The sequence below is a fragment of the Pseudomonas sp. YQ_6 genome, from assembly GCF_043103245.1.
GTDB classification, from domain to species: Bacteria; Pseudomonadota; Gammaproteobacteria; order Pseudomonadales; family Pseudomonadaceae; genus Aquipseudomonas; species Aquipseudomonas alloputida.
The window spans coordinates 55594-112376 of sequence record NZ_JBICJR010000045.1; the positions used below are offsets into that span (position 1 = coordinate 55594).

Below are 56783 nucleotides of genomic sequence, written 5' to 3' on the forward strand. Positions count from 1 at the left end.
CATTGATCAGGCCGCCAATCAAGCTGGCCTGTTCCTGCCAACGCGCCAGCAGTACCAGGTTCACCTGCACGGCCAGGCCGAACCAGCCCAGCACGGCCATGCCGGTCAGCCAAGGGCGACGCGACATGTCAGGCCTGGCGCTGCAGCTTCACGTACAGCTGCTCGACCTTCTCCCGCGCCCACGGTGTTTTGCGCAGGAACGTCAGGCTCGACTTGATGGTCGGGTTGCTCTTGAAGCAGCGCACATCGATGCGCTCGGCCAGGCCATGCCATTGGTAATGCGCCACCAGCTCGGTGAGGATCTGTTCAAGGGTCTTGCCGTGCAGCGCGTTGTGTTGGGCCGTGCTCATGCTGTGCTCCGTAGGAAAGATGCGCACCTTACACGAGTGTAGTGGTGGGCGGGATCCGTCGAGTCGACAGAAAAATCGCTGGCCAGAGGCAAAACCTCTGTGATGGAATAGTTATGTTATGTTGTAACACTAAAAAGCATCTGCCAAGGAACGCCCCATTCCCATGCTGTACACACCGCTTCGCCTCTCCCCCCTTGCCGTCGCACTTTGGCTGGCTGCATCCCCCAGCCAGGCCGTAGAACTTGAGCCGCAGGTCATCACCGCCAACCCGTTGGGCAACCGCCAACTGGCGGCTCCCAGCACCGTGCTCGAAGGCGACAACCTGCTGCAACAGCAGCACGGCAGCCTCGGTGAAACCTTGAACAAGCAGCCCGGTGTTGCCTCTACCTGGTTCGGCCCTGGCGCCAGCCGACCGGTGATCCGCGGCTTGGATGGCGACCGCATTCGTATCCTGCGCAATGGCGTCGGTGCCCTGGATGCCTCGTCGCTGTCCTATGACCACGCCGTGCCCCTGGACCCGGTGACGGTCGACCGCGTCGAAATCGTCCGCGGCCCGGCCGCCTTGCTGTATGGCGGTAATGCCATTGGCGGCGTGGTCAACACCTTCGACAACCGCATCCCGGACTCGCCGATCGAGGGCATCCACGGTGCCGGTGAACTGCGTTACGGCGGCGCCGACACCACCCGCAGCAGCGCCGGCAAGCTGGAGGCCGGCGACGGCGCCTTCGCCCTGCACCTGGATGCCAACAGCCGCCAGTTCAACGACCTGCGCATCCCGGGCTACGCGCGCAGCGCCAAGGTGCGCGATGCCGACGAGCCCGGCAGCAAACACCGCCTGGAAAACAGCGACGGTCGCCAGGACGGCGGCGCAATCGGTGGTAGCTACCACTGGGACCACGGCTACGCCGGCCTGTCGTACAGCGGTTACGACAGCAACTATGGCTCGGTGGCCGAGTCCGGCGTGCGCCTGGACATGAAACAGGATCACTACGCCTTCGCCTCCGAACTGCGCGACCTCGACGGCCCGTTCAGCTCAGTCAAGGTAGATGCCGGTTACACCGACTACGAACACAGCGAAATCGAGGAAGGCGAGGTCCATACCACCTTCAAGAACAAGGGCTACGAAGCCCGCATCGAAGCCCGTCACCAGCCGCTAGGACCGGTGGAAGGGGTCATTGGGGCCCAGGTCAGCCGTAACGAATTTTCGGCCCTCGGCGAGGAAGCCTTCGTCCCGCATACCGATACCGACAGCGTGGCGCTGTTCATGCTCGAACAGTGGCAAGCCACCGAGCGGCTGAACCTGAGCCTGGGCGCGCGCATGGAGCACACCCGCGTAGACCCAGACGCCAAAGGCAACGAGAACTTCGTCGACGCCGACAGCGCCAGCAGCTTCAACGCCTTTAGCCTGTCGTCGGGAGCTGTGTACCAGTTCGACCCAATCTGGTCGCTGGCCGCTAACCTTGGCTACACCGAGCGCGCCCCTACCTTTTACGAGCTGTACGCCAATGGCGCGCACGTAGCCACCGGCGCGTTTGAAGTCGGTGACACCGGCCTGAACAAGGAAAAGGCCATTTCCGCCGACCTGGCGCTGCGCTTCGACAACGGCACCCACAAGGGCAGTGTTGGGGTGTTCTACAGCCATTTTCGCAACTACATCGGCCTGATCGGCACGGGCAACCTGCGTGAGGGCGGACATGATCACGACCATGACGAGGATGACCACGACCACGATCATGACGACGGCTTCCCGGAATACCAGTACCAAGGCGTGCGGGCGCGCTTCTACGGGATCGAGGCCCAGGACCGCTGGCAACTGGTCGAGAACCGTTACGGCAGCTTTGCGCTGGAGTTGTCCGGTGACTACACCCGGGCCAAGAACCTGGACAGCGGCGAGCCACTGCCCCGCATCGCCCCGCTGCGCCTGAACAGCGGCCTGGTCTGGGAACTGGACCGCTGGCAGGCGCGGGTAGACGTGCAGCACGCTGCGTCGCAGCACCGCAAACCCGCCAACGAAACCAGCACCGATGGCTACACCACCTTGGGCGCGAGCGTTGGCTACCGCTTCGACATTGGTCAGAGCCAGTGGTTGGCGTTTGTGCGCGGCGAAAACCTGACCGACCAGACCGTGCGCTATGCCAGTTCGATCCTGCGCGATATCGCACCGGCGCCGGGGCGCAGTGTGGAAGTCGGGTTGCGTACCACCTTCTGAACCACAAGCGACGAAGATCGGTGTAGAAACGGGTTCACCCGCGAATACGATGGTAGGACAACCGGCGCATTCGCGGGTGAACCCGCTCCTACACCTGCCTCGATTAATGACGACTGTTGCCCGTTCAACAACAATCCTCTGCGACAATTTGTCTTTTTTTCTTATAACTTCCCCTATATCCTCCCCGCCGCAAGCTGAAACGCTTCATCGAACAATCTTGTCGCCATATCCATTGAGGGGCCCGCCCTTCGATGCGCTTGCCGTTTTTTTCAATAATCAAAAGATAGCGCTATCTCATGTTCCAACTGCCTAAAACCTGCTACATCGGCCTCGCCCTCAGTGCCTTGGCAACCCCCGCCGGCGCCAGCGAAATGTTCGCCAGCGACTCCCCTTGGATGCTCGGCGACTGGGGCGGAACCCGCAGCGAACTGCTGGAAAAGGGCTACGAGTTCACCCTTGGCTACACTGGCGAGATGGGCAGCAACCTGCACGGCGGCTACGACCACGACCGCACCGCGCGCTACAGCGACCAGTTCACCTTCGGCAGCCACCTGGACCTGGAGAAGATCCTCGGCTGGCACGACACCGAATTCCAGCTGACCGTCACCGAGCGCCACGGCGACAACATCAGCAACGACCGCATCAACGACCCGCGTGTCGGCGGCTTCACCTCCGCCCAGGAAGTCTGGGGCCGCGGCGAAACCTGGCGGCTGACGCAGATGTGGATCAAGCAGAAGTACTTCGACGGTGCGCTGGATGTGAAATTCGGCCGCTTCGGTGAAGGCGAGGACTTCAACAGCTTCCCTTGCGACTTCCAGAACCTGGCCTTCTGCGGCTCGCAGGTGGGCAACTGGGTGGGTGGCATCTGGTACAACTGGCCAGTCAGCCAGTGGGCCCTGCGCGTGCGCTACAACCTTACCCCTGAGCTGTACGCACAGGTCGGCGTCTTCGAGCAGAACCCTTCCAACCTTGAATCTGGCAATGGTTTCAAGCTCAGCGGCAGCGGCACCCAAGGTGCGGTAATGCCGTTCGAACTGGTATGGACCCCACGTATCCAAGGCTTGAAAGGGGAATATCGTGCCGGCTACTACTACAGTAATGCCAAGGCACAAGATGTTCTCAAGGACAGCAACGGTCAGCCGGCCGCCATCAGCGGCGCCGCCTACCGCAGCAGCTCGAGCAAGCACGGCTTGTGGATTGGCGCCCAGCAGCAGGTCACCTCGCTGGCGTCCGACCAGTCACGCGGCTTGAGCGTGTTCGCCAACGCCACCGTGCATGACAAGAAGACCAATGCCATCGACAACTATGTGCAGGCAGGACTGGTATTCAAAGGGCCCTTCGATGCCCGCGCCAAGGACGACATCGGTTTCGCCCTGGCCCGCGTACACGTCAACCCTGCCTATCGCAAGAACGCCCGCCTGGCCAACCAGGCCGCCGGCCTCTACGACTACGACAACCCAGGCTTCCTGCCCGTGCAGGACACCGAGTACAGCGCCGAGCTGTACTACGGCATTCATTTGGCCGACTGGCTCACGGTACGCCCCAACCTGCAGTACATCCGCCACCCGGGCGGGGTGTCGCAGGTCGATGGCGCCCTGATCGGCGGCCTGAAGATCCAGAGCAGTTTCTAACCCCTTTTTTGACCTGACGGAGAACCTACGATGAGCACTGAAGGTGCGAACCAAGGAAGCCGCTGGCTACCGCGCCTGATTGGCGCGCTGCTGTTGCTGATGGGCCTGGCCCTGCTGGCCGGCGGTATCAAGCTGAGCCAGCTGGGCGGATCGCTGTACTACCTGATCGCCGGTATCGGCTTTGCCCTTTCGGGCATCCTGCTGCTGGCCCAACGCCAGATCGCCCTAGGCCTGTATGGCCTGGTGCTGCTGGGCAGCACCGTTTGGGCCCTGCTCGAAGTGGGCCTGGACTGGTGGCAACTGGTGCCCCGTCTGGCCATCTGGTTCGCCATCGGCGTGGTACTGCTGCTACCGTGGGCACGTCGCCCGCTGATCGGCCCGGCCAGCAAAGCCAATACTGCACTGCTCGGCCTGGCAGTGGTCGCTTCGGGCGCTTGCGCGCTGGGCAGCCAGTTCACCCATCCCGGTGAAGTGTTCGGCGAACTGGGCCGCGACAGCAGCGAAATGGCCAGTGCCGCACCGGCCATGCCCGACGGCGAATGGCAGGCCTACGGCCGTACCGAGCATGGCGACCGCTACTCGCCGCTGCACCAGATCACCCCGCAGAACGCCTACCGTCTGGAAGAGGCCTGGCGCATTCGCACCGGTGATCTGCCAACCGAAAACGACCCGGTGGAGCTGACCAACCAGAACACCCCGTTGAAGGTCAACGGCATGCTGTACGCCTGCACCGCGCACAGTCGCCTGCTGGCGCTGGACCCGGACACTGGCGCGGAAATCTGGCGCTACGACCCGCAGGTCAAGAGCCCGACCGGGACCTTCAAGGGCTTTGCCCACATGACCTGCCGTGGCGTCTCGTACTATGACGAAAACCGCTACGTCAGCCGCGACGGCAGCCCGGCACCGAAAATTACCGACGCAGGCCAGGCGGTGGCCCAAGCCTGCCCGCGTCGTCTCTACCTGCCGACTGCAGATGCCCGCCTGATCGCCATCAACGCCGACAACGGCAAGGTCTGCGAAGGTTTCGCCAACCAGGGCGTGATCGACCTCACCACCGGCATTGGCCCGTTCACCGCCGGCGGCTATTACTCCACCTCGCCTGCTGCGATTACCCGTGACCTGGTGATCATCGGTGGCCACGTCACCGACAACGAGTCGACCAATGAGCCGTCCGGGGTGATCCGCGCCTACGACGTGCACGACGGCCACCTGGTGTGGAACTGGGACAGCAACAACCCGGACGACACCAAGCCATTGGCTGCCGGCAAAATGTACAGCCGCAACTCGGCCAACATGTGGTCGATCGCCAGCGTCGACGAAGACCTTGGCATGATCTACCTGCCGCTGGGCAACCAGACCCCGGACCAGTGGGGCGCCGACCGCACCCCGGGCGCCGAGAAGTACAGCGCCGGCGTGGTCGCCCTTGACCTGGCCACCGGCAAGGCACGCTGGAACTACCAGTTCACCCATCACGACCTGTGGGACATGGACGTCGGCAGCCAGCCGACCCTGGTACACCTGAAAACCGACGATGGCGTGAAACCGGCGATCATCGTACCGACCAAGCAAGGCAGCCTGTACGTGCTCGACCGCCGCGACGGCACGCCAATCGTGCCGATCCGCGAGATCCCCACCCCACAAGGCGCAGTGGAAGGCGACCACACCTCGCCCACCCAGGCCCGCTCCGACCTCAACCTGCTCGGCCCAGAGCTGACCGAACAGGCCATGTGGGGCGCCACGCCTTTCGATCAGATGCTGTGCCGCATCCAGTTCCGCGAGCTGCGCTACGAAGGCCAGTACACCCCGCCATCCGAACAAGGTTCGTTGGTCTACCCCGGCAACGTCGGTGTATTCAACTGGGGCAGCGTGTCGGTCGACCCGGTGCGCCAGCTGCTGTTCACTTCGCCCAACTACATGGCGTTCGTGTCGAAGATGGTCCCGCGTGAGCAGGTTGCCGAAGGCAGCAAGCGCGAAAGCGAGACCAGCGGCGTGCAGCCGAACACCGGTGCACCGTATGCAGTGACCATGCACCCGTTCATGTCGCCGCTCGGCGTACCGTGCCAGGCACCCGCCTGGGGCTACGTCGCCGCCATCGACCTGTTCACCAACAAGGTGGTGTGGAAACACAAGAACGGCACCACCCGGGACAGCAGTCCGGTGCCGATCGGCCTGCCGGTTGGCGTGCCAAGCATGGGTGGCTCGATCGTCACCGCCGGTGGCGTCGCCTTCCTCAGCGGCACGCTCGACCAGTACCTGCGAGCCTATGACGTGAACAACGGCAAGGAGTTGTGGAAAGCTCGCCTGCCAGCGGGTGGCCAGGCTACGCCGATGAGCTACACCGGCAAGGACGGCAAGCAGTACGTGCTGGTGACTGCCGGCGGCCATGGCTCGCTGGGCACCAAGATGGGCGATTACATCATCGCTTACAAATTAGCTGAGTAAGCGACACCGCTCCCACAGGCTCAACCCTGTGGGAGCGGCCTTGTGTCGCGATTGGGTCGCGCAGCGGCCCCAACGCTCTAGAATGCTGGATGGATTCTGGGGCTGCTGCGCAGCCCAATCGCGACACAAGGCTGCTACCGAACCATTGAAACCCATCCCTCCCCGCCCCATCTAAGCACCATAGTCATTCACGCAGGTGCCCCATGAGCGACCAGCAGGATTTCCCGGAACACCCGGACGAACACAGCGAAGTCGAACACACCCTCCAGGCCGAAACCGGCCACGCCCTCGCCCTGCCCGGCCAGCAGCTGCCGGACAAGGTCTACGTCATCCCGATCCACAACCGCCCGTTCTTCCCGGCCCAGGTACTGCCGGTCATCGTCAATGAAGAACCCTGGGCCGAAACGCTCGACCTGGTGGCCAAGTCACCGGACCACTGCCTGGCGCTGTTCTTCATGGACACCCCGCCAGAAGACCACCGCCACTTCGACACCTCGGCACTGCCGCAGTACGGCACGCTGGTCAAGGTGCACCATGCCAGCCGCGAAAACGGCAAGTTGCAGTTCGTCGCCCAGGGCCTGTCCCGGGTGCGCATCCGCAACTGGCTCAAGCACCACCGCCCGCCCTATCTGGTCGAAGTCGAATACCCGCGCCAGCCCGCCGAGCCGACCGACGAGGTCAAAGCCTACGGCATGGCACTGATCAACGCGATCAAAGAGCTGCTGCCGCTCAACCCGCTGTACAGCGAAGAGCTGAAGAACTACCTCAACCGCTTCAGCCCCAACGACCCTTCGCCGCTCACCGACTTCGCCGCCGCGCTCACCTCGGCCACCGGCAACCAGTTGCAGGAAGTGCTCGACTGCGTGCCCATGCTCAAACGCATGGAAAAGGTACTGCCAATGCTGCGCAAAGAGGTGGAAGTCGCACGCTTGCAGAACGAGATTTCGGCCGAGGTCAACCGGCAGATCGGCGAGCACCAGCGCGAGTTCTTCCTCAAGGAACAACTCAAGGTCATCCAGCAGGAGCTGGGGCTGACCAAGGACGACCGCAGCGCCGACCTCGAACAGTTCGAACAGCGCCTGGAAGGCAAGACCCTGCCGCCCCAGGCACGCAAGCGCATCGATGAAGAGATGGGCAAACTGGCCATCCTGGAAACCGGCTCACCCGAATACGCCGTCACCCGCAACTATCTGGAATGGGCCACCGCCCTGCCGTGGGGCGTGTACGGCAAAGACAAGCTCGACCTCAAGCACGCGCGCAAAGTCCTCGACCAGTACCACTCCGGCCTCGACGACATCAAGGAGCGCATTCTCGAGTTCCTCGCCGTGGGCGCCTGGAAAGGCGAGATCAGCGGTTCGATCGTGCTGTTGGTAGGCCCGCCCGGGGTGGGCAAGACCAGCATCGGCAAGTCCATCGCCGAATCGCTTGGCCGGCCGTTCTATCGCTTCAGCGTCGGCGGCATGCGTGACGAAGCCGAGATCAAGGGCCACCGCCGCACCTACATCGGTGCTCAGCCTGGCAAGCTGGTGCAGGCCCTGAAAGACGTCGAAGTGATGAACCCGGTGATCATGCTCGACGAAATCGACAAGATGGGCCAGAGCTACCAGGGCGACCCGGCCTCAGCGTTGCTGGAAACCCTCGACCCCGAGCAGAACGTCGACTTCCTGGACCACTACCTGGACCTGCGCCTGGACTTGTCCAAGGTGCTGTTCGTGTGCACTGCCAACACCCTCGATTCGATTCCCGGGCCGTTGCTCGACCGCATGGAAGTGATCCGCCTGTCTGGCTATATCACCGAAGAAAAACTGACCATCGCCAAGCGCCACCTGTGGCCCAAGCAGCTGGAGAAGGCCGGCGTTTCCAAGACCAGCCTCAGCATCAGCGACAGCGCCCTGCGCCTGGTGATCGACGGTTATGCCCGCGAGGCCGGCGTGCGCCAGCTGGAGAAGCAACTGGGCAAACTGGTGCGCAAGGCCGTGGTCAAGCTGCTGGAAAACCCCGACGCCAAGCTTAAGATCGGCACCAAGGACCTGGAGACCGCACTCGGCATACCCGTGTTCCGCAGCGAGCAGGTACTGGCTGGCAAAGGCGTCATCACCGGCCTGGCCTGGACCAGCATGGGCGGCGCCACGCTGCCGATCGAGGCGACCCGCATCCACACCCACAACCGGGGCTTCAAGCTGACCGGCAAGCTGGGGGATGTGATGAAGGAGTCTGCCGAAATCGCCTACAGCTACATCAGCTCCAACCTCAAGCAATTTGGCGGGGATCCAGGTTTCTTCAACGAAGCGTTCATCCACCTGCACGTCCCCGAAGGCGCCACGCCGAAGGACGGCCCCAGTGCCGGCATCACAATGGCCAGCGCTTTGCTTTCACTGGCCCGCGACCAGTCTGCCAAAAAAGGTGTCGCCATGACGGGCGAGCTGACCCTCACCGGTCAGGTACTGCCGATTGGCGGCGTGCGCGAGAAGGTGATTGCAGCGCGGCGGCAGAAGATTTTCGAACTGATCCTGCCGGAGCCTAACCGCGGTGACTTCGAAGAACTGCCGGACTACCTGCGCGAAGGCCTGACAGTGCATTTCGCCAAGCGCTTTGCCGACGTGGCGAAAGTGCTGTTCTAGCCTGCACCGGCCTCTTCGCGGACAAGCCCGCGCCTGCACGGGTACACTATCCCTTCAGGCGCGGGCTTACTCGCGAAAGGGTCGGCACAGGCAGCACAAATTTCCTCGATCATCGGGTATCCTCAGGCCATCGCCAGCCTTCGGAGCCACCATGACCTCTCCTCGTCTGCTCGTTCCCCTGAGCTTCGCCCTGCTTTCTGCCTGCGCGCAACAACCCTCGCAGCCTGTTGACCTGGACGCCGAAAGCGAATGCCCCAAGCGCCTGCAGGTCGGCCAGATCCTCACGCTTACCCTGCCCAGCAACCCCACCACCGGCTACCGCTGGCTGGTACAGAACCCGGCGCCCAACGTATTGCAAAGCCTTGGCCCCGAGGTTTACAGCGCGCCTGAAGACACCGGTATCGTTGGCAGCTCGGGCCTATCGACCTGGCGCTTCCAGGCCCGCGCTACGGGCGAAGGGAACCTGGTGTTGGTCTACCAGCAACCCTGGGCCCCGGAAGTGCGCCCGGTACAGACCTTCGATTGCAGCATCCGGGTCAATTGAACGCAAAGCGCTGGTCAGCCAACCATGCATCAAGGCTGCGGTTTGGCTAGAATGCGCCCCCTGCCTATCACCAGCCGCCTGGATTCGCCGTGAGCAAACAACCCGACCGCCTTTTCTCCCAACCCCTGGAGCAGGTGCCCGACTTCGTCTTCAACGAAGACGTCGTGCGTGTGTTCCCGGACATGATCAAGCGCTCGGTGCCCGGTTACCCAACCATTGTCGAGAACCTCGGGGTTCTGGCCGCTCGGTTCGCCCAGCCAGGCACCGCACTGTACGATCTGGGTGCATCGCTGGGTGCCGTTACCCAGTCGCTGCGGCGCCATGTGCGCAGCGACGGCTGCAGGGTAATCGCGGTGGATAACTCCGCCGCCATGGTCGAGCGCTGCCGCCAGTACCTCACTGCGCAGGATTCGATGTTCCAGGAGTTGCTGCCAGTGCACGTGCTGGAAGCCGATATCCTTGCCCTGCCCTTCGAGCCCGCCTCGGTAGTGGCGATGAACTTCACCCTGCAGTTCATCGCACCTGACCAGCGCCTTGAACTGCTCGGGCGAATCCGCCAGGCGCTGCTGCCCGGCGGCGCGCTGATTCTGTCGGAAAAGCTGCGCTTCGCCGATGAGCAAGAGCAGGACCTGCTCAATGAACTGCACCTGGATTTCAAACGGGCCAATGGCTACAGCGAACTGGAGATCGCCCAGAAGCGCAGCGCCATCGAAAACGTGATGAAGCCCGATACACTCGAAACCCACCAGGAACGCCTACGCGCAGCCGGCTTCTCGAAAGTGGTCCCTTGGTTCCAATGCCTTAACTTCGCCTCGTTGATAGCCCTGCCATGATCGATCTGTCTCCCCTCGTCCGCCGCCTGACGGGCACGCCCCTGGCTTCCTGGTCGCAAGGCCTGCAAGCACAACTGGACGCCAAGCTGGAAAAGGGTCACGGTGACCTCGACCGCTGGCGCGGGGCGCTGGAAGCCCTGCCCGCCCTGCAACCCAGTGAGATCGACCTGGTCAACGGGTTGCGTCTGGATTGCGACTGCGACGACGCCACCCGCGCGCAGATGCGCCAGGCACTGATGGGCCTGTCGCCTTGGCGCAAAGGGCCGTTCGACCTGTTCGGCGTGCACGTTGACACCGAATGGCGTTCGGACTGGAAGTGGTCACGGGTCGGCCCGCACCTGGACCTCAAGGGCAAGCGTGTACTCGACGTGGGCTGTGGCAATGGCTACTACCAATGGCGCATGCTCGGCGCCGGCGCAGACATGGTGATTGGCGTCGACCCCAACTGGCTGTTCTTCTGCCAGTTCCAGGCCGTGCAGCAATACCTGCCGGAGTTGCCGGCCTGGCACCTGCCGTTCGCCCTGGAAGACCTGCCCGCCAACCTGGAAGGTTTCGATACCGTGTTTTCCATGGGCGTGTTCTATCACCGCCGCTCGCCCATCGAGCACTTGCTGGCGCTCAAGGACTGCCTGGTCAAGGGTGGCGAGCTGGTGCTGGAAACGCTGGTTATCGAGGGCGACGAAAACCAGGTGCTGGTGCCTGAGGACCGCTACGCACAGATGCGCAACGTCTGGTACCTGCCGTCGGTACCGGCGCTGGCCCGCTGGTTGCGCCGTGCCGGCTTCAGCGATGTGCGCTGCGTCGACGTGAGCGTGACCAGCGTCGAGGAGCAGCGCAGCACCGATTGGATGCGCTACCAGTCACTGAGCGACTTCCTCGACCCGAACGACCACAGCAAGACCGTCGAAGGCCTGCCTGCCCCTCGCCGCGCCACCCTGCTGGCGCGCAAATGAGAAAGGCGCCCGCAGGGGCGCCTGAATACACTTGCGGCGAGGAGCCGACAAATCAGCGCGAAGCCGCCACGATCAGCGCCTTCATTTCGGCCACAGCAGCCTTGAAGCCGACAAACAGGGCATGCGCCACCAGCGCATGACCAATGTTCAGTTCATTGATACCCTTGATCGCCGCTACCGCCTCGACGTTGTGGTAGTGCAGCCCGTGACCCGCATTGACGATCAGCCCCTGCCCCACGCCAAACGCCACACCCTCGACGATACGCTTGAGCTCTTCAGCCACATCGGTGGGGGTTTCGGCATCGGCATAACGGCCGGTGTGCAGCTCGATGGCCGGTGCACCAACCCGACGCGAAGCCTCGATCTGCCGTTCGTCGGCGTCGATGAACAGCGACACCTCGGCACCGGTACGCGCCAGCCGTTCCACTGCAGCCTTGATCCGCGCTTCCTGCCCTGCCACGTCCAGGCCACCTTCGGTGGTCAGCTCCTGACGGGTTTCGGGTACCAGGCAGATGTGCGCCGGCCGAATCTTTTCGGCAAAGGCCATCATCTCTTCGGTGACGCCCATCTCGAAGTTCATGCGGGTCTGCAGTACATCCTTGAGCAGCACGACGTCACGCTCCTGGATGTGCCGGCGGTCTTCGCGCAGGTGCACGGTGATGCCATCGGCGCCTGCTTCCTCGGCGTCCAGGGCAGCCTTGACCGGGTCAGGGTAGCGCGTGCCACGGGCCTGGCGCAGGGTCGCCACGTGGTCGATGTTGACGCCAAGAAGCATGCGGTTGCTGTGAGTCACGAAAGGCTCTCCTGAGGATTGAGCCCAACAGCATACGTCCTGATCAGCGCTTGCGAAACAGTTCCCGGCTGACCAGCGGTTTTGCCCCCAGGTGAACTGCCAGTGCCTGGCGCATCAGCCGCTTCGCGGCAAGCAAGGCGCCAGGGGCATCCCAGTCGGTTTGGGCCAGGGCCAGCAGTTCGGTGCCACGGAACAGGCCGGGCTGCGCCAGCTCAACACGCTCCAGGCCGGCGTCAACGCGCAAGCGGTACAGGCCATCGGCGGCAATGGGCTGCTCGTTGACGTCATGGTGCAAGGAAAACGCATAACCGAGTTCGTCCAGCAGCCGCCATTCGAACGAGCGCAGCAGGGGTTCCAGCGGTCGACCGGCGCTCAGTGCCTGCAAGGTCAAGGTGTAGTGCTCGAACAGGGCCGGGAACGGCGCTTCGGCAGGCAACAGGCGCATCAGCAGCTCATTGAGGTACAGCCCGCTGAACAGCGCATCGCCGTGAAGCCAGGCGGCGATGCCGGTGCTGTCCATGCGGCTGACATTCTTCAGTTCGCCACGCCCACGCAGCTCCACCTCCAGCGACACGAACGGGCGCACCAGACTACCGCCCTTACCCCGCGCGCGACGCAACACGGCACGCATGCGGCCCTGCGGGGTGAAGAAATCTACCAGCGCGCTGGTTTCCTTGTAGGCACGGCTGTGCAGTACGTAGGCTGGCTGGCCGACAGGTTGTTCCATTAAAAATCACTCGCGCCTAAAGTTGCACCGGCCCTTGTGGGAGCGGCCTTGTGTCGCGAAAAGGGCCGCAAAGCGGCCCCAGATTTTTAGCTTCGCAGCATAAATCGCCGGGGCTGCTGCGCAGCCCTAACGCGACACAAGGCCGCTCCTACAGGGACCAGCGCGCGGCTTACAGGTCGCCGTAGCCCAGCGAACGCAGTGCGCGCTCGTCGTCGGACCAGCCGCCCTTTACCTTGACCCACAGGTTGAGCATGACCTTGGAATCGAACAGCACTTCCATGTCCTTGCGCGCCTCGGAACCGATGCGCTTGATGCGCTCGCCCTTGTCACCAATGATGATTTTCTTCTGGCCATCGCGTTCAACCAGGATCAACGCGTGAATGTGCAGCACATGGCCCTGCTGCTTGAACTCCTCGATCTCCACGGTGATCTGGTACGGCAACTCCGCGCCCAGCTGACGCATGATCTTCTCGCGTACCAGTTCAGCGGCCAGGAAGCGGCTGCTACGGTCGGTGATCTGGTCTTCGGGGAAGAAATGATCGTTCTCGGGCAGGTGCTTGGCGATCTGTGCTTCCAGCGCTTCAAGGTTGTGCCCCTGCTGTGCGGAAATCGGCATCACCTCGGCGTTCGGCAGTTGCTCTTGCAGCCACTGCAGGTGCGGGATCAGCTCGGCTTTCTCTTCCATGCGGTCGGTCTTGTTGACCGCGATGATCAGCGGGCCGGTGACATACTGCACGCGCTCCAGAACCAGTTGGTCCTCGTCGGTCCACTTGGTACGGTCGACCACGAAGATAACCACGTCGACGTCCTTCAGGGCCGCCGAGGCGTTGCGGTTCATGTAACGGTTCAGGGCCTTGTCGTTGGCCTTGTGCATACCGGGGGTATCGACGTAGATGGCCTGCACATCACCTTCGGTCTTGATGCCGAGCATGTTGTGGCGGGTGGTCTGCGGCTTGCGCGAGGTAATCGCCAGCTTCTGGCCCAGGATGTGGTTGAGCAGGGTCGACTTGCCGACGTTGGGACGGCCGACAATGGCTACGTAGCCGCAGCGGGTCGGGTTGCTATCAGTCATTGCCATTCTCCACGCCCAGGGCGATCAGTGCAGACGCGGCGGCGACTTGCTCGGCAATACGCCGGCTAACGCCTTGACCACGGCTCTTGTTGTTCAGCAGTACCACTTCGCATTCGACGAAGAAGGTCCGGCAGTGTGGTTCACCCTGGATATCCACGACTTCGTAACGCGGCAGCTCACAGCTGCGCGACTGCAGGAACTCTTGCAGGCGGGTTTTCGGATCTTTATTGGTGTCGACCAGTGTCAGGCCTTCGAACTCATCGGCCAGCCAGGCCAGGATGCGCTCCCGGGCGGTGTCCATGTCGGCGTCCAGGTAGATGGCACCAATCAGTGCCTCCAGGGCGTCGGCCAGGATCGACTCGCGGCGAAAGCCGCCGCTCTTTAGTTCTCCAGAACCCAGGCGCAGGTAATCGCCCAGGTCAAAACCACGGGCCAGACGGGCCAGGGTCTCACCCTTGACCAACCGCGCACGCAGCCGCGACAACTGGCCTTCGCGGGCCTGCGGAAAACGCTCGAACAGCGCTTCGCCGGCAACGAAGTTGAGAATGGCGTCACCGAGGAACTCCAGGCGCTCATTGTTGCGCCCGGCGTAACTGCGATGGGTCAGCGCCAGGAGCATCTGGTCCTGGTTCTTGAAGGTGTAACCGAGCTTTCGCTCCAGACCGGCAAGGGAAGCACTCATGCGGCCACCCGATCGTTGTTCAACGCGTTGTTCAAATCAACATCCTGAAAGACTGTTTGGCTGTGGTCCGCCGATCGATTTGCGGCGAATCTCCCGATCCCTGAGAACACAGCCTATGTCAGAAATGCATTCGGCGCTGTCTGCTGGACAGCGCCGATGGGTATCAATGGATCAGGCCAACCCGCGACAGGTTGGGCAAGTGGCTGAGTTTGGGCTCTGGCCAGCTCATCCACACCGCGAAGGCCTTGCCGACAATGTTCCGGTCCGGAACCATGCCGTGCAGTTCCTTGGGAATGTTCGGGTCATCCCAGAAACGGCTATCGTTGGAGTTGTCGCGGTTGTCGCCCATCATGAAGTAATGGCCCGCAGGTACGGTCCACTGCTGGTCCGGCGGCATGCGATAACGGCTCATTTCCTTGCGGATCAGGTGTTCGGCCGCGCCGAGCTTTTCCTTGTACAGCTGAGCACTGCCCAGGGTACCCGGCTCGCTGCCCACCAGTTGTTCGGCAACGGGCTGGCCGTTGACGAACAGCCGCTTGTCGTTGGTGTAGCGGACCACGTCGCCCGGCAGGCCAACCACACGCTTGATGTAGTTGACATTCGGGTCGCTCGGGTAACGGAACACCATCACATCCCCGCGTTGCGGGTCACCGACCTCGATGACCTTCTTGTCGATCACCGGCAGGCGAATGCCGTACGAGAATTTGTTCACCAGGATGAAGTCGCCCACTTCCAGGGTCGGTTTCATCGATCCCGAAGGAATCTGGAACGGCTCGACCAGGAACGAACGCAGCACCAGCACGATGAACAGCACCGGGAAGAACGACTTGCCGTACTCGACCAGCAACGGCTCCTTGTTCAGCCGTTCGACCACCGCCATCTCAGGCTGGCTGACGCTGCCCTGATAGTTGGCGATTGCCGCACGCCGGCGCGGGGCCAGGAACAGCAGGTCGATCAAGCCCAGCAGACCGCAGATGAAGACGGCGATGACCAGCAACAGCGGGAAATTTAGCGACATAGGACCTAGCTATCCAACCTGAGCACGGCGAGGAAGGCTTCTTGTGGAATTTCCACATTGCCCACCTGTTTCATGCGTTTCTTACCGGCCTTCTGCTTCTCCAGCAGCTTCTTCTTACGGCTGACGTCACCGCCGTAGCACTTGGCCAGTACGTTCTTTCTGAGCGCCTTGACGGTTGTCCGCGCAATGATCTGGCCGCCAATGGCTGCCTGGATCGCTACGTCGAACATCTGCCGAGGGATCAGTTCCTTCATCTTCTCGGTCAACGCACGGCCTTTGTAGGCCGCGTTGTCGCGGTGCACGATCAATGCCAGGGCATCGACCTTGTCGCCGTTGATCAGCACGTCCAGCTTGACCAGGTTGGCCGACTGGTAGCGATCGAAATGATAATCCAGCGAAGCATAGCCGCGGCTGGTGGATTTGAGGCGGTCGAAGAAATCGAGCACCACTTCGTTCATCGGCATGTCGTAACGCACCTGCACCTGGCTGCCGAGGAACTGCATGTCGCGCTGTACGCCACGCTTCTCGATGCACAGGGTGATGACGTTGCCCAGGTGCTCCTGCGGAACCAGGATGGTCGCGGTGACGATCGGCTCGCGGAAGTCGGCTACAGCCGAGACGTCCGGCAGCTTGGACGGGTTGTCGACAACAATGGTTTCGCCAGTTTTCAACTCCAGCTCGTAGATCACGCTGGGTGCGGTGGTGATCAGGTCCAGGTCGTATTCGCGCTCCAGGCGCTCCTGGATGATCTCCATGTGCAACATGCCCAGGAAACCGCAACGGAAGCCAAAGCCCAGCGCGTCGGAGCTTTCCGGCATGTACTGCAGCGAGGAGTCGTTCAGGGTCAGCTTCTGCAGAGCGTCGCGGAAATCCTCGAAGTCGTCGGAACTGACCGGGAACAGGCCGGCATAGACCTGCGGCTGGATCTTCTTGAAGCCTGGCAACACCTCGACTTCAGGGGTCGAGGACAGGGTCAGGGTGTCGCCAACCGGGGCACCGTGGATGTCCTTGATGCTGGCGATGATGAAGCCTACTTCGCCGGCTTTCAGATCAGCAGTCTGGGTGTGTTTCGGGGTGAAGACACCGACGCTGTCGACCAGGTGCACCTTGCCGGTGGACTTGACCAGGATCTTGTCGCCTTTCTTGACGCGGCCCTGGCGCACGCGCACCAGCGAGACCACACCCAGGTAATTGTCGAACCAGGAGTCGATGATCAGCGCTTGCAGCGGTGCATCGATCTCACCTTCTGGCGCGGGGATGGTGTGCACCAGGCGCTCGAGCACCTCGTCAACGCCCATACCGCTCTTGGCGCTGCAGGCCACGGCGTCGGTGGCATCGATACCGATGATCTTCTCGATCTCGTCCTTGACGCGGTCCGGGTCGGCCTGGGGCAGGTCCATCTTGTTCAGGACCGGCATGACCTCCAGGCCCTGCTCGATGGCGGTGTAGCAGTTGGCTACGGACTGGGCCTCCACGCCCTGGCCGGCGTCAACCACCAGCAGTGCCCCCTCACAGGCCGCCAGCGAGCGCGAGACTTCGTAGGTGAAGTCGACGTGGCCGGGCGTGTCGATGAAGTTCAGCTGGTAGGTCTTGCCGTCCTGCGCCTTGTAGTGAAGCGTGACGCTGTGGGCCTTGATGGTGATACCGCGCTCACGCTCCAGGTCCATGGAATCGAGCACCTGGGCTTCCATCTCGCGCGCCGACAGGCCACCGCACATCTGGATGAAACGGTCAGCCAGCGTCGACTTGCCATGGTCGATGTGGGCGATGATGGAGAAATTGCGGATATGACTCAAATCACTCACGGGTCAACACTCGAAAAGGCTGCGAGCCGGACGCCCGCCGAAAAATAGCCGGGAATTGTACCTTAAGCTGCTGGGTTATGGGAGATTCCTCTGTCCGACTGTACACAGCAATCATTCCCGCAATTGTGAATATTCATGAAAAAGGGCAGCCGAAGCTGCCCTTTCGCCTTGCGAAACCGCTTATTCAGCAAGCTTGAAGGTGATGAAGCTGGCACGGCCCTGACGCAGTACGCGCATCGACACGGAACGGTTCTTCGGCAGTTCCTTGGCGATTTCGGTGAATTCCTTGGCCGAACCGATGGCCTGGTTGTTCAGATGGCTGATGACATCACCCGGGCGCAAGCCGATCATGGCTGCCGGACCATCCTGCACTTCCTTGATGACCACACCACCTTTGAGCTCCAGGGATTTTTTCTGCTCGGCGGTCAGGTCGGCGACCGATACACCCAGGCGGTTGCTGCTGCGCTCGGCGCTGCCTTCGGTGCCAGCGCCAATGTCAACGTCGTCATCCGGCAGCGCGCCGACGCTGATGTCCAGGTTCTGGCGCTTGCCATTGCGAATGATTTCCAGCTTGGCCTTCTCGCCATCCTTGAGGCCGCCTACCAGGTGCGGCAGATCGGCCGACATGACGATTGGCTGGCCGTTCATGCTGAGGATCACGTCGCCCACCTGCAGGCCGCCTTTGGCTGCCGGACCGTTTTCCAGCACCTGGGCCACCAGGGCGCCCGCCGGCTTGTCCAGACCGAACGATTCAGCCAGGTCCTTGTTGACCTCCTGAATCACCACGCCCAGCCAGCCGCGGCTGACCTTGCCGTCTTTCTTCAGCTGGTTGGAGACATCGATCGCCACATCGATCGGGATGGCGAACGACAGGCCCATGAAACCGCCAGAACGGGTGAAGATCTGCGAGTTGATCCCCACCACTTCGCCTTTCATGTTGAACAGCGGGCCGCCGGAGTTACCCGGGTTGATGGCCACGTCGGTCTGGATGAACGGTACGTAGGTGTCATTGGGCAGGGTCCGGCCCTTGGCGCTGACGATACCTTTGGTCACCGAATGGTCGAAGCCGAACGGCGAACCGATGGCCAGCACCCACTCGCCCACCTTGAGCTTCTCGGAGTCACCCAGCTTCACCGTCGGCAGGTTCTTGCCCTCGACTTTCAGCAGCGCCACGTCAGTGCGCGGGTCAGTACCGACCAGCTTGGCCTGCAGCTCGCTGCGGTCCGACAGGCGGACGATGATCTCGTCGGCATCGGCCACTACATGGTTATTGGTGAGCACGTAGCCATCACTGGAAATGATGAAGCCCGAGCCCAGCGACTGCGCCTCGCGCTGGCGGTCGCCGCGCGGCGAACGCGGCTGCTGGGGCATGTTGCGCTCGAAGAACTCGCGGAACATCGGCGGCAGGCCTTCCAGATCCGGCATCTGGTTTGCGGCGATCCGGCGGTCAGGCAGTTTCTGCTTGGTACTGATGTTGACCACCGCCGGCGAAGCCTGCTCCACCAGGGTGGTGAAGTCCGGCAGGGCTTCCTCGGCCTGGGCGGTGAGTACTTGGCCGAGCATCAGCACAGCGGCGAACATCATTAGGTAGGATTTCAAGCGTGGTATTGACATACGACTCCCGTCACAACGAGCGGTAGTTTGGAAAGACCCCTGCACAACGCAGAAAAGGCCAGGCTCTTCAAAGCCTGACCTATAGAAAATTTGCCGATGGATTGCAAATGACAATGCTTTAATTTCATTTCAGGCGTATGCCCACCTGCCTTGGCTCTGCACGCAAAAGCGCGCCATTACTGGCGCGCCTGGGCATCCTGGGGGCGCATCGACAGGGCGACGCGTTCTGCCGTACCCAGCGGAACTTCGCCAACTACGGTCACCATCACTTTGCCCTTGGGTGTATTCAGGCGACGCGAGACTGCCGAGGTCGGGCCTAGCTGGGTGCGCATGTCGGTGCCGCCATCATCGCTCACTTGCTCGATGAACACCGAAAAACGCGCCAGGCCGTCGTCATACATCAGGCTGCTGACCGAACTGTTGCGCTTGGGATCACGGCGTACCGAGCTGTTGACCAGCTCGAAACCGGGTGGCAGCCAGTCCGAACGCCAACCCGCGACGGTATCATTGCTGCCGGCTGCCACATGCTGCACTGGCTTGCAGGCGGCACCTGGGCGCAAGTCTGCATCGCTGGGTATTTCATCGGTATCGAGACGGGTCATCTGGAAGCGTTCCAGCAACTGCCCCTTGTCGTTGAGCATCAACGAACGCAGCGGCAAACCCGAGTGACGGTCCAGATGCAATTCGAATGCATAGCGATGCTGGTCGCGTGGCGTGAGCGTAATGATCACGGCATCGCGCCCGGCGACCCGTGACTTGCCTGCCACACTCAAATTGTACCAACCCATCAGTTTCAGCGGATCAAGCACACGCGGTGCAGTATCCGGCGGCGCCGTGACACCGCTGGCCAAGGCCCCGCTGACACACTCCACCTTGCCATCCACGCGCACGATTTCCTGGGCGGCGCCATCAAGCTGCAATAGCCGCTCGCTGACTTTGCCGTCGTCGACCCTGTGCCAGATGTCGTGGGAGGAGAAACTGCCGTTGCGTTCGTAGACGAACGACCCTTGATAGCTCTGTTTTTGCTCGGCCTGTGCCAGCTTGTTCAGCCACTCACTCGCCTCAGGCGAAGAATTGGCCGCCAATGCTGGCACCGTCATGCAGCTGCCAATCAGCAGCGACAAGAGAGGTAGCGCGCGCATGATCCTCCTTACTTAACGGTTTTCCAGGCTGGCGGCGCGGGCATACGGCAAGGCGGTTTCAGTGCCCTTGAGCGCAGATTCCTGGGCATGCTGACGCAGGTAGCCTGGCAGACGCTGATCCCAGCCGGCCTGGTTCTGCAGCACGCCATTGGCCATTGGCCCGGTCGGTTGCTCACTGCTTTCACTATAGCCTGCCAAAACGGCCGGGCCTTGCGCTTGTGGCACACTCAGGCCCTGCTGGACAGGCTGCTGGGCAGCAAGCTCTGCACCCGTGATCTCGTCCTGGTTGTACATACGCACACCGGCCAGTACCGCGACAGTAACCGAGGCGGCTACCGCCAGACGGCCAATGCTGCGCCAAGGGCCTTTCCTGACCTTGGCTGGCACGGCTTCGTCGGCCAGCGCCGCGGACACCGCAGAGGCGATATCCAGGTTAGGCAGCAGCAGCTCCTTGTGCATGGCTGCACGGGCAACCTGGTAACGCGACCAGGTGGCACGGGTTTCGGCGTCGTCGACGGCGTTCAACACCCGACGCAGTTCCAGTTCATCCGCTTCGTTATCCATCACCGCGGACAGCGATTCCTGCAAAGCTTCACGACTCATGGCGGTTCCTCTCTTGGCGCTGTCGCCGCTGTCTCAGGTTTCCTGCAACAACGGCTGCAGGGCTTTATCTATGGCCTCCCGAGCGCGGAAGATTCGAGAGCGCACGGTACCCACCGGACATTGCATGACACTGGCAATGTCTTCGTAACTCAGCCCGTCGAACTCGCGTAGCGTCAATGCAGTACGCAGGTCTTCGGGCAGTTGCTGGATGGTGCGATGGACAGTGCCTTCGATTTCATCCCGCAACAACGAGCGCTCTGGGGACTCGAGATCCTTGAGGCCATGATCGCCGTCGTAAAACTCCGCATCCTCGGAGCTCACATCACTGTCTGGCGGCCGTCTTCCACGGGACACCAGGTAGTTCTTCGCCGTGTTGATGGCGATGCGGTACAGCCACGTATAAAACGCACTGTCGCCGCGGAAGTTGCCAAGCGCACGGTAGGCCTTGATGAAGGCTTCCTGTGCTACATCCTGGGCCTCGTGGGTATCGTGGACAAACCGCACGATCAACCCGAGAATCTTGTGCTGATACTTCAGCACCAACAGATCGAAAGCTCGCCTGTCGCCGCGCTGAACGCGCTCGACAAGCTGCTGATCCTCTTCCTGGGTTAGCATGAACACTCCTCAGTGAACTCGAAGGAGCGTTGCATCAGCCATCGTTCAGGCTTGCAACCATAGACTCGGGCTTTGCGCAAAAGTTCTCCCCTCCAAGCAAGTTTCCTGCAGCCCTTGGTCGGCTTGCACGGAAGACGCGGCGCGGTCACGGCCGGCTACGTCGATAATCAGGTTTCAAATACACAGGGGTAAGCCTGGAAAGGCCTGCCGCCCTGCGTCGCCGCGGCAAATTGTGGCGTACGGGCAGCCTTCATAGGATTTCCGGCCATGTCGGAAAGTTCCCACAAAGGTTGTCGCAACCTGGCAGGTAGCATGGAAATGGGCCACCCGGGGCTGCTATAAAGACATCCCGACACGTTTAACGATAGTTTCACAATGCCATCCGCGCGTGACCATTGTGCCGTGCCCCTCCCAAAGATTACTAGTGTCCCGACATGAGCCAACAATTCCAACATGATGTCCTGGTGATCGGCAGCGGTGCCGCCGGTCTCAGCCTGGCACTTAACCTTCCCAGCCACCTCCGCGTTGCCGTGCTGAGCAAGGGCGACCTGGCCAACGGCTCGACCTTCTGGGCCCAGGGCGGCGTCGCTGCAGTGCTGGACAACACCGATACTGTGCAGTCGCATGTCGAGGACACCCTCAATGCCGGCGGCGGGCTGTGCCATGAAGACGCAGTGCGCTTTACCGTCGAGCACAGCCGCGAAGCGATCCAGTGGCTGATCGAGCAAGGCGTGCCCTTCACCCGCGATGAGCACTACAGCGTCGACGATGGCGGCTTCGAGTTCCACCTCACCCGTGAAGGGGGCCACAGCCACCGGCGCATCATCCACGCCGCCGACGCTACCGGCGCGGCAATCTTCACCACGCTGCTGGAACAGGCTCGCCAGCGCCCGAACATCCAGCTGCTGGAGCAGCGGGTGGCGGTCGACCTGATCACTGAACGCCGCCTGGGCCTGCCCGGCGAACGCTGCCTGGGCGCCTACGTGCTCGACCGCAACACCGGCGAGGTAGACACCTTCGGCGCGCGCTTCACCGTGCTGGCCACTGGCGGTGCGGCCAAGGTTTACCTCTATACCAGCAACCCTGATGGTGCCTGCGGCGACGGTATCGCCATGGCCTGGCGGGCCGGTTGCCGGGTGGCGAACCTGGAATTCAACCAGTTCCACCCCACCTGCCTGTATCACCCGCAGGCCAAGAGTTTCCTGATCACCGAAGCCCTGCGCGGCGAGGGCGCCCTGCTGCGCCTGCCCAACGGCGAACGCTTCATGCCACGCTTCGACCCACGCGAAGAGCTGGCCCCACGGGACATCGTGGCCCGCGCCATCGACCACGAGATGAAGCGCCTGGGCGTGGACTGCGTATACCTGGACATCACTCACAAGCCCGCAGATTTCATCAAGAGCCACTTCCCCACCGTGTACGAGCGCTGCCTGGCCTTTGGCATCGATATCACCCGCCAGCCGATCCCGGTGGTACCAGCGGCGCATTACACCTGCGGCGGGGTGATGGTCGACGACTGCGGCCACACCGACGTACCTGGCCTGTATGCCATCGGCGAAACCAGTTTCACCGGCCTGCACGGCGCCAACCGCATGGCCAGCAACTCGCTGCTGGAATGTTTTGTGTACGGACGCGCCGCCGCTGCCGACATCCAGGCGCACCTGGGGCAAGTGGCCATGCCCAAAGCCTTGCCCGGCTGGGACGCCAGCCAGGTGACCGACTCGGACGAGGACGTGATCATTGCGCACAACTGGGACGAACTGCGGCGCTTCATGTGGGACTACGTCGGCATCGTGCGCACCAGCAAGCGCCTGCAGCGGGCCCAGCACCGCATTCGCCTGCTGCTGGATGAAATCGACGAGTTCTACAGCAACTACAAGGTCAGCCGTGACCTGATCGAGCTGCGCAACCTGGCGCAAGTGGCCGAACTGATGATCCTGTCCGCCATGCAGCGCAAGGAAAGCCGAGGGTTGCATTACACACTGGACTATCCAGGGATGCTGGACGAGGCCAAGGACACCATCCTCAGCCCGCTCTGAAAAGGGCGTCGCGGCCTTCGCGTGCTCGCCCGCTCCCACAGGGGGTTAACTGCCGTGCAGCATTGCGCAGTACCTGTGGGTGCGGGCGAGCCCAAGAAGAAACTGACCCGATCCTGATCTATGCCCGGCTCACCGCAGCCCAGCGCCGCCGGCTGAACTTCAATCGCACGCGCAATCGCCGATGCTCATCCGGCCCCAGCGCATCCCGCGGTAGGCACTGGCTCTGCCCCAACCACCGCCCCGCCCGCTCAAAGCGCAACACCACCAGCCCAGGCAAAGCCACGCTGTCCCGGCACAAGCGCACTGACTGCCACCCATAGGCACGGCTGAATACCTGCCAGCCCCGCACATCACGGCGCAGGCCGACAACAGCATGCTCATGGGTCAACAGGATACGTCGGGGAATGGCCCAGCCAGCGTGGGCCGTGCAGGCGGCGACAACCGAAAAGGTCAGCCACCCGGGCAGCGGGCTCGCCCACACGGCAAGCCACGCCAGTACCTGACAAGCCAGGTAGGCCACCAGCAGCAGGCGCGAGCCTTGCCAGCGGCACTCGAAGCACTCACTTGGGCTGGACACGGTCCAGAATGATGCGGACCATGCGCTGCAGTTCCGGGTCTTCGGACTCGGTGCGCTCCATGAACCAGCCGAACATGTCCTGATCCTCGCAGCTCAAGAGACGCACGTACAGTTCACGGTCGGTCTCATTGAGGGTGGGGTAGACTTCCTGGGTGAAAGGCACCAGCAGTACGTCCAGTTCCAGCATGCCGCGGCGGCTGTGCCAGAAAAGCCGGTTGAGTTCAGTTTGTTCGACCATGGGGCCCTCCTCGAATGGGCCGCCAGTATACAGCCAGGCGCGCGAAGCGACACCGGGCGTTGGTCTAGTCACCTACCTATTTTGTTACCGGCGTTCTATGATGGCCGCCAGTCTTTAGCCACCGCGATGACCCATGGCCGATTCCGCTTTCTTCTGCCCCCTGTCCCACGAGGGCATCCTCGCCGTCCGCGGCTCCGATGCAGGCAAGTTCCTGCAAGGCCAGCTGACCTGCAACATCAACTACCTCAGCCAGGAACACGCCAGCCTCGGCGCCCGCTGCATGGTCAAGGGGCGCATGCAGTCGAGCTTCCGCATAGTGCCCGAAGGCAACGGCTACTTGCTGGCCATGGCCAGTGAACTGCTCGACGCGCAACTGGCCGACCTGAAAAAATACGCCGTGTTCTCCAAGGCCACGCTGACCGACGAAAGCACCGCATGGGCACGCTTCGGCCTGCAAGGTGGCGACGCTGCACTGCAGGCGCTGGGGCTTTTCGTGCCCGCAGCCGCCGGTAGCACCGTGCGCCATGACGGGCTGATCGCGATCGCCGTGTCCGCCGGCCGGGTTGAGCTGTGGGTGCCGGCGGCTGACGCCGAGCCTGTACGCCAGGCCCTTGCCGCAGCGCTGCCCGAAGGCACGCTAAACGACTGGCTGCTGGGCCAGATTCGCGCAGGTATCGGCCAGGTCATGGGCCCGACCCGTGAACTGTTCATCCCGCAGATGATCAACCTGCAGGCCGTCGACGGCGTCAGCTTCAAGAAAGGCTGCTACACCGGCCAGGAAATCGTCGCCCGCATGCAGTACCTGGGCAAACTCAAGCGCCGCCAGTACCGCCTGGCCCTGGACCAGCAGGCCATTCCGGCCCCGGGCGCCGAGATTTTCTCACCCACCCATGGGTCGTCGGTCGGTGAAGTGGTCATTGCTGCCGGCAACGGCACGGGCTGCGAACTGCTCGCGGTGCTCAGCGCCGAGGCAGTGGAAGACGGCAACCTGCACCTGGGCAGCCTCGAAGGCCCGCGCCTGCAGGTGCTGACCCTGCCTTACGAACTGGACCGCGACCGGGAAATCCAGCGCTGACCAGCCTGCCCCACCCCTGTGGCGGGGCCGCACCACCACTGCGGTAGACATGCCCATGAACAAGCTGGCCGAGTTGGTTCAAGCACAATTGCTTGACGCCATCGAAAAGGATGACCTGGTCCTGCCAACCCTGCCCGAGGTTGCCTTGAGCATCCGTGAAGCAGCGGAAGACAGCGAGATCAGCGTAGCGGCCCTGAGCAAGGTGATTGGCCGCGACGCGGCCCTGTCAGCGCGCCTGATCAAAGTCGTCAACAGCCCACTGCTGCGTGCTGCGGTCGAAGTGACCGACCTGCATACCGCCATCACGCGGCTAGGCATCAACTACAGCTGCAACCTGGCCATCGGCCTGGTGATCGAGCAGATTTTTCATGCCCGCTCGTCGGCCGTCGAGCAGAAACTGCGCGATATCTGGGCCAGTAGCCTGGAAGTGGCGGGCATCAGCTACGAAATCTGCCGCCGCTTTACACCTCTCAAGCCTGACCAGGCCACCTTGGGTGGGCTGGTCAACCAGATTGGCGCGCTGCCGGTACTCATCTATGCCGAAGAGCACAACGAACTGTTGTCCGACCCGGTTTGCCTGCATTACGTGATCGAGCAACTCCAGCCGGTGCTGGGGGACAAGATCCTCAAGGCCTGGGAGTTTCCGGAGCAGTTGGTCAACCTGCCGAGCCAGGTTCATGACCTGGACCGCCAGACTGACAAGATCGATTACATCGACATCGTGCAGATCGCCCGCTGCATCAGTCAGCGCGGGCGCCACCGCCCCTTGGCTGCGCTGCCGGCTTACCGCCATCTGGGGCTGCCGTTTGGCACCGAGCTGGAGGTCGATGAACTGCTAGAGGCGCGGAGCATGTTGCGCTGAGCTGTAACAGCCTGCCAGGGCCCTTTCGCAGGTGAGCCCGCGAAAGCGGCCGACCCAGGCAAACCCTCAATCCGCAATAAAACTCACCCGCACCCGCAACCCGCCCTTCTCGCCATCATGCAGGCTCACCTGCGCCAGGTGCGCCCGACAGATCTCGCCAACGATCGCCAGCCCTAACCCACTGCCCTGCGCACTTCGCCGGTAGAACCGCTCGAACACCCGTTCGCGCTCGGCCTCGGGAATACCTGGCCCGTCGTCTTCCACTTCCAGCACTGCCGGCGCCATTACCCGCAAAATCACATTGCCACCCGCTGGCGTATGCGCCAAGGCATTGTCCACCAGGTTGCTCAACAACTCGTTGAGCAATGTCGGCTCCCCCTTCAGCCACACCGGCGCCTCGGCCTCCAGCGCCAACGCCACCCCGCGCTTGTGCGCCAAAGGCGCCATGGCCATGCCCAGCTCGCGGGCCAGCTGGCTCAAGTCCAGACGCTGCGCACCGCCTTCGGCAATCGCCCGTGCACCATTCTCGACCCGTGCCAGCGACAACAGCTGGTTGGCCAGGTGGGTCAGCCTGTCGGTGCCCTGGGCGGCAGACTCCAAGGTCTGCCGCCACTCCTGCGGCTCGGCCGAGCGCAAGCCCAGCTCGACACGTGCCTTCAACGCCGCCAGCGGCGTTCGCAGTTCGTGGGCCGCGTCGGCAATGAACTGCGCCTGGCGCTCGAACTGGCCGCGCAAGCGCTCGGTAAAGTGGTTCAAGGCGCGCACCAGCGGGCCCAGCTCGCGCTGTACCTGTACCACCGGCAACGCTCGCAAGTCGTCCGGCTGACGTTCCTCCACCGCTGTGCGCAGGCGCTCCAACGGGCGCAACGCGGCACTCACGGCAAACCACACCATCACCAACGCCCCCAGTGCCAGCATGCCCAGGCGCAGCAGGGTATCGGCCATCAACCCTCGGGCCATGCGCACCCGCGCTTCCTCGGTTTCGGCTACGCGAATTTCTGCCATACCGTTCATGTTCGGCTCGCTGACCGGCTTCAGCAGGCTGACCACACGAACGTCCTGGCCCAGGTAAGTGGCGTTGTAGAACCGTGCCAGTGCCGGATAGTCATCGGTGCGTGGCGTGCCAGGCGGCGGTGGCGGCAGGTTCTCGTAGCCAGAAATCAGCCTTTGCTTGATATCCAGCACCTGATAGTAAATGCGCCCCGCACTGTCATAGGCGAACGTGTCCAGCGCCACGTAAGGCACATCCGCGCTCAACGAACCATCGCGCTGCGACAGGCCCGCGGCGATGGTTCTCGCCGAAGCCAGCAGGGTGCGGTCGTAGGCGGTGTCGGCGGCCTCGCGGCCATTCCAGTAGGCGCTAAGGCCGCTGGCCAGCATCAGCACCACCAGCAACAGCGCCAAATTACCCAGCAAGCGCCCGCGCAGGCTGCCGTTGTCACGCATCGCGGTGCTCAAGCAAATAACCCAGACCGCGGAAGGTGACGATGGCCACAGGGTGCCCGTCGAGCTTCTTGCGCAGCCGGTGAATGTAGATTTCGATGGCGTCAGGGCTGGCCTCTTCGTCCAGGCCAAACACCTGGGCAGCCAGCTGCTCCTTGCTCATCACCCGGCCCGGGCGAGCGATCAGCGCTTCCAGCACGCTCTGCTCGCGCGAGGTCAGCGTCAGGTTGTCGTCACCGAGGGTGAAGCGCCGGGTGTCCAGGTCATACACCAGCGGCCCACAGCGTTGCTGGCGCTCGCCACCGAGCACACTGCGGCGCAGCAAGGCCTTGACCCGCGCCTCCAGCTCGGTCAGCTCAAACGGCTTGGCCAGATAATCGTCAGCGCCCAGGTTCAGGCCATGGACCCGGTCCTTGACGTCACTGCGCGCAGTCAGCATTAGCACCGGCAAGGTCTTGCCGCGACCTCGCAAGCGCGCCAGTACCTCAAAGCCGTCCATGCGCGGCAGGCCGACATCCAGCACGGCCACGGCGTATTCCTCACTGGCCAGCGCCAGGTCGGCAGCCACGCCGTCATGCAGCACATCCACGGTCAGGCCATGGCTTTTCAAGGCCAGGGCCACGCTTTCGGCCAGTTGCAGGTGGTCTTCGACCAGTAGCACACGCATCGGATTCTCCCTGCTCGGGTGGGACGGTGGCGCGGAGTGTACCGCTGTCACCACGCCTGTGAAGCCCCTCGTGACAAACCTTTCACGCTGAAAGGTTAGCGAAAGGTTCGTTGCCTAGCATCGCACCACGGTCGCCCTTCGCGCCGAAAAAAGCACCAGCAAGGTGCAACGAATAAGAACAATAAACGGAGTCATCGACGATGCTGTCATTGCAGCCGCAGGCGTTCGCGCCTACCCGTTCCTTTACCGCACGCCCCTCGGCCATCGCCAGCGCCCTCGCGCTTGCCGGTGTCGCCCCGATGAGCCAGGCCGCCTTCTTCGAAGACAGCACGACCACCTTCGAAACCCGCAACATGTACTTCAACCGCGACTTCCGCGACGGCACCAGCGCGCAGCAATCCAAGCGCGATGAATGGGCCCAGGGCTTCATCCTCAATTTCGAGTCTGGCTACACCGATGGCACCGTAGGCTTTGGCCTGGATGCATTGGGCATGCTCGGCATCAAGCTCGACTCCAGCCCCGACCGTACCGACAGCGGCCTGCTGCCGACCCACGATGACGGCAAGGCTGCTGACGAATACTCCAAGCTGGGCCTGACCGGCAAGGTGAAGATCTCCCAGACTGAACTCAAGATCGGCACCCTGATCCCCGAACTGCCAACCCTGCAACCCAACGACGGGCGTATCCTGCCGCAAACCTTCGAGGGCGGCCTGCTCACCTCCAAGGAGATCAAGGGCCTGACCTTCACTGGTGGCCGCATAGACAAAGCCAAGGACCGCAACGACACCAACTGGGAAGACCTGGCGCTGAACAACAAGAACGGCCGCTTCGGTGGCAGTTTCAGCGCTGACAATCTGGCGCTGGGCGGGCTCGACTACCAGTTCACCGATCGCATCACCGGCAGCTACCACTTCGCCCAGCTCGACGATATTTACCGCCAGCACTTCATCGGCATGGTCGCCACACAGCCATGGGGCCCGGGCACCCTGGGTGCCGACCTGCGCCTTGCCATGAGCGACGACGCCGGTGCAGCCAAGGCCGGCAACATCGACAACACCACCGTGAACGGCATGCTCAGCTATGCCCTGGGCGGGCACAAGGTCAGCGCCGCCTGGCAGCAGTTGTCCGGCGAAAGTGCCTTCCCGTATGTGGATGGCGCCGACCCGTACCTGGTCAACTTCGTCCAGATCAATGACTTCGCCGGGGCCGACGAACGCTCCTGGCAGGCGCGCTACGACTACAACTTCGCCGCGCTCGGCGTACCGGGCCTGACCTTCATGACCCGTTACATCAGCGGTGACAACGTCAGCCGTGCTGCCGGTGGCGAAGGCAAAGAGTGGGAACGCAACACCGAACTGAAGTACGTGGTACAAAGCGGCCCGTTGAAGAACGTCGCCGTGCGTCTGCGCAACGCCACCTTCCGCTCCAACTTCGCCCGTGACGCGGATGAAGTGAGGCTGTTGGTCAGCTACAGCGTGGCGCTGTGGTAACCCCATAGCGGTAATCCGATAACAACAACACTCACGGAGATCGACGATGACCTTTTCACTGCGCCGCCTCGTCCTCGCTACCGGCTGCCTGCTGTTGGCCGGCAACGCCCTCGCTGCAGAACCGAAACGCCCCGAATGCATCGCCCCCGCCTCCCCTGGCGGTGGCTTCGACCTGACCTGCAAGCTGGTGCAAAGCGCACTGGTACAAGAAAAGATCCTCAGCAAGCCGATGCGCGTCACCTACATGCCCGGCGGTGTCGGCGCGGTCGCATACAACGCCGTGGTCGCCCAGCGCCCGGCAGACGCCGGCACGCTGGTGGCCTGGTCCAGCGGCTCACTGCTTAACCTGGCCCAGGGCAAATTCGGCCGTTTCGACGAAAACGCGGTGAAATGGCTGGCTGCCGTCGGCACCAGCTACGGTGCCATCGCAGTGAAGAGCGACTCGCCCTACAAGACTCTTGATGACCTGGTCGCAGCGCTGAAGAAAGACCCGAGCAAGGTCGTGATCGGTTCCGGCGGTACCGTCGGCAGCCAGGACTGGATGCAGACCGCGTTGATCGCCAAGGCCGCAGGCATAAACCCGCGCGACCTGCGCTACGTGGCCCTGGAGGGCGGCGGCGAAATCGCCACGGCATTGCTGGGCGGCCATATCCAGGTCGGCTCTACCGACATTTCCGACTCCATGCCGCACATCCAGAGCGGCAACATGCGCATCCTCGCGGTGTTCTCTGAAAACCGCCTGGACGAGCCGGAAATGAAAGACATCCCTACTGCCAAGGAGCAGGGCTACGACATCGTCTGGCCGGTGGTGCGCGGTTTCTACCTGGGGCCAAAAGTGAACGACGAGGACTACGCCTGGTGGAAGGCCTCGTTCGACAAGATGCTGGCCTCCGAGGACTTCGCCAAGCTGCGAGACCAGCGCGAGCTGTTCCCGTTCGCCATGACCGGCGAAGAGCTGGACGGCTATGTGAAGAAGCAAGTGGCTGACTACAAGGCGCTGGCCAAGGAATTCGGCCTGATCCAGTAAGCCTGTCGGACTCACTCCCCCCCTGTGGGAGCGGCCTTGTGTCGCGATCGGGCGCGAAGCGGCCCCTGGCACAGCCGATACGATGCTTTGGACAGATCGCATCGGCAGATTTAGCGGCCGCTTCGCGCCCGATCGCGACACAAGGCCGCTCCCACAGGATTTGCATCTCACTTGAGCAATCCCAACGAGGATTCCCCAATGATCCTTCAACGCATTTTCGCCCTGGCCCTGCTGGCGGTGTGTGCCGCCCTGGCCGTGATGGCCTGGCCCTATCAGGCTGCATTCTCCTATGAACCGGTGGGCCCGCGCGCTTACCCGCTGCTGGTGCTCGGCCTGATGGGGCTGGGCCTGCTGTACCTGGTGTTCCGCCCAACGCCCATCGTGCGCAAGGATGACGAACCGGAACTGGACCGCGAGACCCTGATCAAGATCACCGCCTGTGTCGGCCTGCTGATCATCTTCGCCGCCACTTTCGAAGCGCTCGGCTTCATCCTCAGCGCCATCCTGGTCGGCCTGCCCATGGCTCGGCTGTACGGTGGCCGCTGGCTGCAAAGCGCCATTGTGGTGGCCGGCATGAGCATTTTCCTCTACTGGCTGTTCGACCGTGTGATGGACGTGCCCCTGCCCCTTGGCCTGCTGAGCGTACTGGAGAACTGACATGGATACCTTGAGCTACCTGGGCCAGGGCTTCGGCATTGCCCTGTCCCCCTACAACCTGGTCACCGCCCTCTCCGGCACCTTGATCGGCACCGTGGTCGGCTTGCTGCCGGGCCTGGGCCCGATCAACGGCGTGGCCCTGCTGATCCCCATCGCCTTTGCCCTCGGCCTGCCGCCGGAATCGGCGCTGATCCTGCTGGCCGCGGTGTACCTGGGCTGCGAATATGGCGGGCGTATCAGCTCGATCCTGCTGAACATCCCGGGCGAAGCCTCGACCGTCATGACCACCCTCGATGGTTACCCGATGGCCCGCCAGGGCCTGGCCGGTGTTGCCCTGTCGCTGTCGGCCTGGAGCTCGTTCATCGGTGCCTTGATCGCCACCTGCGGCATGGTGTTGTTCGCCCCACTGCTGGCGAAATGGGCCATCGCCTTCGGCCCGGCGGAGTACTTTGTGCTGATGGTGTTCGCCATCGTCGCGCTGGGTGGCATGGCCGGTGACAAACCACTGAAAACCTTCATTGCAGCACTCATCGGCTTGTTCCTGTCGGCGGTCGGCATCGACGCCAACAGCGGCGTTTACCGCTTCACCGGTGACAGCGTGCACCTGGCCGACGGTATTCAGTTCGTGGTGCTCGTGCTGGGCCTGTTCTCCGTCAGCGAAATCCTCCTGCTGCTGGAAAAGACCCACCATGGCCACCAAGCGGTCAAGGCTACCGGCCGCATGCTGTTCAACTTCAAGGAAGCGGCCTCGGTGTTCCTGGTCAACATCCGTTGCGGCCTGCTCGGTTTCATCATGGGTGTTCTACCCGGCGCCGGCGCAACGCTGGCCAGCGCCGTGGCCTACATGACCGAGAAACGCATGGCCGGGGAAAGCGGCAAGTTCGGCAAAGGCGATGCCCGCGGCCTGGCAGCGCCGGAAACTGCCATTGGTGCGTCCTGCTGTGGCGCCCTGGTCCCGATGCTGACCCTGGGCGTACCGGGCTCTGGCACCACGGCCGTGATGATCGGCGCCCTGACCCTGTACAACATCACCCCTGGCCCACTGCTGTTCGAACAGCAGCCAGATATCGTCTGGGGCCTGATCGCCTCGCTGTTCGTCGCCAACATCATGCTGGTGATCCTCAACATCCCGATGATCCGCATCTTCACCCGCATCCTCGCCGTGCCAAACTGGGCGCTGGTGCCGGTGATCGCCATCATCACCGCGATCGGCGTTTACGCCGTGCATGCCACTACCTTCGACCTGTTCCTCATGGTCGGCATCGGCATCATGGGCTACATCCTGCGCAAGCTGGACTTCCCTCTATCGCCGATTCTGCTGGGCTTTATCCTCGGCGGGCTGATGGAGCAGAACCTGCGTCGGGCGCTGTCGATCTCCAACGGTGAACTGGGCATCCTCTGGTCCAGCCCGATCAGCATGGGCGTCTGGGCGCTGGTAGTGCTGATGCTCGCCCTGCCGCTGCTGCGCATCTGGCGCAAACGCAGCCTGCAACGCCGGGCCCTGGCCGATGCCTGATCGGTCGTTGCCATTGTTTGTCGCGACCGGGCTGGTCGGCATTGCTGGCGGTTTTGCCGCCAGCAAGGTCGGCTGGCCTTTGCCATGGATGGTCGGCTCATTGCTGGCGATCATCCTGGTGCGCTGCCTGACGCGTTGGCAGCTGTCGGAAATCCCCAACGGCCGCAAGTGCGGGCAGTGGATCATCGGCATCGGTATTGGCCTGCACTTCACCCCCGCGGTGATCGAGCAGGTGGCCAGCCATTTCGCGCTGATCTTCTTCGGTGCGTTGTTCACCACCCTGTCCAGCGTGATCAGCGTATGGCTGCTGCGGCGAACCGGCGAAGACCGCGCCACCGCGTTCTTCGCCAGCATGCCTGGCGGTTCGGGAGAGATGGTCAACCTTGGGGCGCGCAATGGCGCGGTGCTCAGCCAGGTGGCGGCAGCACAGAGCTTGCGTGTGCTGGCAGTGGTGCTGTGCGTGCCGGCGCTGTTCAAGTTTCTGCTGGGTGACGGGGTACCACTGAACCACACCGGTAGCGTGAGCTGGGGCTGGCTGGCATTGATTGCGCCCTTGGGCGTTGCCGTTGCCTTGCTCTGGCAGCGCTTGCGCCAGCCCAACCCCTGGCTGTTCGGGCCATTGCTGGTAGCGGCTACGGTCAGCCTGGCCGGCAACCTGCAGATCGCCCTGCCCAATGGCGCCAGCCAGATCGGCCAGTGGCTCATCGGCAGCGGCCTTGCCTGCCACTTCAACCGCGCGTTCTTCCGCCGCGCACCGTCGTTCCTGGGGCGCACCTTGATGGCCACGGCGTTGTGCATGGCGATTGCCGCCAGTGCCGCGTGGGTGCTGAGCATGATGACTGCACTGGACTTGCGTTCGCTGACACTGGGGATGATGCCTGGCGGGATCGCCGAAATGAGCCTCACGGCCGAAACGTTGCAATTGTCAGTGCCGCTGGTGACGGCGCTGCAGGTGATGCGCCTGATCCTGGTGTTGTTTCTGGCAGAACCGCTCTTCCGGTTGTGGGACAACAGGCATTCGAGCTGCAAGTACCCTGAAGATAGATAGTTACCACTTGCCCAATGCCCGGGTGAATAGAGTCGGATTGCTGCCCTGATCGCCAGCAAACCCACACTTCCCGGCATTCAAGAGGTAATGATGAAAGTCCGTCTTTCTTGCAACTATCGCTCGGCTATTGCCTGGGCATGCCTTGCCATCAGCGCAGGCAGCCTTGCCGCAGAAACACCTGCCCCCGTCCAGATCAACGTCGTGGCTATCAATGATCTTCACGGCTACCTGGAACCCAACCCCCAGGACTACGCCGGCGCGCAAGGCGCTACCCGCCTGACCTACGGCGGCATCGCCACACTCGGCGCCATGCTCGATGAACTGCGAACGCAGGACCCCGATCTGCTGTTCATCGGGGCAGGCGACTTGATAGGGGGCAGCCCCGCCATTTCTGCGCTGTGGGCTGACGAGCCTGTGCTTGAGGCCTTGAACGCGATGGGCATGATTGTCAGCGCATCCGGGAACCACGAACTGGATGCAGGCAAGGCCGAGTTTCTTCGTCAGATCCAAGGAGGATGCGAGTCAACGCGCCCTGAAAAGGCCTGCAAGTTTCGCGGCAATTATCCAGGAAGTGGCTTCCCTTACATAGCGTCCAACCTGATCGATACCACCACGGGCGAGCGCTTGCTACCGGCCTATCACATTCAGCAGGTAAAAGGGGTCAAGATAGCGTTCGTCGGTGCAGTGCCGCGCAACATGGAAAAAGTGGTCTCGGCCAGAGCATTCGCAGGGCTCAAAGCCACAGATGAAGCGCAAGCCATCAATGACGTGATTCCAGAGCTCAAGGCCAAGGGTGTGAATGCAATTATTGCGGTCATGCACCAAGGAGGGGATACCGTCGAACCGTTCGACACGCAGGATTGCAGCCAGCTAAGTGGCACGATCGTCGACGTGGCGAAGCGGCTGGATCCTGCGGTAGATGCTGTCATCAGCGGTCACTCGCATGCCAGCTATCAATGCAAGGTGGGTGACGTGAGCATCACTCAGGCTGGCAAGTACGGCCACTTCCTGACCCAGTTGAAGTTGCAGGTAACGCCCGGCACCCATCACGTCACGAACATCACCGCCCGCAATATTCCTGCTGACCCACAGAACTACATGCCGAATGCCAAGTTGACGAGCTTGCTGGAGGAAGTGCGTCAGCGGTCCGGGGAAAAGTTGCTCGAACCCATAGGACGCATCTCGACGACAGAACTTGACCGCAAAGAAAATGCCGCCGGTGAAACAACCTTGGGGAACCTGGTCACGGATGCCCAATTGGCCATGACCCAAGCGTTTCAGACACAAGTTGCCTTTCTCAACCTGGGTGGGCTGCGCAGTGATCTTATCCAGCCTGCCGATAGCGACCTGACCTACGAACAATTATTCGCCGTACAACCTTTCAATAACCCACTGGTGGTTCAGGAACTGACAGGCAAGCAGATTACCGAACTGCTCAACCTTCAATGGAACAGGGGCAGTTTCAATCCGCTGCAAGTATCGAAGGGTTTTCATTATGAGTGGGATGGTTCACGGCCTGTCGGCAGCCGTGTCGTCGAGGGGAGTGTGCGTCTTCACGGCAAACCCGTTGAGCCGTTGACCCATTATCGCGTCGTCAGCAACCTTTTCCTGGCCGATGGAGGCGGTGGCTTGGCCACTTTCAAAGAAGGAAGGCGACGCCAGGACACCGGCATCACCGACCTTGAAGCCTTGGTGGAATACGTGCGCCAAAACCATGAGCGGGGGATTGCCATTGGCCAGCGCAGCGAGCCGCGCATCAGCATGACGCCCTGAGCGATTGCGTACCCCACCGCGGTTTCTCACAGCGGGGGCAGTGTCCAGTCGATGGGCCCGAGCCCCCGCTGCTCGAGGAAGCTGTTGGCACGGCTGAAATGCCCGCAACCGATGAACCCGCGATACGCCGACAGCGGCGAAGGATGGACCGACTTCAAAACCAGATGTTTTGTACCGTCGATCAGCTTCTGCTTGCTCTGTGCATGCGCCCCCCATAGCAGGAATACCACGTTCGGGCATTGCTCACTGACCACCTGGATAATCCTGTCGGTAAACAATTCCCAGCCTTTCTTGGCATGCGACGCGGCATTGGCGCGCTCGACGGTCATGGTCGTGTTGAGCAACAGAACGCCTTGTTCTGCCCAGCTTTGGAGGTAGCCGTGGCTGGGGATCGGGATGTTCAGGTCGCGCTGCAGCTCCTTGTAGATATTGACCAGCGACGGCGGCGTGGCCACGCCCGGTTGCACCGAGAAGCACAAGCCATGTGCCTGGCCCGGCCCGTGGTACGGGTCCTGACCGAGGATGACCACCTTCACCTGGCCCAGCGGTGTCGAATTGAGCGCATTGAAGATCAGCGGCCCTGGCGGGTAGATCTCCTTGCCGGCAGCGTACTCGCCACGCAGGAACTCGCGCAGCTGGTGCATGTAAGGCTGGTCGAATTCACCGCGCAATGCGGCCTTCCAGCTGGGTTCGAGTTTGATGCGATCGTCGTCAGTCATGGGGCCTTCCATAAACAATGGCGCGACACTAGGTAAGCCCTTCGCGCTTGTCAAACGATCCGACCGACGACCGGCATGATCGGCCAGGCAAGCCATACTTGAGCGATGACTTGCGAGAGGTAGTCCATGACCATTCACTGCGAGGTACTCACCGGCGTCGATGGCGCCCGCATCGGCATCGCCACCCTGGATGCGCCCAAGGCGCTCAATGCCCTGAACCTGCCAATGATCGAGGTGCTGGGCGAACAACTGCATGCCTGGGCCCGCGACCCGGGTATCGTCTGCGTGCTGCTGCGCGGCAACGGGGCAAAAGCCTTTTGCGCAGGCGGCGATGTCCGTGCGCTGGCGCAAGCCTGCCGCGACCACCCCGGCAGTGTCCCACCGCTGGCGGCCTCCTTCTTCGCCGCCGAATACCGCCTGGACTTTGCCCTTCACACCTACCCCAAACCGTTGTTGTGCTGGGGCCATGGGCATGTGCTGGGTGGCGGCATGGGGCTGCTGCAAGGCGCCAATGTACGTATCGTCACACCCAGCAGCCGGCTGGCCATGCCGGAAATCAGCATCGGCCTGTACCCTGACGTAGGCGCCAGTTGGTTCCTGGCCCGGCTGCCGGGCAAGCTGGGTTTGTTCTTCGGCCTGACAGGTGCGCCGATCAATGCCCGCGATGCCCTTGACCTGGGCCTGGCTGACCGTTTTCTGGGCGAGCACCAGCAAGAGGCCTTGATCGAGGAGTTGGTGCAACTCAACTGGCAGGAGCAGACCGCCATACAACTGAACAGCTTGCTCAAGGCCGAGCAGCATCGTGCCTGCGCCGAGCTGCCTGATGCCCAGTGGCTGCCACGACGGCATGAGATCGATCAGTTACTCGACGTGGCTGATGCGGCTTCAGCCTGGCGCGCGCTGGAAAGGCTCAAGCAGCATGACGACCCATTGCTGGCAGATGCCGGCCACCGTCTGCATGAGGGTTGCCCGCTGACGGCGCATCTGGTCTGGGAGCAGATCCGCCGGGCGCGGTACCTGTCGTTGGCGCAAGTGTTCCAGATGGAATACAGCATGAGCCTGAACTGTTGCCGCCACCCTGAATTCAGTGAAGGCGTGCGCGCTCGCCTGCTGGACAAAGACAACCAGCCGCGCTGGCACTGGCCTGATGTGGCGCAAGTGCCGGCGGCGGTAGTCGAGGCGCATTTTGCCAAGGCGTGGGAAGGGCGGCACCCATTGGCGGATGTGGGTTAGCCTGCTGATCCGGGGGCTGCTTTTCAGCCCCCGCCTCCGCTCAGCTAGCGCTGCCAGTTTCCTCCTCGCTCCTGCCCGCGCCGCCCGTCCCAACGCCCGCGGTCGTCAACCTGCCGATTGGAGTGCCGGTCGCCCTGCCGGTAACGCTTGCTGTCATTGCGATAGTCATGACGATCCCGGTCCTGCCGGTAATCCTGCCGCTGGCGATTGCCGTAGTCATAGCGCGGGTTGCCATGCCACTGGTTCATCCGCGGCTGTGAATAGGGCCGGTAATGGGGCACAGGGGCCGACCGATTGTAGTAACGGGGAGCAGGCTGATAGTAGTAGCGCGGTGCAGGCGCCACATAGTAACGGTCATAGCGGTAATACCCCGGTGCCACATAGCGGTCGGTGGAGTAGTAGTCCGAACGGTAATAGCCCCCGCGCTCATGGTACGGGGCGCAGGCCGAAGTCATCAGCCCCAGCAGGGTGATCAACAGGATTCGATAGGACATGGCGGCCTCCTGGACCGCTGGAGTGCCCGAACAGCGGCGCTGGCGAGCGTCGATACGAGATGCGTCAATCGACACTGACTAAGACAGCGGCGTGCAGGTGCAGTGCCATTTCTGCAATAACTTGATACAGGTGAAATCACCCTGAAAAACTTGCAGTCATTTGTCGGCCATCTCACTAGAATAAGCGGCTTGGCACACATCACGGGAAGATCATGCCCTTACGTTCCGCTCTGTTCTCGCAACGCTCGCTGATCGTTACCCTGCTCGTGTTACTGGCCTGCGGCTTCCTGGCCACCTCGCTGCTAAGCTACTTCTCCTCGCGCAGCGCCATCCGCGACGGCATCATCAATACCGAATTGCCGCTGACCTCCGACACTGTCTACTCGGAAATCCAGAAAGACCTGATCCGCCCGGTGCTGATCGCCTCGATGATGGCCCAGGACACCTTCCTGCGCGACTGGGTGCTGTCCGGCGAACAGGATACCCAACGCATGACCCGCTACCTGAGTGAGGTCCTGGGCAAGCAGGACATCTTCACGTCCTTTTTCGTGTCCGATCGCACGCTGACCTACTACCAGGCCAAGGGCGTGCTCAAGCACGTCGAACCGGGCACCTGGCGTGATGCCTGGTATTTCCGTCTGCGTGAACTCAAGGCCCCTTATGAGATCAACGTCGATCTGGACATGGCCAACCAGGACAGCCTGACCGTGTTCATCAACTACCAGGTGCACGACTACCAGCAGCGCTTCATCGGCGCGGCAGGCGTAGGGCTGAGCGTATCTTCGGTGGTCAAGCTGATTGATCAGTACCAACGCCGCTACCAGCGCGCGGTGCTATTCACGGATGCCAAGGGCAAGGTGCTGCTGACCGGCTCCGAGGGTGGCCCGCATGGCTTGCAAGTCGGCCAGTCACTTAAGGACAACCCTGAGCTGAAGGCCATGCTGGCCGAGCAACTGGTGCCAGGCGAAGGCAGCCATGAGTACCATGACAGCGAAAACCACAGCCACTTTCTCAACGTTCGCCACCTGCCCGAACTGGACTGGTACCTGTTGGTGGACAAACGCGAAACCGGCGTCCTCGACCGCATTCGCCACGCGCTGTACCTGAACCTGGCGATCTGTACGATGATCACCCTGGTGGTGCTGGCACTGGTGCATGCCATGGTCCGCCGCCACCAGGCCAGCACCGAAGCCTTGGCCACGCTCGACAGCCTCACCGGCTTGCACAACCGGCGCAGCTTCGACCTGCTCGCCGCCCAGGCGCTGCGAGAAGCCCGGCGCGACAGTAGCCCTATGGTGGCCTTGCTGATCGATCTGGACCACTTCAAGGCGCTGAACGACAACCACGGCCACCTGGCAGGTGACGAAGTGCTACGCCAATTCGCCAATGTGCTGCAAGGCAGCCTGCGTCAGTCAGATATACTGTGCCGCTGGGGCGGTGAGGAATTCATCGTGCTGCTGCGCGAAGCTGAAGGCCGCCAGGCCATCGAGGTGGCGGAAAAGATCCGCCGACGCACCGAGCAGCTGACCTTCAGTTACGACAACCAGCCGCTGCGGCTGACCACCAGCATCGGCCTGAGCAGCCTGCAACCGGGGGATACCCTGCACGCCCTGCTGACCCGCGCCGACCGCGCGCTTTATCGTGCCAAGCAGGCTGGCCGCAACCGTGTCTGCAGTGAAACCCGCCATGAATGACAAGCAACACTGCCCCGCTTGCGGTGCCCTCAACCAATGCAGCCTGGCCGACCCACGCCGTGCCACCCAGGCGTGTTGGTGCTACAGCGTGACCATCGACCCGGCCGTGCTCCAGGCCCTGCCCGACGAGCTGCGTAACAAGGCCTGTCTGTGCCCGCGCTGCGCCGCCGTTGAAGAACAGCTCCGTCCATCCGCTGCCCACTGATCGTTGCCATGCGCCTTGACCGTTTCCTCGCCAACCTGCCCAGTTACAACCGCCAGCACGTTCGCCTGATGCTGGCGCAACGCCGCGTGCGAGTGGATGGCCAGGTAGTCAGCGACCCGCTGACCGACGTGCGTGAATTCAGCCGCGTAGAGCTGGACGAGCAACTGCTGCAGGCCGGCCGCCCGGCCCGCTACCTGATGCTGTACAAGCCCACTGGCTGCGTAAGCGCCACCCACGATCCGCAACACCGTACCGTTCTCGACCTGCTGCCAGCGGCGTTGCGAGATGACCTGCACATAGCCGGGCGCCTGGATTTCAACACGACCGGCCTGATGATCCTGACCAACGATGGCCAGTGGTCACGGCGCCTGACCCAGCCTGCCACCAAGCTGCCCAAGCATTATATGGTGGACACAGAGGACGAGATTGGCGAGCACTATGTGGCCAAGTTTCGCGAGGGTTTCTATTTTGCCTTCGAAGACCTCACCACCCAACCTGCCCAGCTGGACATCCTCGGCCCCCACCGAGCCCGGCTGGCGATCGTCGAGGGGCGTTACCACCAGGTCAAGCGCATGTTCGGGCATTTCAACAACAAGGTGATCGGGCTGCATCGGGAGAGCATGGGGGCGATCCGGCTGGATCCGGGGTTGGCGCCGGGGGAGTATCGTGAACTGACGGCCAATGAGATAGCCACTGTCTAGGCCGTGACAGACAGCCCACGTCGTCACACGACCGCTCAGCGACAAAAGTCACATTACTTACCGAACGGCACTTGCGCGATCCCCAACCCACTGCTTGAATCCAAATCGTCAGTCTGCATGTGACTACCAAGTCACACCTGCAATCAATGACACTTTTTGCCGGCCACCCAAAGCCTTGATGCCTTGGGGCACGGCAAATTGCCCGCCAAAAACAATACCGTCGACGCAAGTGCCAAGGATCGACACAGGGCCCCGGATTATCTTCAGGCAAATGCCTACCTGTCATAAAGAACGTGCACCCTAGGTGACGCGAATACCCTTTTTGCGCCAGGAGTCGATGACATGAGGCCAGAAATCGCTGTACTTGATATCCAAGGTCAGTATCGGGTTTACACGGAGTTCTATCGCGCGGATGCGGCCGAAAACACGATCATCCTGATCAACGGCTCGCTGGCCACCACGGCCTCGTTCGCCCAGACGGTACGTAACCTGTACCCACAGTTCAACGTGGTTCTGTTCGACCAGCCTTATTCAGGCAAGTCCAAGCCGCACAACCGTCAGGAACGGCTGATCAGCAAGGAGACCGAGGCGCATATCCTCCTTGAGCTGATCGAGCACTTCCAGGCAGACCACGTGCTGTCTTTTTCGTGGGGTGGCGCAAGCACGCTGCTGGCGCTGGCGCACCAGCCGCGGTACGTGAAGAAGGCGGTGGTGAGTTCGTTCTCGCCAGTGATCAACGAGCCGATGCGCGACTATCTGGACCGTGGCTGCCAGTACCTGGCCGCCTGCGACCGTTATCAGGTCGGCAACCTGGTCAATGACACTATCGGCAAGCACTTGCCGTCGCTGTTCAAACGCTTCAACTACCGCCATGTGAGCAGCCTGGACAGCCACGAGTACGCACAGATGCACTTCCACATCAACCAGGTGCTGGAGCACGACCTGGAACGTGCGCTGCAAGGCGCGCGCAATATCAACATCCCGGTGCTGTTCATCAACGGCGAGCGCGACGAGTACACCACAGTCGAAGATGCGCGGCAGTTCAGCAAGCATGTGGGCAGAAGCCAGTTCAGCGTGATCCGCGATGCGGGCCACTTCCTGGACATGGAGAACAAGACCGCCTGCGAGAACACCCGCAGTGTCATGCTGGGGTTCCTCAAGCCAACCGTGCGTGAACCCCGTCAACGTTACCAACCCGTGCAACAGGGGCAGCATGCATTTGCCATTTGAGCGGCTCGGCGCCTTGTAGCCAATACCCGCAAGCCACGGGGCGCCGACAAGCTTTTTTATAACTTGGGCTTCTAATTCGCTGAAGGTTCTGGTAAAAAGTCGAGCTCAGATGCGGGTATAGTTTAGTGGCAAAACGAAAGCTTCCCAAGCTTTAGTTGAGGGTTCGATTCCCTCTACCCGCTCCACATCGCATTCCCGCATGGCGTTCCAGCAACGTCATCGCAGTCAAAAGGAGCCTAGGCTCCTTTTTTCGTTTTTCACCTGCCTTGACCTGGCCCATGGCCATTTACCCACCGATCCGCTTCAATGCGCATCGGGTTTTTGCGTGCGCAAGCGAAACGGCTTGTGGCGGATATGCTCAATGGATTCGTGAAACAATTCGAAAGGACTACGCATGTTTCTCTCCCGCTGGCTACCAGGTCTTGCCAACCTGCTGCATTACCGCCGCGAATGGTTCCACGCCGACCTGCAAGCTGGCCTGTCGGTAGCCGCGATCCAGATTCCCATTGCCATTGCCTACGCGCAGATCATCGGGCTGCCGCCGCAATATGGCCTGTACGCCTGCGTGCTACCGATGATGGTCTATGCGCTGATCGGTAGCTCGCGCCAGCTGATGGTCGGCCCCGACGCCGCCACTTGCGCGATGATCGCCGGTGCCGTGGCACCGCTGGCCATGGGCGACCCGCAGCGCATCGTCGAACTGTCGGTGATCGTCACCGTGCTGGTCGGCGTGATGCTGATTGCCGCGGGCCTGGCGCGGGCCGGTTTCATCGCCAGCTTCTTCTCGCGGCCGATCCTGATCGGCTACCTCAACGGTATCGGCCTGAGCCTGATCGCCGGGCAGCTGTCCAAGGTGGTGGGCTTCAAGATCGAGGGCGACGGTTTCATCCTCAGCCTGATCAACTTCGTCCAGCGCCTGGGGGAAACTCACTGGGTCACATTGATCATCGGCCTGGCCGCCCTGGGCCTGCTCATCTGGCTGCCACGGCGCTACCCGCGCCTGCCCGCAGCCCTCACGGTAGTGGCGCTGTTCATGCTGCTTGTTGGCCTGTTCGGCCTTGACCGCTTCGGCGTCGCCGTCCTTGGGCCGGTACCTTCAGGCATCCCGCAACTGGCTTGGCCACACAGCAACCTGGCGGAAATGAAGAGCCTGCTGCGCGACGCCCTGGGTATCGCCACCGTCAGCTTCTGCAGCGCCATGCTTACCGCACGCAGCTTTGCCGCCCGGCATGGCTATGCGATCAACGCCAACCACGAATTCGTCGCCCTGGGCGTGAGCAACCTGGCGGCCGGGGTTTCCCAGGGCTTTGCCATCAGCGGTGCCGACTCGCGCACTGCAGTCAACGACATGGTCGGTGGCAAAAGCCAGCTGGTGGGCATCATCGCGGCACTGGTGATCGCCCTGATCCTGCTGTTCTTCACCGCGCCCATGGCCTGGATCCCGCAGGCTGCGCTGGGCGCCGTGCTGCTGATGGCGGGTTGGGGGCTGATCGACATCAAATCGCTGGGGCATATCCGGCGTCTAAGCCGCTTCGAGTTCTGGCTGTGCCTGCTGACCACGGCGGGCGTACTGGGCCTGGGTGTGCTGCCCGGCATCGTGTTTGCCGTGACCCTGGCGATCCTGCGCCTGCTTTACAGCATCTACCAGCCCACCGATGCCGTACTGGGCTGGCTGCCGGGCACCGAAGGCCAGGTGGACATCCGCAAGTTCAAAGACGCCCGCACCGTGCCTGGCCTGGTGGTGTACCGCTTCGACGACGCCATCCTGTTCTTCAATGCCGACTACTTCAAGATGCGCCTGCTTGAAGCCGTGCAAAGCCAGGACCAGCCTAAAGCCGTGCTGTTCGATGCCGAAGCGGTAACCAGCATCGATGTCAGCGGCATCGCCGCCCTGCGCGAAGTGCGCGACACCCTGGCGGCTCAAGGCATCCTCTTCGCCATCGCCCGCGCCCGTGGCACTTTCCTGCGCATGCTGGTGCGCTCGGGAATGGCGCGGGACATGGAAGAAAAACTGCTATTCGGCTCGGTACGCGCAGGGATTCGTGCGTACCGCGTGTGGCGCAACCAAAACCGCAGCGTGCAAGTGACAGAACAGGGTTGAGCGGCTTTCATCCTGTTCAACGTGCTGCGCCTGTGCTGGCCCTTTCGCGGGTAAACCCGCTCCTACATGGACTTGTAGGAGCGGGTTTACCCGCGAAAGGGCCAGCACAGGCAGCACAAAACCATCACCTTGACACCAACCCTCGCACACCTTGCATGACATGCTAAAGTCGCCCCGTTCCCCGCACCACCCAACGGATCCAGCATGCCCGCACTTGATGCCACCCTTACCCCCTGGCCAGAACTCGCCGCCCGCCATCCCTGCGACGCCCTGCTGCTGGGCAACGGCGCAAGCCGCGCAGTATGGAAGCCGTTCGGCTACTTCTCGTTGTTCGAGCAGGCGCAACGCGCAGGCCGCAAGAAAGGCCTGGCGGTCAGTGACCAGGCACTGTTCAAGTCCTTGGCCACGGAACTGTTCGAGCCGGTGCTCAGCGCCCTCAACACCACCGTGCGTACCAATGCCGCACTGGCGATCAACTCCACCGCGCCGCTGAACCGCTACTACTCGATCAAGGAAGCATTGATTCACGCCGTGCGCACGGTGCATCTGCCCTGGCCATTGATGCCGCCGGCCACCCTGGCAACCCTCAATCAGGCCCTGCGCGGCTATCGAAGCGTCTACACCAGCAACTACGACCTGGTGCTGCCATGGGCCGTGCAGCACGCCTCGAATGGCTTCGCCGAACTGTTCGACGAACAAGGCTATTTCGACGTGCGACGCACCGGCAGCGAAGGTACCCGGGTGCTGCACCTGCATGGCGGCCTGCACCTGCTCAAGCTGCCCGACGGCACCACCCGCCAGCGCAGCGCTGAAAGCGCCGAACTGCTCGATGGGTTTGCGGTGAATATCCCGGGTGAAGTCCCGCTGTTCGTCAACGAAGACCGCAGCGACGAGAAACTGCGCGCGATCCGCAACTCGGACTATCTGAGCTGGTGCCTGGGGCAGCTGGCGCAGGAAAGCCAAGGGATATGCCTGTTCGGGCAGCATCTGGACAGCAGTGACCGGCACCTGCTCGACGCTGTTCGCCAAGCCCATCCGCAACAGCTATCCATCGCCATTCGGCCGCTGGGCGAGGCGTCGGTGATCAATCAGAAGCAGCATTTTGCAGATCGTTTCGGGGATTTGCCGGGGACGGTGCTGCATTTCTTCGATGCCAGCACCCATCCGTTGGGGCAGGCAGCATTGGCTATCGAAGTGCCCCCTGCTCGGCGCTGACAGAGTGCCCGGCAGGCGTGCCGGTGGGTGGCGTCAGAGCAACCCATCCGCGCGCAACAACGTTTCCAGGCAATGCTCCTGCACCCCGTAGAACGCTTTGAGCTGGGCAATCTTCTCCAGCAACGCCCCGTTATCCCCCGCCTGCCGCCGCTTCACCGCAAGAATCATCTTGTTCTTGTTGGTGTGCTCCAGCGAGATGAACTCGAACACCTTGGTTTCATAGCCACAGGCTTCCAGGTACAGCGCACGCAGGCTGTCGGTCAGCATCTCGGCCTGCTGGCCCAGGTGCAGGCCATACTGCAGCATGGGCTGCAGCAACCCCGGGCTGTGCAGTTGCGGGCGGATCTGCTTGTGGCAGCACGGCGAGCACATGATGATCGCGGCGTTGCAGCGGATGCCGGTATGGATGGCGTAGTCAGTGGCGATATCACAGGCATGCAAGGCGATCATCACCTCGATGGCCTCAGGCACCACGCTGCGCACATCACCACACTGGAACTCCAGGCCCGGGTGGTCGAGGCGTGCGGCCGCGGCGTTGCACAGGTCGACCATGTCCTGGCGCAGCTCCACGCCGGTCACCTGTGCGTCACGGCCCAAACTGTTGCGCAAGTAGTCATGCATGGCAAAGGTCAGGTAGCCCTTGCCCGAACCGAAGTCGGCCACCCGCAGCGCCTGTTCCGGCGACACAGGTGCATTGGCCAGGGCGTGATCAAAAACCTCGATGAATTTGTTGATCTGCTTCCACTTGCGTGACATGGACGGGATCAGTGCGCCTTGTGCGTCGGTCACACCGAGGTCGCGCAGAAACGGCCGCGACAGCTCCAGATAACGCTTCTTCTCGCGGTCATGCCCGCTGCCCGCATCGGCCACGCGCGGTGCCTGGGCACCGTGGCGCTGGAGCATCGGTTTGCCCTTCTTGCTGAAGGTCAACTGCACTTCGCCGTCAGCATCGAACAGATGAGCATTGCGGAAGCTGTCCGGCAGCAGTTCGGCAACCAGCACCTGGGCCTGATCCAGCGGCAGGTTGCGGGTGATGTCGCGGGTCTGGTGGCGGTAGACCAGCGACAGGCACGGCTGGCCCTTGACCTGCAGCGGCTTGGCAATGATCCGTTGCAAGGTCTGGTCGGCACCGACATGGCGCGCCAGCACCAGCTTGACCAGGGTTTCGCCGTGCAGGGCGGCGTTCAGCAGGTCGAGAAACTGAGCGCGCGCATCCGGCGCGCAAGAGGCAGAAGTACTGGCGGACATGAAAAAGGGGGCCTTGGGTAGCGGAACGCCTATTCTAACGTGCCGCAGGCACCCTGTGGGAGCAGGCTTGCCCGCGAACACCGGCAAAGCCGGTGGCAGACGCCGTATCGCCTGATTCGCGGGCAAGCCCGCTCCTACAGGGAATCCAGCAAGGCTGGGCGCGCCTTCAGTCGAGAATCACCAAGCGGTTGGGCAACTCGTTGCGTGCATGGGTTGGCGGCACGTGCTGGCTAAGCAGCTCGCCACACGCTTCGATGCACTCGACAAAGCCCTGCAAGGTGCGGCCCTGGCGCACCTGTTCGGCCAAGCGGGCACCGATGGCCGCGCGGGCTTCGGCATCCAGGCAGTGTTCGATACCCCGATCGACCAGGATCTCCACATGCTGCTCTGCCTCGCTGACGAAAATCAGCACGCCCGTGGCGCCTGCTGTGCGCTGCAGGTTCTGCTCGCGAAACTGCTGCTGGGCCAGGCGCGAAGCACGCCAGCGGCGCAAGGTACGGGGGATCAGCCAGTCGGCCAGGCGCGGGTTGCGCAGCAGCAGGCACAAAACGACGAACAGCAGCACGTTGCCCATCAGCACGCCACGCACGCTGGGCCAAGCCAGCAGCCAGTGCAACAGACCGGGCACGGTCAGTGCCAGCACGGCGGCCCACAACAACGGCCAATACGCATAATCGTCGGCACGACGGGCAAGCACCGTCACAAGTTCGGCATCGGTACGCCGTTCGGCACAGGCAATGGCTTCGGCAATCTGCCGCTGATGGTATTCGTCGAAGGGGGTCATGCCGTCGGTCTCTTGAGCGTTCTTATAGTTGTTATCCCGGCATTCGGGGCTTCATCCGCAGGCGACATATTCAGGCATAATCCGCCGCTGGAAGAATTGCCTGCAAATCGTACAACAATAGCCGCCTGAAAACTTCGGTCGCGCACGTATCACCGTGGATACGGCAGAGGCCCCAAAACGGAATTGATGATGAAACTGTCTTTGCTGGGCCTGGCCATGGGCCTTGCCAGTCAGGCGGCCCTCGCCGCCCCCACCGCCCCGCCCCTGCAGGACAAGCAGGCATTCATCGAGCATCTGATCAGCCAGATGACCGAAGCCGAGAAAATCGGCCAGTTGCGCCTGATCAGCATCGGCCCGGAAATGCCCCGCGACAAGATCCGCGAGGAAATCGCCGCCGGCCGTATCGGTGGCACCTTCAACTCCCGCACTGCCCCCGAAAACCGGCCGATGCAGGACGCGGCCATGCGCAGCCGCCTGAAGATCCCGATGTTCTTCGCCTACGACACCGTCCACGGCGAGCGCACCATCTTCCCGATCGGCCTGGGTATGGCCGCTACCTGGGACATGGAGGCCGTCGCCAAGGTCGGCCGCACCGCCGCGATCGAAGCCTCGGCCGACGCCCTGGACATGACGTTCGCGCCAATGGTGGATATCGCCCGTGACCCGCGCTGGGGCCGCACCAGCGAAGGTTTCGGCGAAGACACCTACCTGACTTCGAAAATTGGCCAGGTAATGGTGCGCTCGTTCCAGGGCAGCAGCCCGGCCAACCCCGACAGCATCATGGCCATCGTCAAGCATTTCGCCTTGTATGGCGCCGTGGAAGGCGGGCGCGACTACAACACGGTCGATATGAGCCTGCCGAAAATGTACAACGACTACCTGCCACCCTATCGCGCCGCGCTCGATGCGGGTGCCGGTGGCGTGATGGTAGCGCTGAACTCGATCAACGGCGTACCGGCCACCTCCAACACCTGGCTGATGAACGACCTGCTGCGCAAGGAGTGGGGCTTCAAGGGTGTGACCATCAGCGACCACGGTGCCATCCAGGAGCTGATTCGCCACGGCGTCGCCCGGGACGGCCGTGAAGCCGCCAAGCTGGCGATCAAGGCCGGCATCGACATGAGCATGAACGATACCCTGTACGGCGAAGAGCTGCCGGGCCTGCTGAAGTCCGGCGAGGTGACCCAGCGCGAACTGGACCAGGCGGTGCGTGAAGTGCTGGGTGCCAAGTACGACATGGGCCTGTTCAAGGACCCGTACGTGCGCATCGGCAAGGCCGAAACCGACCTGAAGGACTACTACGGCAACGACCGCCTGCACCGCGAAGCTGCGCGTGACGTGGCACGCCGCAGCCTGGTGCTGCTGGAAAACCGCAACCAGACCCTGCCGCTGAAAAAGACCGGCACCATTGCCTTGGTCGGCCCGCTGGCCGATGCCCCGATCGACATGATGGGCAGTTGGGCCGCCGACGGTAAGCCCGTTCACTCGGTGACCGTGCGCGAAGGCTTGCGCCGCGCCGTGGAAGGCAAGGCCAAGCTGGTCTACGCCAAAGGCTCCAACGTCACGGGCGACAAGGCGATCTTCGATTACCTGAACTTCCTCAACTTCGATGCCCCGGAAATCGTCGACGACCCACGCCCGCCTGCGGTGATGATCGATGAAGCAGTCAAGGCGGCGAAGCAATCCGACGTCGTGGTCGCAGTGGTCGGCGAGTCCCGCGGCATGTCCCACGAGTCGTCGAGCCGCACCACCCTGGAGATCCCGGCCAGCCAGCGCGAGCTGATCAAGGCGCTCAAGGCCACCGGCAAACCGCTGGTGCTGGTGCTGATGAACGGCCGGCCGCTATCCATCAGCTGGGAGCGCGAGCAGGCCGACGCCATCCTGGAAACCTGGTTCGCCGGCACCGAAGGCGGCAATGCCATCGCCGACGTGCTGTTTGGCGACTACAACCCCTCCGGCAAGCTGGCCATTACCTTCCCACGGTCGGTGGGGCAGATCCCGATGTACTACAACCACACGCGCATCGGCCGGCCGTTCACGCCGGGCAAGCCGGGCAACTACACCTCGCAATACTTCGAAGAACCCAACGGGCCGCTTTACCCGTTCGGCTATGGCTTGAGCTACAGCAGCTTCGAGCTGTCCGGCCTGAACCTGTCGAGCAAGGATCTCAAGCGCGGCGATACGCTGGAAGCCAAGGTAACGGTCAAGAACACCGGCAAGGTTGCAGGCGAGACGGTGGTACAGCTGTACCTGCAGGATGTGTCGGCGTCGATGAGCCGCCCAGTGAAAGAGCTGAAAAACTTCCAGAAGCTGATGCTTGAACCGGGTGAAACCCGCACGTTGACCTTCCGCATCAGCGAGGACGACCTGAAGTTCTACAATGGCCAGTTGCAGCGGGTTGCCGAACCAGGGGAGTTCAATGTCCAGGTAGGGCTGGATTCCCAGGCGGTGCATCAGCAGAGTTTTGAATTGCTTTGACTGAAATAGGCCGCCTGTTCCGGCCTCTTCGCGGATAAAACCCGCGCCTACAGGTGCTGCAGAGTACCTGTAGGCGCGGGTTTACCTGTGAAGAGGCCGGCCCCGATATCCCACCACCGGATCCGCCCCCGATGCCCTTTTCCTTTCGCGCCCTGCGTCTGGGGCTGATCACCCTGCTGATCGTGCTGGGTACCGCACTCAGCGCCGGATGGGCCATGCACCAGGCCAAGCGCCAGACCATGGAAGACGACGCCAAGCGTGCCAGCCAGCAACTGGGCCTGTACGCCAACGCACTGCACACCCTGATCGATCGCTACCGTGCCCTCCCCGCCGTGCTGGCGCTGGACCCGGAGCTGATAACAGCCTTGCGCGGCCCTATCGACGAAAAGGTTCAGAACGCCCTGAACCTCAAGCTCGAACGCATCAATGGCGCCGCCAATTCCTCCACCCTCGAGCTGCTCGACCGCACCGGGCTGGCCATTGCCGCCAGCAACTGGCGGCTGCCCAGTAGCTACGTCGGTTCCAACTACGGTTTCCGCCCCTACTTCAAGCAAACCCGCAGCCAGGGCAGTGGCCGCTTCTATGCCGTGGGCGTGACCAGTGGCGTGCCGGGCTACTTCCTCGCCAGCGCGGTGAACGACGAGCACGGCCGATTCCTTGGCGCCATGGTGGTGAAGCTGGAGTTCCCCGAGCTGGAACGCGAATGGCGACAGGGCAACGATATCCTGCTGGTCAGCGACGCCCGAGGCATCACTTTCATCGCAAACCAGGATGGCTGGCGTTACCGCGAACTTCAGCCGCTCAGTGGCGCCGACCGTGCGGAGCTGGCCGAAACCCGTCAGTACGACAAGCAACCGCTGGTGCCGCTACACCATCAGGTGCTGACGCGGTTTGCCCCCTACAGCACCCTAAGCCGCGTGCAAGGCCCCGAGGGTAGTACCGAGTACCTGTGGGAAAGCCTGCCGCTGGAAGGCGAAAACTGGACCTTGCACCTGCTGCGCAAACCGCAGGTCGCTGCCGACGGCCGTAATGCCGCGCTTGGCGCCGCCGCCGTCTGGCTGAGCCTGGTGTTCGCCGCCCTTTTCGTCAGCCAACGCCTGCGCCTGGCACGCCTGCGCCAGCGCAGCCGGCAAGAACTCGAACGCCAGGTCGAGGAGCGCACCCGCGAGCTGCGCACTGCCCAGGAAGGCTTGGTGCAATCAGCCAAGCTGGCCGCACTCGGGCAGATGTCAGCGGCCATGGCCCACGAAATCAACCAACCGCTGACCACCCAACGTATGCAGCTGGAAACCCTGCGCCTGCTGCTTGACCATGGTCGCCATGACGAAGCGCGGCAAGCGCTGGAGCCACTGGAACAGATGCTCACGCGTATGGCAGCACTTACCAGCCACCTGAAAACCTTTGCCCGCAACAGCCCGATGGGCCTGCGCGAACGCCTTGACCTGGCAACCGTGGTCGACCAGGCCTTGCACCTGCTGGAAGCGCGACTTCGCAACGAAGAAGTGGAAGTGGCTCTGTACCTGGCACGTCCGGCCTGGGTACGCGGCGATGCCATCCGCCTGGAGCAGGTGCTGATAAACCTACTGCACAATGCACTCGACGCCATGCTCGACAAGCGTTACAAACGCCTGGAAATCCGCATCGAACCCGACGGGGAGCTATGGCGCCTGAGTGTGCTCGACTCGGGCGGCGGCATTGCCGAAGCCGATCTGGCCAAGGTCTTCGACCCATTCTTCACCACCAAACCGGTGGGGGAAGGGCTAGGGCTGGGCCTGGCCATTTCCTACGGCATCGTCCACGAGGCCGGCGGCCAGCTGCGGGCCGAAAACCTGCCTGGCGGCGCGCGTCTGAGCCTTACCCTGCCCCGTGACCTGGAGCCTGTATGTTGAATTCGGTGATCGTCGTCGATGATGAAGCCAGTATCCGCACTGCTGTCGAGCAATGGCTGAGCCTGTCTGGCTTCAGCGTGCAGTTGTTCGCTCGCGCCGAAGCGTGCCTGGCACAGCTGCCACAGCACTTCCCTGGGGTGATCATCAGCGATGTGCGTATGCCGGGCATGGATGGCCTGCAATTGCTCGAACGCCTGCAGGCGAACGACCCCGACCTGCCCGTGATTCTGCTGACCGGTCACGGTGATGTACCGATGGCCGTAGAAGCCATGCGATTGGGGGCCTATGACTTCCTGGAAAAACCCTTCACGCCGCAAGACTTGCTGGGCAGCCTGCGCCGCGCCCTGGAAAAGCGCCAGCTGGTGCTTGAGAACCGCCGGCTCCACGAGCAGGCCGACCTCAAGTCACGCCTGGAAGTCACGCTGCTGGGCATGTCCCAGGGCCTGCAACAGCTGCGCCGGCAAGTGCTGGACCTGGCCGGCCTGCCGGTGAACGTGCTGATCCGCGGTGAAACCGGCAGTGGCAAGGAGCGGGTGGCCCGCTGCCTGCACGACTTTGGCCCCCGTGCCGCCAAGCCCTTTGTAGCCCTTAACTGCGCAGCCATCCCCGAGTCGTTGTTCGAGGCCGAACTGTTCGGCCATGAGAGCGGCGCCTTCACGGGCGCCCAGGGTAAACGAATCGGCAAGCTGGAATATGCCAACGGTGGCACCGTGTTCCTCGACGAAATCGAGAGCATGCCACTGGCCCAACAGGCCAAGCTGTTGCGGGTGATACAGGAGCAGAAGCTGGAGCGCCTGGGGGCCAACCAGAGCATCAGCGTCGACCTGCGCATCATTGCTGCGACCAAGCCCGACCTGCTCGAGGAGGCTCGTGCCGGGCGCTTCCGCGAAGACCTGGCCTACCGCCTGAACGTGGCCGAATTGCGCCTGGCACCGCTGCGCGAGCGGCGGGAGGACATTCCGCTGCTGTTCGAACACTTTGCCCGTGCTGCAGGTGAAAAGCTTGGTCGCACCGCCCCGCCGCTATCGGCTGCACAGCTGGCGCAGCTGCTGTCACATGACTGGCCTGGCAACGTGCGTGAGCTGGCCAATGCGGCGGAGCGGCATGCGCTGGGCCTGGGTTCGCCAAACATCGAGGTGGCACCTGCCGGGCAGTCGCTGGGCGAGCAGATGGAAGCATTCGAGGCGCAATGCCTGCGCGCGGCCTTGCGTCAGTATGGGGGCGAGATCAAGTCGGTGATGGAGGCATTGCAACTGCCGCGGCGCACCCTTAACGAAAAGATGCAACGGCATGGGCTGGTGCGCGAGGACTTTATTGGGCAGGCATGAGCGGGAATCCGCTTATGACCAAGACCTGGTAGGCAAAAAACCGCTCATAACATCGAGGTTTTGGACTGCTTTGCAGCCCTTCGCGGTCAAGCCCGCTCCTGCAAAGGGCGGCGCAACACCCACTACTGTGCCGGCTCGGGCTATTTGATGCCCTCAAATGAATCAGCCCGCACCCATTTGGCACACCTTCTGCAATTGCCTTGGCAAGCTGCGCCACGGCGCGCTCCACAAAAACAACGAGAAGGTATCCCTCATGGATAACGCCACCTCCCTGCCCGCCGGGGCGGCCACCGCGCCTGCCGCAGAAAAAACCACCGCCAGCCGCCTGAAGTCGATTTTCAGCGGGTCCATCGGCAACATGGTCGAATGGTACGACTGGTACGTCTACGCCGCATTCTCGCTGTACTTCGCCAAGGCCTTCTTCCCCGCCGGCGACTCCACCGCACAACTGCTCAATACCGCTGCGATCTTCGCCGTGGGCTTCCTGATGCGCCCGATCGGTGGCTGGCTGATGGGCCTGTACGCCGACCGCAAGGGCCGCAAGGCCGCGCTGATGGCGTCGGTATTGCTCATGTGCGCAGGCTCGCTGGTCATCGCCCTGACCCCAGGTTATGAAACCATCGGCGTCGCCGCACCTGTCCTGCTGGTCATCGCGCGCCTGCTGCAGGGCCTGTCGGTGGGTGGTGAATACGGCACCTCGGCCACCTACCTCAGCGAGATGGCCAGCAAGGAGCGCCGTGGTTTCTTCTCCAGCTTCCAGTACGTGACCCTGATCTCTGGCCAGCTCATCGCCCTGGCGGTACTGATCGTCCTGCAACAGACCCTGACCACCGAGCAGTTGTACGCCTGGGGCTGGCGCGTGCCGTTCGTGATCGGTGCGCTGTGCGCCGTGGTGGCCCTGTACCTGCGTCGCGGCATGGAAGAAACCGCCTCGTTCACCAAGAAGGAAAAGGCCAAGGAAAGCCTGATGCGCACCCTGCTGCGTCACCCCAAGGAGTTGATGACCGTCGTCGGCCTGACCATGGGCGGCACCCTGGCCTTCTACACCTACACCACCTACATGCAGAAATACCTGGTCAACACCGTGGGCATGAGCATCAGTGACTCGACCACCATCTCGGCCGCCACGCTGTTCCTGTTCATGTGCCTGCAGCCGGTGATCGGTGGTCTGTCCGACAAGATCGGCCGCCGTCCGATCCTGATCGCCTTCGGCGTGCTCGGCACCCTGTTCACCGTCCCCATCCTCAGCACCCTGCACACCATCCAGACCTGGTGGGGTGCATTCTTCCTGATCATGGCCGCACTGATCATCGTAAGCGGCTATACCTCGATCAACGCCGTGGTCAAAGCCGAGCTGTTCCCTACCGAGATTCGCGCCCTGGGCGTGGGCCTGCCGTATGCCCTGACGGTGTCGATCTTCGGTGGCACCGCCGAATACGTGGCCCTTTGGTTCAAGAGCGCTGGGATGGAGAGCGGCTTCTACTGGTACGTCACCGCCTGTATCGCCTGCTCGCTGCTGGTTTACGCGACCATGAAAGACACCAAGCAGCACTCGCGGATTACCACTGAGTAACGCTGGCCTGGCAGTACTAAAAAGGGGCGCTCCATTGCATGGAGCGCCCCTTTTTCATTCAGAACTTTCCTTCTTAACGCCCTATTAATTCCACCTTATCAAGCTGCAATGGCTGGCAGAACGCTAGCGCCCGTACGAACGCTCCCAAGCCAGCCTTGCGACCTGAAGGACGACATAGGCGCCCAAATACATCGAACAAATAGATTATTAGCCACTGTTTTTTGCGCTTTTTAATCAAATTATTCGGCGTAGGATTAAACCCATAGAAACAAGCAACTCACAAACCCCTGGAGCAACGACCATGAAAAACAAACTGATCCTTACCCTGGCCCTCTCGGTTTTCGCAGCTGGCGCCTTCGCCGAAGATGGCTTCGACCGGACCGACGCTCACACCTTTGCCGCGGTTCAAACCCAGTCAGCCAGCTACGCTGAAGATGGCTTCAACCGCACCGGTGGCCAGCGCTTCGCCGAAGACGGCTTCGACCGCACCGGTGGCCAACGCTTCGCTGAAGACGGCTTCGACCGCACCGGCGGCCAACGCTTCGCCGAAGACGGCTTCGACCGCACCGGCGGCCAACGCTTCGCTGAAGACGGCTTCGACCGCACCAACGCGCACCGCATCAGCTGATACCTGATTGCGAGCACCCAGCCCGGCTTCGGCCGGGCTTGATCATTTGCAGGCAAGCTCAGGCTTGGCACACTAGGCACCTTGTCCACCAGGAGGTAGGGCCAACAAGCCCAGCACAGATGTATTACTACGAACCCGCCAAAGGCCACGGCCTGCCGCACGACCCGTTCAATGCCATCGTCGGTCCCCGCCCGATCGGCTGGATCTCCTCTCAGGACCGCGAAGGCCGCCTGAACCTGGCGCCTTACAGCTTCTTCAATGCGTTCAACTACATCCCGCCGATCATCGGTTTCTGCAGCGTCGGGCGCAAAGACAGCCTGAACAACATCGAGCAGACCGGTGAGTTCGTCTGGAACCTGGCCACCCGCCCACTGGCCGAGCAAATGAACCTGAGCTGTGCACCGGTTGCTGCCGAAGTGAACGAATTCGAATTGAGCGGCCTCACTGCCGCACCGTCGAGCATCGTCAAGGTGCCACGCGTGGGTGAAACGCCGGTAGCCTTCGAGTGCAAGGTCAGCCAGATCGTCCAGCTCAAGCGCGCCGATCAGGAACAGGTGCCCAGCTGGCTGATCCTTGGGGAAGTGGTGGCGGTGCACATTGCCGAGCACCTGTTGAACAACGGCATCTACGATACCGCTGCCGCCGAGCCGATCCTGCGTGGAGGTGGCCCAGCGGATTATTTCGAGCTGGGCAACCTGTTCAAGATGGCCCGGCCGCCGGCCTGATCACCAGACCAGCTCACCCTCTTCGCTGACGCCCTGCAGGCGTTGCAGCTCGGCGGTGGCCGCTTCGTCGGCGGCCACAGCGCCCTTGAACACCTGCCCGTCGAGAACCTTGTGAAAGCGCGGCGCACCGCCCATGCCCAAGGCTTTGACTGCGATGGCCGCGTTGTAGCCGCCACCTTCCACCGGCACCATCGCCGATACCGCTTCGAAATGAGTGAATTCCCTACGTGCCATGTTGCTGTCCGGGTTGTTGAACAAGGGCGTCACTTTACCTCATCCAGGCTCAGTCGAAGGTATGCAAGTCCAGGCTGCTGACCACCTGAGCCTGCACCAGCTCACCGAACACCTCCAGTGTCGGCGAAGCAAAGTAACCACTCATCGCCTGCTGGTCCTGCCAGCTTCCGCTGAGCAACCACAGGTCAGCATCAGCCTGAGAACGCTGCACGGTGAAACTCAGGCAACCCGGTGTACG

The 56783-nt window shown here is 62.4% G+C and carries 51 protein-coding genes and 1 tRNA gene (2 of these 52 only partly in view); 30 read left to right on the forward strand and 22 right to left on the reverse strand.

The window, feature by feature from the left end; all coding sequences use genetic code 11:
- Together ACF8FG_RS14435 and ACF8FG_RS14440 are read right to left on the reverse strand one after the other, a co-directional pair.
- Window positions 1-127: the start of a Pr6Pr family membrane protein gene (locus ACF8FG_RS14435; protein ID WP_014592204.1), read on the reverse strand. 509 nt of this gene lie to the left of the window's left edge; 127 of the gene's 636 nt are visible here — the first part of the coding sequence; it begins with the start codon at window positions 125-127; its stop codon lies beyond the left edge, outside the window.
- A 1-nt stretch (window position 128) separates the two neighbouring features.
- Window positions 129-350: a VF530 family DNA-binding protein gene (locus ACF8FG_RS14440; protein ID WP_012053596.1), complete on the reverse strand. Its 222-nt coding sequence runs from the start codon at window positions 348-350 to the stop codon at window positions 129-131.
- Window positions 351-513: 163 nt separating this feature from the next.
- On the opposite strand from ACF8FG_RS14440, the gene ACF8FG_RS14445 reads away from it, so the two are divergent.
- The 7 genes from ACF8FG_RS14445 to cmoB all read left to right on the forward strand — a co-directional run bounded on the left by ACF8FG_RS14445 (window position 514) and on the right by cmoB (window position 11583).
- Window positions 514-2559 (forward strand): TonB-dependent receptor, encoded by a 2046-nt coding sequence (locus ACF8FG_RS14445; protein ID WP_014592205.1) that lies wholly within the window; start codon window positions 514-516, stop codon window positions 2557-2559.
- Between the two features lie 296 nt (window positions 2560-2855).
- Window positions 2856-4190, forward strand: a complete 1335-nt coding sequence (locus ACF8FG_RS14450) for a carbohydrate porin (protein ID WP_014592206.1) — start codon at window positions 2856-2858, stop codon at window positions 4188-4190.
- 30 nt (window positions 4191-4220) lie between these two features.
- On the forward strand, window positions 4221-6632 hold the full coding sequence (locus ACF8FG_RS14455; protein ID WP_119713334.1) for a glucose/quinate/shikimate family membrane-bound PQQ-dependent dehydrogenase: 2412 nt from the start codon (window positions 4221-4223) through the stop codon (window positions 6630-6632).
- 203 nt (window positions 6633-6835) lie between these two features.
- Window positions 6836-9253, forward strand: coding sequence for an endopeptidase La (gene lon / locus ACF8FG_RS14460; RefSeq protein WP_014592208.1), 2418 nt, complete (start codon window positions 6836-6838; stop codon window positions 9251-9253).
- A 151-nt stretch (window positions 9254-9404) separates the two neighbouring features.
- Window positions 9405-9797, forward strand: a complete 393-nt coding sequence (locus tag ACF8FG_RS14465) for a protease inhibitor I42 family protein (protein WP_014592209.1) — start codon at window positions 9405-9407, stop codon at window positions 9795-9797.
- Window positions 9798-9886: 89 nt separating this feature from the next.
- Window positions 9887-10630: a carboxy-S-adenosyl-L-methionine synthase CmoA gene (gene cmoA, locus ACF8FG_RS14470; protein ID WP_014592210.1), complete on the forward strand. Its 744-nt coding sequence runs from the start codon at window positions 9887-9889 to the stop codon at window positions 10628-10630.
- A complete protein-coding gene (gene cmoB / locus ACF8FG_RS14475; protein WP_014592211.1) occupies window positions 10627-11583 on the forward strand; it encodes a tRNA 5-methoxyuridine(34)/uridine 5-oxyacetic acid(34) synthase CmoB in 957 nt (318 codons plus the stop codon). Before cmoA ends, cmoB begins: the two co-directional genes overlap by 4 nt.
- Before the next feature lie 52 nt (window positions 11584-11635).
- Here cmoB and pdxJ read toward each other — a convergent pair whose 3' ends face one another.
- From pdxJ to rpoE, 10 genes are all read right to left on the reverse strand, one after another.
- Window positions 11636-12358 carry a pyridoxine 5'-phosphate synthase gene (gene pdxJ / locus ACF8FG_RS14480; protein ID WP_232968682.1) on the reverse strand — a complete coding sequence of 241 codons (723 nt, stop codon included), beginning with the start codon at window positions 12356-12358 and terminating at the stop codon, window positions 11636-11638.
- 61 nt (window positions 12359-12419) lie between these two features.
- Entirely contained in the window at window positions 12420-13103 is a 684-nt protein-coding gene (recO, locus tag ACF8FG_RS14485) for a DNA repair protein RecO (protein ID WP_014592213.1), read from the reverse strand.
- 169 nt (window positions 13104-13272) lie between these two features.
- Window positions 13273-14175: a GTPase Era gene (era, locus tag ACF8FG_RS14490; protein WP_003252061.1), complete on the reverse strand. Its 903-nt coding sequence runs from the start codon at window positions 14173-14175 to the stop codon at window positions 13273-13275.
- Window positions 14168-14857 (reverse strand): ribonuclease III, encoded by a 690-nt coding sequence (rnc, locus tag ACF8FG_RS14495; RefSeq protein WP_003252059.1) that lies wholly within the window; start codon window positions 14855-14857, stop codon window positions 14168-14170. Before rnc ends, era begins: the two co-directional genes overlap by 8 nt.
- A gap of 163 nt (window positions 14858-15020) precedes the next feature.
- Entirely contained in the window at window positions 15021-15875 is an 855-nt protein-coding gene (gene lepB, locus ACF8FG_RS14500) for a signal peptidase I (RefSeq protein ID WP_003252057.1), read from the reverse strand.
- A 5-nt stretch (window positions 15876-15880) separates the two neighbouring features.
- A complete protein-coding gene (lepA, locus tag ACF8FG_RS14505) occupies window positions 15881-17680 on the reverse strand; it encodes a translation elongation factor 4 (RefSeq protein WP_010952535.1) in 1800 nt (599 codons plus the stop codon).
- A gap of 180 nt (window positions 17681-17860) precedes the next feature.
- The gene (locus ACF8FG_RS14510; protein WP_014592214.1) at window positions 17861-19264 is read right to left on the reverse strand and encodes a DegQ family serine endoprotease; all 1404 of its coding nucleotides are present in this window, start codon (window positions 19262-19264) and stop codon (window positions 17861-17863) included.
- A gap of 206 nt (window positions 19265-19470) precedes the next feature.
- Entirely contained in the window at window positions 19471-20436 is a 966-nt protein-coding gene (locus ACF8FG_RS14515) for a MucB/RseB C-terminal domain-containing protein (RefSeq protein WP_014592215.1), read from the reverse strand.
- A 12-nt stretch (window positions 20437-20448) separates the two neighbouring features.
- A complete protein-coding gene (locus ACF8FG_RS14520; protein ID WP_070384312.1) occupies window positions 20449-21039 on the reverse strand; it encodes a sigma-E factor negative regulatory protein in 591 nt (196 codons plus the stop codon).
- A gap of 33 nt (window positions 21040-21072) precedes the next feature.
- A complete protein-coding gene (gene rpoE, locus ACF8FG_RS14525) occupies window positions 21073-21654 on the reverse strand; it encodes an RNA polymerase sigma factor RpoE (protein ID WP_003252049.1) in 582 nt (193 codons plus the stop codon).
- Between the two features lie 434 nt (window positions 21655-22088).
- Here rpoE and nadB point away from each other — a divergent pair, with 434 nt between their 5' ends.
- Complete coding sequence (gene nadB, locus ACF8FG_RS14530; RefSeq protein ID WP_019436554.1) at window positions 22089-23693, forward strand: L-aspartate oxidase; 1605 nt, start codon at window positions 22089-22091, stop codon at window positions 23691-23693.
- A 118-nt stretch (window positions 23694-23811) separates the two neighbouring features.
- Here the strand turns inward: nadB and ACF8FG_RS14535 are convergent, their stop codons facing one another.
- Window positions 23812-24270 (reverse strand): protein YgfX, encoded by a 459-nt coding sequence (locus ACF8FG_RS14535; RefSeq protein ID WP_119713331.1) that lies wholly within the window; start codon window positions 24268-24270, stop codon window positions 23812-23814.
- On the reverse strand, window positions 24254-24508 hold the full coding sequence (locus ACF8FG_RS14540; protein WP_003252043.1) for a succinate dehydrogenase assembly factor 2: 255 nt from the start codon (window positions 24506-24508) through the stop codon (window positions 24254-24256). Before ACF8FG_RS14540 ends, ACF8FG_RS14535 begins: the two co-directional genes overlap by 17 nt.
- Before the next feature lie 133 nt (window positions 24509-24641).
- Here ACF8FG_RS14540 and ACF8FG_RS14545 point away from each other — a divergent pair, with 133 nt between their 5' ends.
- Both ACF8FG_RS14545 and ACF8FG_RS14550 read left to right on the forward strand, forming a co-directional pair.
- Entirely contained in the window at window positions 24642-25583 is a 942-nt protein-coding gene (locus ACF8FG_RS14545; protein ID WP_019436555.1) for a folate-binding protein YgfZ, read from the forward strand.
- 55 nt (window positions 25584-25638) lie between these two features.
- Complete coding sequence (locus tag ACF8FG_RS14550; protein ID WP_026031798.1) at window positions 25639-26445, forward strand: HDOD domain-containing protein; 807 nt, start codon at window positions 25639-25641, stop codon at window positions 26443-26445.
- Between the two features lie 66 nt (window positions 26446-26511).
- On the opposite strand, the gene ACF8FG_RS14555 is transcribed toward ACF8FG_RS14550, so the two are convergent.
- Window positions 26512-27891 carry a sensor histidine kinase gene (locus ACF8FG_RS14555; protein ID WP_014592221.1) on the reverse strand — a complete coding sequence of 460 codons (1380 nt, stop codon included), beginning with the start codon at window positions 27889-27891 and terminating at the stop codon, window positions 26512-26514.
- Window positions 27884-28555: a response regulator gene (locus tag ACF8FG_RS14560; RefSeq protein ID WP_010952527.1), complete on the reverse strand. Its 672-nt coding sequence runs from the start codon at window positions 28553-28555 to the stop codon at window positions 27884-27886. Before ACF8FG_RS14560 ends, ACF8FG_RS14555 begins: the two co-directional genes overlap by 8 nt.
- Window positions 28556-28755: 200 nt before the next feature.
- Here ACF8FG_RS14560 and ACF8FG_RS14565 point away from each other — a divergent pair, with 200 nt between their 5' ends.
- The 6 genes from ACF8FG_RS14565 (at window position 28756) to ACF8FG_RS14590 (ending at window position 36066) form a co-directional block, all read left to right on the forward strand.
- Entirely contained in the window at window positions 28756-30045 is a 1290-nt protein-coding gene (locus ACF8FG_RS14565; RefSeq protein ID WP_014592222.1) for an OprD family porin, read from the forward strand.
- 46 nt (window positions 30046-30091) lie between these two features.
- Window positions 30092-31072, forward strand: a complete 981-nt coding sequence (locus ACF8FG_RS14570; RefSeq protein WP_119713330.1) for a tripartite tricarboxylate transporter substrate binding protein — start codon at window positions 30092-30094, stop codon at window positions 31070-31072.
- 198 nt (window positions 31073-31270) lie between these two features.
- Window positions 31271-31729, forward strand: coding sequence for a tripartite tricarboxylate transporter TctB family protein (locus ACF8FG_RS14575; RefSeq protein ID WP_014592223.1), 459 nt, complete (start codon window positions 31271-31273; stop codon window positions 31727-31729).
- A gap of 1 nt (window position 31730) precedes the next feature.
- Window positions 31731-33245 (forward strand): tripartite tricarboxylate transporter permease, encoded by a 1515-nt coding sequence (locus tag ACF8FG_RS14580; protein WP_119713329.1) that lies wholly within the window; start codon window positions 31731-31733, stop codon window positions 33243-33245.
- Window positions 33238-34293 (forward strand): AbrB family transcriptional regulator, encoded by a 1056-nt coding sequence (locus ACF8FG_RS14585; RefSeq protein ID WP_041167068.1) that lies wholly within the window; start codon window positions 33238-33240, stop codon window positions 34291-34293. Before ACF8FG_RS14580 ends, ACF8FG_RS14585 begins: the two co-directional genes overlap by 8 nt.
- A gap of 90 nt (window positions 34294-34383) precedes the next feature.
- Window positions 34384-36066, forward strand: coding sequence for a bifunctional metallophosphatase/5'-nucleotidase (locus ACF8FG_RS14590; protein WP_041167069.1), 1683 nt, complete (start codon window positions 34384-34386; stop codon window positions 36064-36066).
- Between the two features lie 26 nt (window positions 36067-36092).
- On the opposite strand, the gene ung is transcribed toward ACF8FG_RS14590, so the two are convergent.
- Complete coding sequence (ung, locus tag ACF8FG_RS14595) at window positions 36093-36785, reverse strand: uracil-DNA glycosylase (protein ID WP_014592227.1); 693 nt, start codon at window positions 36783-36785, stop codon at window positions 36093-36095.
- Window positions 36786-36911: 126 nt separating this feature from the next.
- On the opposite strand from ung, the gene ACF8FG_RS14600 reads away from it, so the two are divergent.
- Entirely contained in the window at window positions 36912-38018 is a 1107-nt protein-coding gene (locus ACF8FG_RS14600; protein ID WP_014592228.1) for an enoyl-CoA hydratase/isomerase family protein, read from the forward strand.
- A 44-nt stretch (window positions 38019-38062) separates the two neighbouring features.
- Here ACF8FG_RS14600 and ACF8FG_RS14605 read toward each other — a convergent pair whose 3' ends face one another.
- Entirely contained in the window at window positions 38063-38512 is a 450-nt protein-coding gene (locus ACF8FG_RS14605) for a hypothetical protein (RefSeq protein ID WP_014592229.1), read from the reverse strand.
- 212 nt (window positions 38513-38724) lie between these two features.
- On the opposite strand from ACF8FG_RS14605, the gene ACF8FG_RS14610 reads away from it, so the two are divergent.
- The 7 genes from ACF8FG_RS14610 to ACF8FG_RS14640 all read left to right on the forward strand — a co-directional run bounded on the left by ACF8FG_RS14610 (window position 38725) and on the right by ACF8FG_RS14640 (window position 45658).
- Window positions 38725-40206: a diguanylate cyclase gene (locus ACF8FG_RS14610; protein WP_014592230.1), complete on the forward strand. Its 1482-nt coding sequence runs from the start codon at window positions 38725-38727 to the stop codon at window positions 40204-40206.
- Window positions 40199-40411, forward strand: coding sequence for a cysteine-rich CWC family protein (locus ACF8FG_RS14615; protein ID WP_003252007.1), 213 nt, complete (start codon window positions 40199-40201; stop codon window positions 40409-40411). The genes ACF8FG_RS14610 and ACF8FG_RS14615 overlap by 8 nt, the downstream gene beginning before the upstream one ends.
- An 8-nt stretch (window positions 40412-40419) precedes the next feature.
- The gene (locus ACF8FG_RS14620) at window positions 40420-41112 is read left to right on the forward strand and encodes a pseudouridine synthase (RefSeq protein ID WP_144179941.1); all 693 of its coding nucleotides are present in this window, start codon (window positions 40420-40422) and stop codon (window positions 41110-41112) included.
- 342 nt (window positions 41113-41454) lie between these two features.
- On the forward strand, window positions 41455-42342 hold the full coding sequence (phaG, locus tag ACF8FG_RS14625) for a (R)-3-hydroxydecanoyl-ACP:CoA transacylase (RefSeq protein ID WP_014592232.1): 888 nt from the start codon (window positions 41455-41457) through the stop codon (window positions 42340-42342).
- Window positions 42343-42453: 111 nt separating this feature from the next.
- Window positions 42454-42527: transfer RNA gene (locus ACF8FG_RS14630), tRNA-Gly, on the forward strand.
- Window positions 42528-42736: 209 nt separating this feature from the next.
- Complete coding sequence (locus ACF8FG_RS14635) at window positions 42737-44443, forward strand: SulP family inorganic anion transporter (protein WP_134697825.1); 1707 nt, start codon at window positions 42737-42739, stop codon at window positions 44441-44443.
- A 204-nt stretch (window positions 44444-44647) separates the two neighbouring features.
- Window positions 44648-45658, forward strand: a complete 1011-nt coding sequence (locus ACF8FG_RS14640; protein ID WP_134697824.1) for a DUF4917 family protein — start codon at window positions 44648-44650, stop codon at window positions 45656-45658.
- A gap of 33 nt (window positions 45659-45691) precedes the next feature.
- Here ACF8FG_RS14640 and ACF8FG_RS14645 read toward each other — a convergent pair whose 3' ends face one another.
- On the reverse strand, window positions 45692-46906 hold the full coding sequence (locus tag ACF8FG_RS14645) for an SAM-dependent methyltransferase (protein ID WP_019437039.1): 1215 nt from the start codon (window positions 46904-46906) through the stop codon (window positions 45692-45694).
- Between the two features lie 166 nt (window positions 46907-47072).
- Window positions 47073-47690, reverse strand: a complete 618-nt coding sequence (locus ACF8FG_RS14650) for a TPM domain-containing protein (RefSeq protein ID WP_014592236.1) — start codon at window positions 47688-47690, stop codon at window positions 47073-47075.
- A 186-nt stretch (window positions 47691-47876) separates the two neighbouring features.
- Between ACF8FG_RS14650 and bglX the strand changes: the two genes are divergently transcribed.
- The 6 genes from bglX to ACF8FG_RS14680 all read left to right on the forward strand — a co-directional run bounded on the left by bglX (window position 47877) and on the right by ACF8FG_RS14680 (window position 56311).
- Window positions 47877-50168: a beta-glucosidase BglX gene (gene bglX / locus ACF8FG_RS14655; RefSeq protein ID WP_014592237.1), complete on the forward strand. Its 2292-nt coding sequence runs from the start codon at window positions 47877-47879 to the stop codon at window positions 50166-50168.
- A 131-nt stretch (window positions 50169-50299) separates the two neighbouring features.
- Complete coding sequence (locus ACF8FG_RS14660) at window positions 50300-52057, forward strand: ATP-binding protein (protein WP_318078133.1); 1758 nt, start codon at window positions 50300-50302, stop codon at window positions 52055-52057.
- A complete protein-coding gene (locus ACF8FG_RS14665) occupies window positions 52051-53385 on the forward strand; it encodes a sigma-54 dependent transcriptional regulator (RefSeq protein WP_070384321.1) in 1335 nt (444 codons plus the stop codon). The genes ACF8FG_RS14660 and ACF8FG_RS14665 overlap by 7 nt, the downstream gene beginning before the upstream one ends.
- Before the next feature lie 253 nt (window positions 53386-53638).
- On the forward strand, window positions 53639-54958 hold the full coding sequence (locus ACF8FG_RS14670) for an MFS transporter (protein ID WP_003251986.1): 1320 nt from the start codon (window positions 53639-53641) through the stop codon (window positions 54956-54958).
- Between the two features lie 301 nt (window positions 54959-55259).
- Complete coding sequence (locus ACF8FG_RS14675) at window positions 55260-55586, forward strand: hypothetical protein (protein WP_318078137.1); 327 nt, start codon at window positions 55260-55262, stop codon at window positions 55584-55586.
- Between the two features lie 119 nt (window positions 55587-55705).
- Entirely contained in the window at window positions 55706-56311 is a 606-nt protein-coding gene (locus tag ACF8FG_RS14680) for a flavin reductase family protein (RefSeq protein WP_010952506.1), read from the forward strand.
- Here ACF8FG_RS14680 and ACF8FG_RS14685 read toward each other — a convergent pair whose 3' ends face one another.
- Window positions 56312-56578 (reverse strand): hypothetical protein, encoded by a 267-nt coding sequence (locus ACF8FG_RS14685; RefSeq protein WP_014592241.1) that lies wholly within the window; start codon window positions 56576-56578, stop codon window positions 56312-56314.
- 16 nt (window positions 56579-56594) lie between these two features.
- Window positions 56595-56783 carry the 3' portion of a putative quinol monooxygenase gene (locus ACF8FG_RS14690; protein ID WP_010952504.1) on the reverse strand. Its footprint extends 105 nt past the window's final position, so the window shows 189 of its 294 coding nt (coding positions 106-294); the start codon falls outside the window, past its right edge; it ends in the stop codon at window positions 56595-56597.

Excerpts from the sequence above, each read along its gene's own strand:
- ACF8FG_RS14440 (WP_012053596.1), bottom strand. The coding sequence starts at position 350 with ATGAGCACGGCCCAACACAACGCGCTGCACGGCAAGACCCTTGAACAG.
- ACF8FG_RS14445 (WP_014592205.1), top strand. The coding sequence starts at position 514 with ATGCTGTACACACCGCTTCGCCTCTCCCCCCTTGCCGTCGCACTTTGG.
- ACF8FG_RS14450 (WP_014592206.1), top strand. The coding sequence starts at position 2,856 with ATGTTCCAACTGCCTAAAACCTGCTACATCGGCCTCGCCCTCAGTGCC.
- ACF8FG_RS14455 (WP_119713334.1), top strand. The coding sequence starts at position 4,221 with ATGAGCACTGAAGGTGCGAACCAAGGAAGCCGCTGGCTACCGCGCCTG.
- lon (WP_014592208.1), top strand. The coding sequence starts at position 6,836 with ATGAGCGACCAGCAGGATTTCCCGGAACACCCGGACGAACACAGCGAA.
- ACF8FG_RS14465 (WP_014592209.1), top strand. The coding sequence starts at position 9,405 with ATGACCTCTCCTCGTCTGCTCGTTCCCCTGAGCTTCGCCCTGCTTTCT.
- cmoB (WP_014592211.1), top strand. The coding sequence starts at position 10,627 with ATGATCGATCTGTCTCCCCTCGTCCGCCGCCTGACGGGCACGCCCCTG.
- pdxJ (WP_232968682.1), bottom strand. The coding sequence starts at position 12,358 with ATGCTTCTTGGCGTCAACATCGACCACGTGGCGACCCTGCGCCAGGCC.
- recO (WP_014592213.1), bottom strand. The coding sequence starts at position 13,103 with ATGGAACAACCTGTCGGCCAGCCAGCCTACGTACTGCACAGCCGTGCC.
- era (WP_003252061.1), bottom strand. The coding sequence starts at position 14,175 with ATGACTGATAGCAACCCGACCCGCTGCGGCTACGTAGCCATTGTCGGC.
- rnc (WP_003252059.1), bottom strand. The coding sequence starts at position 14,857 with ATGAGTGCTTCCCTTGCCGGTCTGGAGCGAAAGCTCGGTTACACCTTC.
- lepB (WP_003252057.1), bottom strand. The coding sequence starts at position 15,875 with ATGTCGCTAAATTTCCCGCTGTTGCTGGTCATCGCCGTCTTCATCTGC.
- ACF8FG_RS14510 (WP_014592214.1), bottom strand. The coding sequence starts at position 19,264 with ATGATGTTCGCCGCTGTGCTGATGCTCGGCCAAGTACTCACCGCCCAG.
- ACF8FG_RS14515 (WP_014592215.1), bottom strand. The coding sequence starts at position 20,436 with ATGCGCGCGCTACCTCTCTTGTCGCTGCTGATTGGCAGCTGCATGACG.
- ACF8FG_RS14520 (WP_070384312.1), bottom strand. The coding sequence starts at position 21,039 with ATGAGTCGTGAAGCTTTGCAGGAATCGCTGTCCGCGGTGATGGATAAC.
- rpoE (WP_003252049.1), bottom strand. The coding sequence starts at position 21,654 with ATGCTAACCCAGGAAGAGGATCAGCAGCTTGTCGAGCGCGTTCAGCGC.
- nadB (WP_019436554.1), top strand. The coding sequence starts at position 22,089 with ATGAGCCAACAATTCCAACATGATGTCCTGGTGATCGGCAGCGGTGCC.
- ACF8FG_RS14540 (WP_003252043.1), bottom strand. The coding sequence starts at position 24,508 with ATGGTCGAACAAACTGAACTCAACCGGCTTTTCTGGCACAGCCGCCGC.
- ACF8FG_RS14545 (WP_019436555.1), top strand. The coding sequence starts at position 24,642 with ATGGCCGATTCCGCTTTCTTCTGCCCCCTGTCCCACGAGGGCATCCTC.
- ACF8FG_RS14550 (WP_026031798.1), top strand. The coding sequence starts at position 25,639 with ATGAACAAGCTGGCCGAGTTGGTTCAAGCACAATTGCTTGACGCCATC.
- ACF8FG_RS14555 (WP_014592221.1), bottom strand. The coding sequence starts at position 27,891 with ATGCGTGACAACGGCAGCCTGCGCGGGCGCTTGCTGGGTAATTTGGCG.
- ACF8FG_RS14560 (WP_010952527.1), bottom strand. The coding sequence starts at position 28,555 with ATGCGTGTGCTACTGGTCGAAGACCACCTGCAACTGGCCGAAAGCGTG.
- ACF8FG_RS14565 (WP_014592222.1), top strand. The coding sequence starts at position 28,756 with ATGCTGTCATTGCAGCCGCAGGCGTTCGCGCCTACCCGTTCCTTTACC.
- ACF8FG_RS14570 (WP_119713330.1), top strand. The coding sequence starts at position 30,092 with ATGACCTTTTCACTGCGCCGCCTCGTCCTCGCTACCGGCTGCCTGCTG.
- ACF8FG_RS14575 (WP_014592223.1), top strand. The coding sequence starts at position 31,271 with ATGATCCTTCAACGCATTTTCGCCCTGGCCCTGCTGGCGGTGTGTGCC.
- ACF8FG_RS14580 (WP_119713329.1), top strand. The coding sequence starts at position 31,731 with ATGGATACCTTGAGCTACCTGGGCCAGGGCTTCGGCATTGCCCTGTCC.
- ACF8FG_RS14585 (WP_041167068.1), top strand. The coding sequence starts at position 33,238 with ATGCCTGATCGGTCGTTGCCATTGTTTGTCGCGACCGGGCTGGTCGGC.
- ACF8FG_RS14590 (WP_041167069.1), top strand. The coding sequence starts at position 34,384 with ATGAAAGTCCGTCTTTCTTGCAACTATCGCTCGGCTATTGCCTGGGCA.
- ung (WP_014592227.1), bottom strand. The coding sequence starts at position 36,785 with ATGACTGACGACGATCGCATCAAACTCGAACCCAGCTGGAAGGCCGCA.
- ACF8FG_RS14600 (WP_014592228.1), top strand. The coding sequence starts at position 36,912 with ATGACCATTCACTGCGAGGTACTCACCGGCGTCGATGGCGCCCGCATC.
- ACF8FG_RS14605 (WP_014592229.1), bottom strand. The coding sequence starts at position 38,512 with ATGTCCTATCGAATCCTGTTGATCACCCTGCTGGGGCTGATGACTTCG.
- ACF8FG_RS14610 (WP_014592230.1), top strand. The coding sequence starts at position 38,725 with ATGCCCTTACGTTCCGCTCTGTTCTCGCAACGCTCGCTGATCGTTACC.
- ACF8FG_RS14615 (WP_003252007.1), top strand. The coding sequence starts at position 40,199 with ATGAATGACAAGCAACACTGCCCCGCTTGCGGTGCCCTCAACCAATGC.
- ACF8FG_RS14620 (WP_144179941.1), top strand. The coding sequence starts at position 40,420 with ATGCGCCTTGACCGTTTCCTCGCCAACCTGCCCAGTTACAACCGCCAG.
- phaG (WP_014592232.1), top strand. The coding sequence starts at position 41,455 with ATGAGGCCAGAAATCGCTGTACTTGATATCCAAGGTCAGTATCGGGTT.
- ACF8FG_RS14635 (WP_134697825.1), top strand. The coding sequence starts at position 42,737 with ATGTTTCTCTCCCGCTGGCTACCAGGTCTTGCCAACCTGCTGCATTAC.
- ACF8FG_RS14640 (WP_134697824.1), top strand. The coding sequence starts at position 44,648 with ATGCCCGCACTTGATGCCACCCTTACCCCCTGGCCAGAACTCGCCGCC.
- ACF8FG_RS14645 (WP_019437039.1), bottom strand. The coding sequence starts at position 46,906 with ATGTCCGCCAGTACTTCTGCCTCTTGCGCGCCGGATGCGCGCGCTCAG.
- ACF8FG_RS14650 (WP_014592236.1), bottom strand. The coding sequence starts at position 47,690 with ATGACCCCCTTCGACGAATACCATCAGCGGCAGATTGCCGAAGCCATT.
- bglX (WP_014592237.1), top strand. The coding sequence starts at position 47,877 with ATGATGAAACTGTCTTTGCTGGGCCTGGCCATGGGCCTTGCCAGTCAG.
- ACF8FG_RS14660 (WP_318078133.1), top strand. The coding sequence starts at position 50,300 with ATGCCCTTTTCCTTTCGCGCCCTGCGTCTGGGGCTGATCACCCTGCTG.
- ACF8FG_RS14665 (WP_070384321.1), top strand. The coding sequence starts at position 52,051 with ATGTTGAATTCGGTGATCGTCGTCGATGATGAAGCCAGTATCCGCACT.
- ACF8FG_RS14670 (WP_003251986.1), top strand. The coding sequence starts at position 53,639 with ATGGATAACGCCACCTCCCTGCCCGCCGGGGCGGCCACCGCGCCTGCC.
- ACF8FG_RS14675 (WP_318078137.1), top strand. The coding sequence starts at position 55,260 with ATGAAAAACAAACTGATCCTTACCCTGGCCCTCTCGGTTTTCGCAGCT.
- ACF8FG_RS14680 (WP_010952506.1), top strand. The coding sequence starts at position 55,706 with ATGTATTACTACGAACCCGCCAAAGGCCACGGCCTGCCGCACGACCCG.